Origin of the sequence: Acidaminococcus sp. AM05-11 (assembly GCF_003472805.1) — a bacterium.
Classification (GTDB): Bacteria; Bacillota; Negativicutes; order Acidaminococcales; family Acidaminococcaceae; genus Acidaminococcus; species Acidaminococcus hominis.
Window position 1 is genome coordinate 1 of sequence record NZ_QRMX01000002.1, and the last position, 57,671, is coordinate 57,671.

At 51.9% G+C, this 57,671-nt stretch carries 52 protein-coding genes, 1 other RNA gene and 1 riboswitch (1 of these 54 running past the window's edge); of the genes, 7 read left to right on the plus strand and 46 right to left on the minus strand.

Features of this window, described 5'->3' with window-relative positions; genetic code table 11:
• Window positions 1–854: 854 nt before the first annotated feature.
• Window positions 855–1,292 carry a DUF559 domain-containing protein gene (locus tag DW089_RS01170; RefSeq protein ID WP_158572292.1) on the minus strand — a complete coding sequence of 146 codons (438 nt, stop codon included), beginning with the start codon at window positions 1,290–1,292 and terminating at the stop codon, window positions 855–857.
• Window positions 1,293–1,587: 295 nt separating this feature from the next.
• Between DW089_RS01170 and DW089_RS11300 the strand changes: the two genes are divergently transcribed.
• Window positions 1,588–1,764 (plus strand): hypothetical protein, encoded by a 177-nt coding sequence (locus DW089_RS11300; protein WP_158572294.1) that lies wholly within the window; start codon window positions 1,588–1,590, stop codon window positions 1,762–1,764.
• Window positions 1,765–1,840: 76 nt separating this feature from the next.
• Here the strand turns inward: DW089_RS11300 and DW089_RS01175 are convergent, their stop codons facing one another.
• The 15 genes from DW089_RS01175 to DW089_RS01245 form a co-directional block, all read right to left on the minus strand.
• On the minus strand, window positions 1,841–2,434 hold the full coding sequence (locus DW089_RS01175) for a plasmid pRiA4b ORF-3 family protein (RefSeq protein ID WP_105325522.1): 594 nt from the start codon (window positions 2,432–2,434) through the stop codon (window positions 1,841–1,843).
• An 83-nt stretch (window positions 2,435–2,517) separates the two neighbouring features.
• On the minus strand, window positions 2,518–3,213 hold the full coding sequence (locus tag DW089_RS01180; RefSeq protein WP_146109028.1) for a hypothetical protein: 696 nt from the start codon (window positions 3,211–3,213) through the stop codon (window positions 2,518–2,520).
• 215 nt (window positions 3,214–3,428) lie between these two features.
• Window positions 3,429–4,049, minus strand: a complete 621-nt coding sequence (locus DW089_RS01185; protein ID WP_158572295.1) for a plasmid pRiA4b ORF-3 family protein — start codon at window positions 4,047–4,049, stop codon at window positions 3,429–3,431.
• 200 nt (window positions 4,050–4,249) lie between these two features.
• Window positions 4,250–4,438 carry a hypothetical protein gene (locus DW089_RS01190; protein WP_118286657.1) on the minus strand — a complete coding sequence of 63 codons (189 nt, stop codon included), beginning with the start codon at window positions 4,436–4,438 and terminating at the stop codon, window positions 4,250–4,252.
• 2,024 nt (window positions 4,439–6,462) lie between these two features.
• Window positions 6,463–11,079 (minus strand): hypothetical protein, encoded by a 4,617-nt coding sequence (locus DW089_RS01195; protein ID WP_199614425.1) that lies wholly within the window; start codon window positions 11,077–11,079, stop codon window positions 6,463–6,465.
• A gap of 474 nt (window positions 11,080–11,553) precedes the next feature.
• The gene (locus DW089_RS01200; RefSeq protein ID WP_105325546.1) at window positions 11,554–12,657 is read right to left on the minus strand and encodes a tetratricopeptide repeat protein; all 1,104 of its coding nucleotides are present in this window, start codon (window positions 12,655–12,657) and stop codon (window positions 11,554–11,556) included.
• Between the two features lie 105 nt (window positions 12,658–12,762).
• Window positions 12,763–13,173 (minus strand): hypothetical protein, encoded by a 411-nt coding sequence (locus DW089_RS01205; protein WP_105325547.1) that lies wholly within the window; start codon window positions 13,171–13,173, stop codon window positions 12,763–12,765.
• A 160-nt stretch (window positions 13,174–13,333) separates the two neighbouring features.
• Complete coding sequence (locus DW089_RS01210) at window positions 13,334–16,939, minus strand: hypothetical protein (RefSeq protein ID WP_118286659.1); 3,606 nt, start codon at window positions 16,937–16,939, stop codon at window positions 13,334–13,336.
• Window positions 16,940–17,005: 66 nt separating this feature from the next.
• Complete coding sequence (locus DW089_RS01215; protein ID WP_118286660.1) at window positions 17,006–17,659, minus strand: hypothetical protein; 654 nt, start codon at window positions 17,657–17,659, stop codon at window positions 17,006–17,008.
• A 278-nt stretch (window positions 17,660–17,937) separates the two neighbouring features.
• Entirely contained in the window at window positions 17,938–18,384 is a 447-nt protein-coding gene (locus DW089_RS01220; protein ID WP_105325550.1) for a flavodoxin, read from the minus strand.
• A 97-nt stretch (window positions 18,385–18,481) separates the two neighbouring features.
• On the minus strand, window positions 18,482–19,024 hold the full coding sequence (locus DW089_RS01225) for a flavin reductase family protein (protein ID WP_105325551.1): 543 nt from the start codon (window positions 19,022–19,024) through the stop codon (window positions 18,482–18,484).
• Between the two features lie 13 nt (window positions 19,025–19,037).
• Window positions 19,038–19,661, minus strand: a complete 624-nt coding sequence (locus DW089_RS01230) for a TetR family transcriptional regulator (protein ID WP_105325552.1) — start codon at window positions 19,659–19,661, stop codon at window positions 19,038–19,040.
• Between the two features lie 648 nt (window positions 19,662–20,309).
• Complete coding sequence (gene dpaL, locus DW089_RS01235; protein WP_105325553.1) at window positions 20,310–21,512, minus strand: diaminopropionate ammonia-lyase; 1,203 nt, start codon at window positions 21,510–21,512, stop codon at window positions 20,310–20,312.
• Window positions 21,513–21,524: 12 nt separating this feature from the next.
• Complete coding sequence (locus DW089_RS01240) at window positions 21,525–22,688, minus strand: amidohydrolase (RefSeq protein ID WP_118286707.1); 1,164 nt, start codon at window positions 22,686–22,688, stop codon at window positions 21,525–21,527.
• Window positions 22,689–22,830: 142 nt separating this feature from the next.
• On the minus strand, window positions 22,831–24,237 hold the full coding sequence (locus tag DW089_RS01245; protein WP_105325554.1) for a sodium:alanine symporter family protein: 1,407 nt from the start codon (window positions 24,235–24,237) through the stop codon (window positions 22,831–22,833).
• Window positions 24,238–24,499: 262 nt separating this feature from the next.
• Between DW089_RS01245 and DW089_RS01250 the strand changes: the two genes are divergently transcribed.
• Window positions 24,500–25,465: an AraC family transcriptional regulator gene (locus tag DW089_RS01250; protein ID WP_118286661.1), complete on the plus strand. Its 966-nt coding sequence runs from the start codon at window positions 24,500–24,502 to the stop codon at window positions 25,463–25,465.
• 80 nt (window positions 25,466–25,545) lie between these two features.
• On the opposite strand, the gene DW089_RS01255 is transcribed toward DW089_RS01250, so the two are convergent.
• The 4 genes from DW089_RS01255 to DW089_RS01270 form a co-directional block, all read right to left on the minus strand.
• Window positions 25,546–25,833, minus strand: coding sequence for a thioredoxin family protein (locus DW089_RS01255; RefSeq protein WP_105325556.1), 288 nt, complete (start codon window positions 25,831–25,833; stop codon window positions 25,546–25,548).
• A 26-nt stretch (window positions 25,834–25,859) separates the two neighbouring features.
• Window positions 25,860–26,858 carry a permease gene (locus tag DW089_RS01260; RefSeq protein WP_105325557.1) on the minus strand — a complete coding sequence of 333 codons (999 nt, stop codon included), beginning with the start codon at window positions 26,856–26,858 and terminating at the stop codon, window positions 25,860–25,862.
• A gap of 3 nt (window positions 26,859–26,861) precedes the next feature.
• Complete coding sequence (locus DW089_RS01265; protein ID WP_105325558.1) at window positions 26,862–27,161, minus strand: helix-turn-helix transcriptional regulator; 300 nt, start codon at window positions 27,159–27,161, stop codon at window positions 26,862–26,864.
• Window positions 27,162–28,000: 839 nt separating this feature from the next.
• Window positions 28,001–29,218, minus strand: a complete 1,218-nt coding sequence (locus tag DW089_RS01270) for a Zn-dependent hydrolase (RefSeq protein WP_105325560.1) — start codon at window positions 29,216–29,218, stop codon at window positions 28,001–28,003.
• Between the two features lie 237 nt (window positions 29,219–29,455).
• Between DW089_RS01270 and DW089_RS01275 the strand changes: the two genes are divergently transcribed.
• The 3 genes from DW089_RS01275 to DW089_RS01285 all read left to right on the plus strand — a co-directional run bounded on the left by DW089_RS01275 (window position 29,456) and on the right by DW089_RS01285 (window position 32,359).
• Window positions 29,456–30,454 (plus strand): AraC family transcriptional regulator, encoded by a 999-nt coding sequence (locus tag DW089_RS01275; protein WP_105325561.1) that lies wholly within the window; start codon window positions 29,456–29,458, stop codon window positions 30,452–30,454.
• A complete protein-coding gene (locus tag DW089_RS01280) occupies window positions 30,451–31,377 on the plus strand; it encodes a DUF1848 domain-containing protein (protein WP_105325562.1) in 927 nt (308 codons plus the stop codon). The genes DW089_RS01275 and DW089_RS01280 overlap by 4 nt, the downstream gene beginning before the upstream one ends.
• Before the next feature lie 238 nt (window positions 31,378–31,615).
• Window positions 31,616–32,359 carry a DUF554 domain-containing protein gene (locus DW089_RS01285; protein ID WP_105325563.1) on the plus strand — a complete coding sequence of 248 codons (744 nt, stop codon included), beginning with the start codon at window positions 31,616–31,618 and terminating at the stop codon, window positions 32,357–32,359.
• Between the two features lie 864 nt (window positions 32,360–33,223).
• Here DW089_RS01285 and DW089_RS01290 read toward each other — a convergent pair.
• On the minus strand, window positions 33,224–34,078 hold the full coding sequence (locus tag DW089_RS01290) for an aldo/keto reductase (RefSeq protein WP_105325564.1): 855 nt from the start codon (window positions 34,076–34,078) through the stop codon (window positions 33,224–33,226).
• Window positions 34,079–34,146: 68 nt separating this feature from the next.
• Window positions 34,147–34,704: an HD domain-containing protein gene (locus DW089_RS01295; protein WP_105325565.1), complete on the minus strand. Its 558-nt coding sequence runs from the start codon at window positions 34,702–34,704 to the stop codon at window positions 34,147–34,149.
• Window positions 34,705–35,102: 398 nt separating this feature from the next.
• On the opposite strand from DW089_RS01295, the gene DW089_RS01300 reads away from it, so the two are divergent.
• Complete coding sequence (locus DW089_RS01300; protein WP_105325566.1) at window positions 35,103–35,573, plus strand: Rrf2 family transcriptional regulator; 471 nt, start codon at window positions 35,103–35,105, stop codon at window positions 35,571–35,573.
• A gap of 63 nt (window positions 35,574–35,636) precedes the next feature.
• On the opposite strand, the gene DW089_RS01305 is transcribed toward DW089_RS01300, so the two are convergent.
• Window positions 35,637–36,470, minus strand: coding sequence for an NAD-dependent protein deacetylase, SIR2 family (locus tag DW089_RS01305; RefSeq protein ID WP_118286662.1), 834 nt, complete (start codon window positions 36,468–36,470; stop codon window positions 35,637–35,639).
• 126 nt (window positions 36,471–36,596) lie between these two features.
• On the opposite strand from DW089_RS01305, the gene DW089_RS01310 reads away from it, so the two are divergent.
• Entirely contained in the window at window positions 36,597–36,905 is a 309-nt protein-coding gene (locus DW089_RS01310; protein WP_105325568.1) for an MGMT family protein, read from the plus strand.
• Between the two features lie 950 nt (window positions 36,906–37,855).
• Here the strand turns inward: DW089_RS01310 and tyrS are convergent.
• The 23 genes from tyrS to pfkB all read right to left on the minus strand — a co-directional run.
• Window positions 37,856–39,085, minus strand: a complete 1,230-nt coding sequence (tyrS, locus tag DW089_RS01315; RefSeq protein WP_155000171.1) for a tyrosine--tRNA ligase — start codon at window positions 39,083–39,085, stop codon at window positions 37,856–37,858.
• 39 nt (window positions 39,086–39,124) lie between these two features.
• Complete coding sequence (mscL, locus tag DW089_RS01320; protein WP_105325570.1) at window positions 39,125–39,571, minus strand: large-conductance mechanosensitive channel protein MscL; 447 nt, start codon at window positions 39,569–39,571, stop codon at window positions 39,125–39,127.
• Between the two features lie 209 nt (window positions 39,572–39,780).
• Window positions 39,781–40,146 (minus strand): VOC family protein, encoded by a 366-nt coding sequence (locus DW089_RS01325; protein ID WP_105325571.1) that lies wholly within the window; start codon window positions 40,144–40,146, stop codon window positions 39,781–39,783.
• A gap of 1 nt (window position 40,147) precedes the next feature.
• Window positions 40,148–41,116 carry a DMT family transporter gene (locus DW089_RS01330; RefSeq protein WP_105325572.1) on the minus strand — a complete coding sequence of 323 codons (969 nt, stop codon included), beginning with the start codon at window positions 41,114–41,116 and terminating at the stop codon, window positions 40,148–40,150.
• A gap of 34 nt (window positions 41,117–41,150) precedes the next feature.
• Window positions 41,151–42,068 (minus strand): UDP-N-acetylmuramate dehydrogenase, encoded by a 918-nt coding sequence (murB, locus tag DW089_RS01335; protein ID WP_199614427.1) that lies wholly within the window; start codon window positions 42,066–42,068, stop codon window positions 41,151–41,153.
• A complete protein-coding gene (locus DW089_RS01340; protein WP_105325574.1) occupies window positions 42,068–42,403 on the minus strand; it encodes a YlbF family regulator in 336 nt (111 codons plus the stop codon). Before DW089_RS01340 ends, murB begins: the two co-directional genes overlap by 1 nt.
• A gap of 91 nt (window positions 42,404–42,494) precedes the next feature.
• Window positions 42,495–43,535 carry a M15 family metallopeptidase gene (locus tag DW089_RS01345; RefSeq protein WP_158572297.1) on the minus strand — a complete coding sequence of 347 codons (1,041 nt, stop codon included), beginning with the start codon at window positions 43,533–43,535 and terminating at the stop codon, window positions 42,495–42,497.
• Window positions 43,536–43,548: 13 nt separating this feature from the next.
• Complete coding sequence (locus DW089_RS01350; RefSeq protein ID WP_233547524.1) at window positions 43,549–45,141, minus strand: ATP-binding protein; 1,593 nt, start codon at window positions 45,139–45,141, stop codon at window positions 43,549–43,551.
• Between the two features lie 23 nt (window positions 45,142–45,164).
• Complete coding sequence (locus tag DW089_RS01355) at window positions 45,165–45,863, minus strand: response regulator transcription factor (RefSeq protein ID WP_118286666.1); 699 nt, start codon at window positions 45,861–45,863, stop codon at window positions 45,165–45,167.
• A 153-nt stretch (window positions 45,864–46,016) separates the two neighbouring features.
• Window positions 46,017–46,433 (minus strand): GNAT family N-acetyltransferase, encoded by a 417-nt coding sequence (locus DW089_RS01360; RefSeq protein ID WP_105325578.1) that lies wholly within the window; start codon window positions 46,431–46,433, stop codon window positions 46,017–46,019.
• A gap of 472 nt (window positions 46,434–46,905) precedes the next feature.
• The gene (locus DW089_RS01365) at window positions 46,906–47,283 is read right to left on the minus strand and encodes a metal-dependent transcriptional regulator (RefSeq protein ID WP_105325579.1); all 378 of its coding nucleotides are present in this window, start codon (window positions 47,281–47,283) and stop codon (window positions 46,906–46,908) included.
• Window positions 47,284–47,477: 194 nt separating this feature from the next.
• Window positions 47,478–48,146 (minus strand): C40 family peptidase, encoded by a 669-nt coding sequence (locus tag DW089_RS11760; protein WP_304485928.1) that lies wholly within the window; start codon window positions 48,144–48,146, stop codon window positions 47,478–47,480.
• 52 nt (window positions 48,147–48,198) lie between these two features.
• Window positions 48,199–48,320, minus strand: a riboswitch (cyclic di-AMP (ydaO/yuaA leader).
• A 48-nt stretch (window positions 48,321–48,368) separates the two neighbouring features.
• Window positions 48,369–49,310: a glycosyltransferase family 2 protein gene (locus tag DW089_RS01375; RefSeq protein ID WP_105325581.1), complete on the minus strand. Its 942-nt coding sequence runs from the start codon at window positions 49,308–49,310 to the stop codon at window positions 48,369–48,371.
• Window positions 49,311–49,371: 61 nt separating this feature from the next.
• Window positions 49,372–49,689 carry a thioredoxin gene (gene trxA / locus DW089_RS01380; protein ID WP_118286667.1) on the minus strand — a complete coding sequence of 106 codons (318 nt, stop codon included), beginning with the start codon at window positions 49,687–49,689 and terminating at the stop codon, window positions 49,372–49,374.
• 22 nt (window positions 49,690–49,711) lie between these two features.
• Window positions 49,712–50,050, minus strand: an RNA gene (gene rnpB, locus DW089_RS01385) — RNase P RNA component class A.
• Between the two features lie 34 nt (window positions 50,051–50,084).
• Window positions 50,085–51,008 (minus strand): 3'-5' exoribonuclease YhaM family protein, encoded by a 924-nt coding sequence (locus DW089_RS01390; RefSeq protein WP_118286668.1) that lies wholly within the window; start codon window positions 51,006–51,008, stop codon window positions 50,085–50,087.
• 11 nt (window positions 51,009–51,019) lie between these two features.
• Window positions 51,020–51,814: a Nif3-like dinuclear metal center hexameric protein gene (locus DW089_RS01395; protein ID WP_105325584.1), complete on the minus strand. Its 795-nt coding sequence runs from the start codon at window positions 51,812–51,814 to the stop codon at window positions 51,020–51,022.
• On the minus strand, window positions 51,795–52,499 hold the full coding sequence (locus DW089_RS01400) for a class I SAM-dependent methyltransferase (RefSeq protein WP_105325585.1): 705 nt from the start codon (window positions 52,497–52,499) through the stop codon (window positions 51,795–51,797). The genes DW089_RS01395 and DW089_RS01400 overlap by 20 nt, the downstream gene beginning before the upstream one ends.
• A gap of 19 nt (window positions 52,500–52,518) precedes the next feature.
• Window positions 52,519–53,247 (minus strand): hypothetical protein, encoded by a 729-nt coding sequence (locus tag DW089_RS01405; RefSeq protein WP_199614431.1) that lies wholly within the window; start codon window positions 53,245–53,247, stop codon window positions 52,519–52,521.
• Between the two features lie 11 nt (window positions 53,248–53,258).
• On the minus strand, window positions 53,259–54,842 hold the full coding sequence (gene ptsP / locus DW089_RS01410; RefSeq protein WP_118286669.1) for a phosphoenolpyruvate--protein phosphotransferase: 1,584 nt from the start codon (window positions 54,840–54,842) through the stop codon (window positions 53,259–53,261).
• Window positions 54,843–54,855: 13 nt separating this feature from the next.
• A complete protein-coding gene (locus DW089_RS01415; protein WP_105325587.1) occupies window positions 54,856–55,113 on the minus strand; it encodes an HPr family phosphocarrier protein in 258 nt (85 codons plus the stop codon).
• 78 nt (window positions 55,114–55,191) lie between these two features.
• Entirely contained in the window at window positions 55,192–57,123 is a 1,932-nt protein-coding gene (locus DW089_RS01420) for a PTS fructose transporter subunit IIABC (protein ID WP_118286670.1), read from the minus strand.
• Window positions 57,124–57,138: 15 nt separating this feature from the next.
• Window positions 57,139–57,671: the 3' portion of a 1-phosphofructokinase gene (gene pfkB / locus DW089_RS01425; RefSeq protein WP_105325589.1), read on the minus strand. 373 nt of this gene lie beyond the right edge of the window; 533 of the gene's 906 nt are visible here — the last part of the coding sequence; the start codon falls outside the window, past its right edge; it ends in the stop codon at window positions 57,139–57,141.

A 57,671-nucleotide genomic window follows, 5' to 3' on the forward strand; every position in this document is an offset into this window, starting at 1 on the left:
GGTGACTTGACCCGCACATCTGTCAATCAATATTCAGTTTTCAAAGTTCGTCGGCTGCCTCAATGACAGCTCATTTATAATAACAAACTTTAGGAGAGTTGTCAATACTTTTTTTATTTTGGAAAGTTGAGGACTTACTACAGTTTTCTGCGAAAACTGTAGAGGTGTTTTTTAGAATATATTAAAACCGAGGTTCGCTTGGTGCAGCATTGCTGCTGTTCGCGGAAGGTTGGTTTCAATATCATTCTTTGGCCTTGCTAAAAAGCTAAGCCAGACACCTGTCATTTGCTTCCCTAAATTGCATTGGGTGAAGGCTAATTCAATAGCTCATCCAAGGCGATTGAAGTACTTGACTTTCTGCCTGCTGTTAGCTGCTCGTTTGTTTCCGTACGAGACAGCTTGTATATAATAGCACAGGAAGTTATGGTCGTCAACACATTTATCGAAAAAAGTTTTGAAAAGGCAAATGCTCACATCTAGGTGGCTGCAGCAGCTAGGCTGCTGGCCGTTTTAGAGGTTAAGCAAATATGCTTATATCAGTATTGATTATGTAAAATAGCTGGCTTAAATGATTCGGGCACACTTAGGCCTTGTTTACAGTACTGGCAAGCAAGATAATGGAGCAGGACATCAGGTACGGCGTATTCAATTATCCAAACGCAGTTTTTACCACTTCACCGATAAGCTGCGAGCGTTTTGAAAACGCCCAAATTAATTTTCGGGGACGAGAAATTCCCAGTGGAATCACAGGTCCCAGTTCTATTGTACCTAATGTCCTGCTCCTAAAAGCAAACAATGGTTCAGACTTTTGTACATCGAGAAATGTTGGATACTATTTTTGCCTAGTTTTAAATTCAGGGCCACGGAATCGTGGAATAGATACAATAATCTGCGTGGTATTGGGACCTTCTGGCAGGATTTTCCTGGATCCGGCTTTGTACCTTATTGTCGATTTCATAGCAGATGGTATCAAAGTACTGAAGAACATCTTTCTCGGAAAAACGCACTTCTTCCAGGCCCCATTGTTTGAGGAATTCGGTCCGTGCCTGGATATAAGCCAAGGTTTCTTCATCCGCTTCCTGCCCGTCAATCACATTGATGACCAATTGGGCTTTGACGCAGTAAAAGGTGACGATATAATCGTCAAAGACCTTGAATCTGCGCCACTTGACGGAATGGTGACGAAGGAAGGCGAACCAGAGTCGTTTTTCCGCTCTGGACATGTTCTTGCGAAGTTCTTTTGCCTTTTGCTGTAATTTTTGGTGTTTTACGTAGGGATTGGATTCGTTCATCATGATCTTTCCTTTGCTGCAGATAGTTGGTGGAATAAAGTCATTGTAAGTGGATAGCGAAAACTAGGCCCTGAAAATATGTAATTGTATCCGTGGTATTTCTCGTTAGAAAAAGTATATCATGCGAACATGTGTTTCTCAATATGCAAATTTAATAAAATATAGTTCTTGTTAAATGGATTCAGTGAAATTATGTTTGATGCAGGAAATGGGCATCCGTATTTCTTTTCCTGCACCTTCAGCTTAGTTCCAATCCTACCCGGAGCTTTTCCTGTCCCACAGTGGTGGGACCAGTATGGCCAGGATACAGCACGGTTTCTTCCGGGAGGCGGAAAAGCTGATACAAAATGCTGTGAAGCAGGGCGCGGGCATTTCCGCCATAGTACTCCGTGTTGCCAAAACTGCCGTCAAAGATGGTGTCACCCACAAAAGCGGCGTGAGCAGCAGCGCTGTAGTAGGCAACTACAAATAGGCGTCATGATGACAAACCCTCAGCCAAGTGATCTCACAGATCACCCGACTGAGGGTTTCTTGTCGCTTACTGTAGTTTACCAGCGGCTGTCTTTAGTGTGCTCGTAGGCAGCCTTTACCCATCGTACATCCCAGGTCAGTCCATAATTTATATGCTCCAAATCAAAATTTTTATAGGACCGTTGGTATTCCTGGCCGAGTGCGTTTACTAAAGTTTCCGGTTTCCACGTTTGATCTTCCTTTTGGATGTATTCCAGGTATTCCTGCGGGAACATATTTTCCTTAATGCCAATCCCTGCACCAGCTGTCACATTGGGATAATGGTTTCCTTTGCCTTTTTCCATGGGCCGCGAACCCTGGAAGGTAATCCTGAATTCCCATTCAGAACCATAATCATAGATCATGGTCAGCTCGTCCCCTGGTTCAAGCTTCATTTTTTCCAGGTGTACCCGATTGGGTCGGATTGACTTGGGTGCATCCGGATCAAAGCGAAGCTCATACCTTTTTCCCTTATAGTACAAGCAGAATAGATGATTATACTCTGTGTTGAAGACTACCAGGATTGCGTACGACAGTTGGGCCAGTGTGGACTTAGAAGAAATATCGATATCCCGCCAAATCTTATTCTCCATTTCTTTCACGGCAACGTGAAAAGTATAGACTTCTGCCATTTCAAATACACCTCCAGATATACAAAGACTTTACCACGCAAAAGCAGCGTCTGTAACCCCCGCCGAATTGTTGCTTAAAAAGCTTAATTGGGCCAAATGGCATAAAACAGCTTTTCATCCATGGACCCAGGCAAAATGGGAATCACCTCATTAGGGAAAGCTTCTGTATCGATATATTCATGGCCTGCAGAGCCTCGAAGGGTATACGATTTCCAAATCGTCAGCGTTTTTTCATTTCTTCTGATGATGCGGTATTGTATGGAATAATGGCCGTTGGGGTCATTCTCTTTCGTCCATACCCGGGCCGTCTGAGCATCTTTCCTAACGCTCAAGTTATCTACAAAGAAAGTGGCTCCGTCCGACCACTTTCCCAAATAATACCAACGATTGGCCGTGCCTGCAGCCGCAGGCCAAAGCCAGTTATAAATTTCTTCCATAAAGGATTCCGGAACAATGGCCTCGTACTTCCACTCCGACCGGGGTTTATTAGAATACGTCTTCTTGTAGTCCCCATATTTGTCAAGCAAATACGAGGCTGCCACCGCTACGGTCCGGTCATAGCGGTTAAAGGCCAATTTCTTCAGGTAGCTGTCTCCCTTTGGTCCTGTGTTTTTCCACCAAACAATAGCCTGGTAATCATTTTTCTCCAAGGAAGCAGTATCTACAAATCTGGAGTTATAAGAATCTGACCCCAACCAATACCACTCCGCCGCATACGCTGGAGCCACTGCAAGGCAGGCCAAAAGGGCCAAGCTTACTATTTTCTTTTTGATGCGCAAAACTTTCATCCCCTAATCACCAAATTAAGCTTCCTTAAATGCCGGTTTCCAGTTGTTCTAGGCTTCCCCCAGAGTGTCAAGCATTCCTTTCAGCAGGCCATCATTTCCAAGATAAATTCCCGCCAGGCCCTTCAATTATCGAATAGGGAACAAAGAAAGCTTACTCCAGCCGCTTTTCCCTCTGGTCCTGAGGTTTGACACTATCCTCTTTCTGCCTATTCCGAGAAATCCGGTTCAAAATCATCCTCAAAAGGAATTTCGTACAACGCCCTGAGATACCGGGCTTTTTCTTTGAGCACTAGATTCTCCGAAGCCAAATCGAACCGGGTATAATCCCAATACATCGGTATGCCCTGAAATTCACTAATGATATAGTCCTCGCCTTTTTCGTCCTTGTTCTGGACAATTTCTTCAAGACCATCTCTGCCGATATCTTCTATGATACCTTGTCCGGCACCGTCCGTTATCAGGGGATAACGGGGCCAGGTATTGCGCTCCATAGGCGCCTTTCCCTGATATTCCAGTTGGAAGGTCCATTCGTCACCGTAGTCATAAACCACCGTCAGTGTATCCCCAGGAGCCAGTTTCAACTGCCGCAGTTTCACCGCAGAAGGGTCTACGGAAGGCGGTAGTTCATCATCAAAATCATCAATAGGAAATTCGTAATGGACTCCTTTACAGTCTACGCAAAATAAGTGTTCTCCCTGGGCTTGATAGGATCCCAACACTGTATAGGCCAAAAAGGCCACAGTAGCATTAGAAGAAATTTGAAAATCCCGCCAAAATTTGCTTTCAAATTCCTGCAGAGCTACGTGGAAAGAGTATACATCCGTCATAGAATTCTCCTTAGTAAAATTGTTAATCACCTTGGTATTGGCAGCACAGACCCCGCCGGGCTTAGGCTGTTCCGTACACCTTTCCTTGAACAATAGCAAGTGGGATTTCATCAGTGGATTGATTCACGTTTGAGGGTTTTAGCATTCCAAGTGAATACGCCTAGGTTTTCTGCTCCCATAGCATACACTTATTATAATAATTATAGCAACCTCAAACTCGGAAAGCTATAAGACAAGCCCAAGAACAAGCAGAAAAAAGCACATAGCTGCCGCTTGCCGCAAATATTGCTGCAAACAAAAAAATCCCCAGCATAGAAGGAATCTTCCATGGTGAGGTTTTTTACATTAACCGGGGCTTCAGCATTAACCGGGGCTTCAGCATTAGCCAAGGACACACTCCTACAGCAAAACTTCTTGGCAGAAAAAACGTCCGATATCCGAAACCCCATCAGGCCTTTTTACCAAGTTCCAGTGCCAGCTTCACTTACAGCAAAGAGTTTAATAAGGCTGAGCCAATGCCGGTATGGCGCTCGTTTTTTTACCGCAAATCCGCAATTTTTGGCAGGGCTGAAGAGGAATGTACTTGTTTTGCATTGCAGTTAGTCCTTATGGTGCGGACATTTTAAGACTTGTGGATATTTTGCAACAGTTCGCAGTTATCCACAGGATGCGGCGTAACCCCCTAGTAAGTTACTTTGGCAATAGTAAATTTTTAGTACTAAGAAGAACTATCGCTATGGGAACTATAGGGTACTACTTCGATCCATGGCTAACTGGGGTTTTTGTTCGATCAGGGGCTAATACTGTGATCACAAACCATACCGGTTTTTTGGATTTTTCTGGTTTGGTCTAGCCTATACTTACCTACCCTATTCTGCCCTTACCTTCGCATACAGACCGGCAAAAGGGCGCACTTATACAAGGACCTGTAAAACCCTGAAAAATTTGAGGTCTGGCAGCTCCCGGAAAGCTGACCAAGGCCTGTTTCGTCCGCGGTACAGGTACTATTATACAGAAAAAACAGAGAATGTAAAGTGTCACTTGTGACCACTTTATTCGTGCGGTCTGCGGAGTGTGGTGCAGGCATCCTACTTTTGAACTCCATCCCGGCTGCGTTTTACTCTTGGGCGCAATACGTTAATAAACTTCCTCAGTCAGTCCTGCGGACTGACGGCCCCTTCACGCTTTGCGCTCATATCCAATTCTCAAGGCTATATGCCGCAGAGAGTTGGTTAATATGAGCCATGTGATAGCGGGATTGGTCTGGCCCCTTCAAACGTGAAGGGGCTGTCAGCTCTATGAGCTGACTGGGGAAGTTCCAAGGTGAAACTGCGCAGCGAGCCGCGAACCACTCTGGCTAGCAGCGAACCAATGTAGGAAGTGGCGCCGCAGGCGTCGATAGAAGTTTGGTTCTTGCATATGCGGTGCTAGCGCCGCAGAAAACAATATTTTTTTCGAATGTAATATAACAATTTCGCTATTTAATCATTAATCAAACTCTCTTCGTCGCCTACCGGCGCCACTTCCCTCATTCTTGATGAAAGTCAACAGTTATGCACCACCACGTTTCTAAAATTACTTATTTTTGGAAACAATGTGGGGGTAGCTAAGCAGGATAAAGTACATTATTATTGCGAATTTTCTCTAGAAGCTGACCTCGCGCGCACGCGGGCGCAGGTGTCGCCGTCCCTTCCCGTCGCACGTTGTGTGACACCCTCCCCGTGAACGTTGAGGGTTATAAGACGGAGAGTGCTCCTACTGCGGCCAAGGGCCGCGAATAATTGATTAAAAGACGATACCTGGATTAAACTTCTATCGTAGCCAGATTCCTGGAAAAACTTCTTCCGTCAGCCTATCGGCTGCCACCCCCTTCACGCTTGAAGGGGGCTTTAAAGGAAAATGCGACACTTCCTGAGCGGTTCGCCGTATTCCAAGCAGCTGCGTCCTGACGGACTTGCTCCTTGGACGGCTATCGCATGGGCCTTATTAACCAAACATCCTCTGGGATATTTTTGGGGATGTTTGGATGCGGCCGCAACGCTTGCAGGAAGCATTCTATAACCACTACTGGTCAATTGTTAATCGTTAATATAGCATTACCACTACATTCACTATCAAAAATACCTACAGAACCGGCCAGCACGTCCTCTGCCCTCCCCGCCTTTAGGAAGGGGAGGGACGGGCCACACCAAGAATCCAAGGGCCCTGGGTGGGGAAAGCTCCTTCTGCGGTGCTGGTGCCGCCATATATTCTGAAAAACACCTCTACAGTTTCGTAGAAACTGTAGCACGTCGTCAGCTTTCTTCAGCACTACCTGTTAGTCCCCTACCCATTCCCCCGATTTCACACAAAAAAGCATTCCTACAGAAAATCTGTGCTTCCGTAGGAATGCTTTTTTTACCTTAGTTCACATTTACATACGTCTTGTTATCGTTACACCATATGTGAAGCCCTGCTTCACGCCGTGCCAGCCGGTGATTCTTACGTCGGCGCCCCAAGGGTTCTCTTTGGTTACTTTGCTCTGCCAGCCCAGTTCCAAAAATTCGCTGGAGCCTTTCATGCTGGCGTCAGGGGTTGTATAGTCTCTATAGCGTGCAGTGGCTTTACCGTCAAATTCGTAATCCCAGCCCAGGCCGGCGTAGAAACTGGTGGTGTCTTCATCCAAGTGTTTGGTCCACCGGAAGCCCAGACGGGTCCAGTAGGAATTTACGCTGCTCAAGCTGTAGTCAGCGCTGCCCAAACTGCTGCGTAAGGTAACGCTGTCGCCGCCCAGGTGGGAATAGAAGAACTTCCCATAGAGATTATAATCGTTGCTGTCCTGACGGAAAATCTTACCCAAGCCAGCATGGGCGGCAAAGTAGTTGGCACTGGAGTTATAGGTAGTGCGATAGCCACCGATGCTGCCGGCGTAGTCGCCCATAAGGCGGCCAACCCGGACCAAGCCTTCGTAATGAAGGCCGTTATCGTGATCTCTGCGAAGGAGAATGCCTGCGCCTACGTAGCGCTGGCTGCCGTCACCTCTGCTGCCGTTCTTATAGCTGGTATAGCTGCCAGTGCCGTATTCGATGAAGGGCATGATGGTGTCAGCATAGTCTTTCTTAAAAACCCGCTTTACAAAGCCCAGTTCGCCGTTAAAGCCATTGGTATCTACGGTGGAACTGCTGTTGTACCGGAGGTTGTGCCCACCCAGCATGACATAAGGGGTAAACTTGGCTTCCACTTCCCGTTCTTCCCGGGCTGCCAGGTCTTCTTCCTGGCTCAGGGTAACGTTGGCGTTCTTGGCGTCTGCTGCATCAAGGGGCGAAGAAGCCGCCATAACAGGGCCCTGTCTCAGGCTCATGCCTGCGGGGCTGGAAATGTAGGGACTGCCGACCATACTCAGAGCCCCATGGGCATCTTCCCGCAGCGGAGCAGCTTCGTGGCTTTCAGCCCAGGCGGTCAGGGCTGCCTGGAGGCCATCGGTAACAGCTGCATCGGAGCCGTTGGACACTACAGCGGCAGCATTGGTCTGGCCATCTGCAATGACTTCCGTACCCGGGTTCAAATCGGGTTTGCTCTCTCCCGGCAGGTACAATACGATGGTATTGGGATCCTGCTTTTTAATCAGGACAGTCCGCTGTACAAAGCCAGCATCGGTAACCTTGTCCAAACCGTCCATGACGCTATAGGTGGTAGCAGCGTTGGTAGTAACGCCTTTGGGGGCATAAATCAGGTTGATGACCTGCCCCGCGGAGAGCTTGGTGGTATCCTGTACCCCGGCGTTGATGGCTGCGCCGCTGACGTCGGCCTGATCCGTTACGGTCAGCATGGTCTCGCCGGCCCCGGTACCTTCAGGGACGTAGAAATTCAAAGTCTGGAAGTAGCCCAGGTTCTTAACGGTATTGTCTTTGGCATAAAGGTTCAGGGTATTGCCCGTGCTTTCGGTGGTACTGCGGCCGCCGTACAGGCTCATCATGGAGCCCAGGTGCCCTGCGTACACGTTGACGGTGTTATCATTGGCCGCACCGTTATCCGTATAGCCGCCAGCAATCAGGTTGCTGTCTGCGGCACTATTTGCGGTGGTGCCAAGGGTTCCGCCGTTAATGTCCAGGGTGTTGCCGGAAGCGCTTCCTGCAGCTGCTTTACCAGCTGCCACAGAGGTGGTAATGGTGCCGGCGTTAATGATAAGAATGTTATTATCCGCAGCTCCTGCTGTGCTGTTGCCGCCGATCAAGGTACCCACTTGGCCCTGGTTCATTTCTACAACATTGCTGGAAGCACTGGTGCTGCCGCTGCCGGCAACAGCCGCAGCAACGGTACCGCCAGAAATGGTCAGCTGGTTGCCATCTGCTGCGCCGGCAGGTGCATAGCCAGCGTACAGGGTGTTTGCCGAGCCGCTGGTAACTTCCACCAGGTTGGTATTGGCCGCGCCAGCTTCTGCATAACCGGCATAGCCGGTTCCGGTCAGCGTCCCGCCGCTTACGTACAGTTTGTTGCCCGAAGCCCCAGCCTCAGTGGACTGCCCAGCCATAGCCGTTTGCACGGTGCCCTGGGTCAGGGTAATGGTATTTTCGTTGGCAGCGCCATTGGCTGCCCCAGCAATCAGGGTTCCCACTGCGGCGGCTGCGCTATTCACGGTAATCTTGTTTCCCGCTGCGGTTCCGTCCGCCGTTTTTCCAGCGTACAGGATATTCTCCTGGGAAGCTTCCGTCCCCCCGTTCAGGGTAATGGTATTCTCATTGGCATTGCCGCTTTCCGTATACCCGGCAATCACTGTTGCTCCCAGAGTACCTTCCGTTACGGTAACCCCGTTGCCGGAAGCTTCACCCTTCTTAGTGTAGCCCGCATAGCCTTGGATGCCGGTACCTTTTGTAATAATCAGCTGGTTGCTGTTAGCCGTGCCAGTTTCAGAATACCCTGCATACAAAAGTTCCCGGGTATCCGCATTATTCTGCACGGTAATGGTGTTTTCATTGGCATTGCCCGTAGCGGTATAGCCGCCGTACACCGAAGCAAAAGTAGCCTTATCTTTACCGTCCAGGATAACCTGGTTATTTATTGCATCGCCGCTATTGGTGTAACCGCCTGTGACCTTACTGTAGCTGCTATTCCCGGCCAACGTTACAACATTGCCTAGGAAACCCCAGGTATTGGTCAAAGCCCTGGCATTGCCCTGATAAGTATAACCGCCAACAATTACAAGACCGCTCTGCCCTGCCATACTATCCACTGTCACCGTGTTACCGTCTACATTGCCCAGATTTGTATAGCCCCCTACAATATTTCCCAGAGATGCCTTGTTGGTATTTTCCACCTTGGCTTCCCCCGTTACGGTTACTTTGTTGCCAGAAGCCATTTCTCTAGTAACGTCCGATTCTCTATTCTTTGCGAGACCGCCGTAAACAGTCTGTTTTACATCTGTACTACCATCCAGGATAATCTTATTCCCGCTGGTTGAACCATCATTTAGTGTATATCCGCCGTAAACACTATACTTTATATCAGCATCCGTAATATGGATGCTGTTCCCACTAGCACTACCAGAATTCATCTGGGTATAGCCGCCATATACTGAGCCATTTACCGCAGTGCGGGTTGTGCCGTCCCACTTGCTGCTAGTAGCTTCGCCACTAAGAAGTGCGCTACCGCTTTCATCCTTGGCAACACCCGAAGCAATGATAAGGGTGTTATACGAGGCACTGCCCTGGTAGTTCATGCTGCCGTAAATGCTCTTAGCTGAGCTGCCTTTTTCCAGAATTACTGTATTATATTCCGCATTGGGACTGCGGTTATAGCTGCCGTAAATTTCACTGCCTGTAACTTGGGAATTACTCAGTGTCACCAGATTGTGGTTGGTAGTTACGCCGGCTCCCGACAGAGCGCCGTACAAATTAGCAGAAGAAGTAGAATCCACCATGGTTATCGTATTATAGTTGGCATTGGCACTACGGTTCGAAACCCAGCCATTCGCATAACCGCCATACACATTTTCACCGATAGAGGAACCATTGAGAATCTTTACCGTATTATGATCGGCCCCGCCATTTTCTCCATAACCGCCATACACGAAGGAGCGGAACGGTTCTCCACTGTAGTAATGTTTCAGCGTACTGGCATCAAAAGTAATGGTATTGTAGCTCGCATTACCCTTAGTGGCGTAACCCCCATAGACCTTGCCGTCTGTAACACTACCAGATTTCAAGTTGACTACATTGTAAGTGGCGTCACCCTTGGCGTTATAGCCCCCATAGGTATTACCTGCTTTATAGGACGAACTTCCCTCTTTGTTAACGTAATTGTATTGGGTAACGCTACTGGCATTTTGCATTGTCACTGTATTCGTTGTTACCGTGCCCCCCGCTGCATAGCCACCATAGTAGCTTCCGCCCTTACTGGTCGTACCATCTACAATAATACTGTTACCGCTGACCGTGCCAGTTGTACCGGCAGAATAACCACCATACACATCACTGCGGCTTTCATAAGTACCGTTCACAATGGCACTGTTTGTTAAATTCACTGTGTTGTTAGTGGCATCCCCAGAACCGGTATAGCCGCTGTAAATGGCAGAATTTATGGTAGTTCCTGTTACTGTTACCTGGTTATTGCTTGCCACTCCGCTACCCGTATAGCCGCCGTATACGCTAACCGCATCTGATTTAGCTCCCGGTCCGAAGGTCAGACCACTGTCAACTACTTTAGTGCCTTCTGTACCAATCATCACCGTATTTTTAGAAACATTACCAGATGTTGTATAGCCGCCATAACCGTAAATGGTGCTGCCGCCGGTAATGGACAGGGTATTGTTTTGGGCGTTGCCGCCCTTCACCGCATAGCCGCCATAGGCATGTTCCAAGGCTGCTGTGCCCGAAATCTGCAAAATTCCGCCTTCTGCAGCAGTTCCATCTGTAGTCTGTACCGCATAGGCATCACCAGTGCCTTCCGTGATGCTCTTTGCCTGGACAGGTGCTGCGTACAGTCCCATGCCCAAGATGCTGCTAAGCACCAATACCGTTAAAAGCTGTTTCTGTTGTCCGTTTTTGTTCTGCATCGTATGATTGCGTTTCCCCATAATTTGCGCCAGTGCCCCCTAGGCACCGGCATTCCCCCTTTCGTAAGGCGGCAGATAGATTCCCCCTGGAATCTTAGCAATGGGATCAATAGAAGTTAGGTTCTTGTAACTGTAATAATTACTTTTTACAATTTTCATTATAATATTGTTATTAAAAAAAGTCTAAGTGTTATTGAGTTCTTTACCTAACGTAAAATTGTTTATGCAGAATACTGTTAAAAACAATACGAAATATATTTCGCTATCGTTTTTTTAATTTTGTAAATCTAAATTTCTTTCGCTTGGACAGATGTACATTTCCATTGTATAAACGCATTGTACAATGAACAAGCATGAATGCCCCGCTGCTGGAGACCTGGCGTTGGGCAGACCAAAAGGCCGGCGGCAATCTCTGTGAGATTACCACCAGCCTTTTTGCTCTTTCTTCAATTTTTCCCTAAGTGAAAAGTGGTTTTAGGCTTTGCCGCCTTTTTGATACCACTTTTCGGCTTCTTCCAGTTGGCCCATTTTCCAATACCAATTGCCGATGAGTTCGGCAGCCTGGGCTTGGGTTTCACCCCCTTGGGCGTAAATTTCCTGGCATATGGCTAGGGCTTTTTTTGGGTCTTTCGTGATGCCGCAGCCTTCTTGGAGGTTTCTCGCCAGGGCCAGGGCTGCCCAGGGGCTTCCGGCCTCCTGGCCTTTTTGGAACCACCCATTGGCCTGGGACAGGCGGTCTTCCTGGGCATAGCAGAGACCCAGAAAATATGCGGCATCGGCAGCTGCTTCGCCGCCTTGGTTGTAAAGGTCTTTATAAATCCGGCAGGCTTCCTGAGGATTGGCCTTACAGCCTTTGCCGTCCTGAAGGTTGACGGCCAGGTTGAACCAGCCCCAGTCGTACCCGGCTTTGCCGGAGCGTTTCAGCCAAAGGTTGGCCATTTTATATTCTTCCTGGAGGTTATAGATAAGGCCAAGCTGATTGGCAGAGGGGCCTGCGGCCTCTCCGTTCAAGTTATAGGCTTTGACGAAATACGTCAAGGCGTTGTTCAGATTGGGGACCGTGTGTTCTTCCAGCCAATAGGTTTGGCCCAGGTTGTGCCAACCCCAGTCAAAGCCAGCTTCTCCGGACTTTTGGTACCAGCTGCGGGCTTCTTTTACAGCTCCCTGCCGGGCATACAGGAGCCCCAATTGGTTGGCAGCTTCTCCTGCTGCATAATCCTGGAGGGCAAAGGCTTTCAGGTAGCATTTCTTGGCCTTCTTCAGGTCCACGGGAACGCCTTCTCCCAGGCGATAGGCATCGCCCAGATTGTGCCAGCCCCAATCACAGCCGGCTTCGCCGGCCAGACGGCTCCATTTGACGGCCTCCTGGTAATTGCCGCGTTTGGCCTGAATCCGGCCGATGGCATTGGCAGACCCACCGGCGGCGGGACCGGCCAGGGCGTAGGATTTGGTGTAGCACTCCAGGGCTTTGTCAATATCCACCGGGGTTCCCCGTCCGTTTTCCAGGTCATCTCCCAGGTTGTCCCAGCCCCAATCACAGCCGGCTTCGCCGGCCTTTTGGTACCAGCGATTGGCCAAGGGATACCTTTTCTCCCGGTAATAAAGATTTCCCTGGGCATTCAGGGCCTGGGCAAAGTCCGGGGTCAGGGCTTTGCTGAGCCAGTATTCCGCTGCCTGGTGGTCCTAGTTTTCTTCCCAGTTGTACAGAAAGAGGCAGCCCAGTTCGTAGGCAGCAAAAATATCTCCCTTTTGGGCCAATTTAGCCATGCCTGGAAACAGACTCCGCAGCTTTTTTTGCAGGGTCTTGGGCGGCAGGTCCTGGATTTGGACCAGATTAAATTGGCAAAGCAGGTCGCCGGCTTGGGCACCTTTTTCGTACCAAGCGGCACCTTTTGTTTTGTCGGGCCACTGGGGCTTGGTCCCCTGGGAATAGATTTCTCCCAGAAAGTACATAGCCCGGGGGTTGACAGCAGCAGCGGAAAGGAACAGAGGTTCGGCTTTGGCATATTGGCAGTGTTTGAAATAGGTCACCGCTTCAGAAAAAACGGCAGTCTGGGTGTCTGCGGCTTTAGGAGTAGGTTTTGCTTTGGGCATCTGTATCGTTCCTCCACATAGGGAATTGTTGCGTGTGCAGCTAGGTTATAGTATAGCATTCAACTGGAAAAACTAAAACCACACACAAAACAGCCCTCCAGAGGTTCCAGGCTCCTGGAGGACTGCTTTTGCTGTATTTGCTGTATTTGCTGTATTTTCTTTACAGTCTTCTGGTAACAGTAGCGTTAAATACCACGCCTCTCTGCTTGCCGGCCCAACCGGTGAGCCGCAGGTCTGCGCCCCAGGGATTATCCTTAGTGGAGTCGCTCTTCCAGCCCAGTTCCAGCAGGGCACTGGAGCCTTTGCTCTCAGGCGACGGGGTGCTGAAGGTCAGGTAGGTGGCCCTGGCGGTGCTGTCGAACTCGTAATCCCAGCCCAGGCCTGCGTAGTAGGACTGGTTCTCCTGGTAATTATGGGTCCAGCGGGCACCCAATCTGGTGCGGTAGGAATCGGCGGCGTCCAGATTAAAGACGGCATCGCCGATGGTGTTGTGCAGGGTAACGGTATCGCTGGCTAAATGGGTATAGTTGAAGCGGCCGTACACGTCCAGGCTGTCTTTATCGGTTTGCTGGTAGATCCGGCCCAGCCACAGGCTGGCCCCGGCGTACCGGGCGTTGGTATCGTAGGTAGAGCGATAGCCTTCCAATACACCCCGGAAGTCTCCGTCCAGGACACCCACTCTGGCGCTGGCCTGGTAGTACACGCCGTTGTTCAGGTCTCTGCGCAGCAGCAGGCCCACGCCGCCATAGTGCTGGGTGCCGTCGCCTCTGGCGCCGTTCTCCAGATGGCTGGTGTAGTTGCCTTTGCCATATTCTGCAAAGGGAATGATGGTGTCAATGGAATTGGCGTTGGGGATTCTCCGTACTAAGCCCAGGTTCCCTGCCCAGCCATTGCTGTCTACGTAGGAACCTGTGTCAAAGCGCAAATTCTGCCCGCCAACGGTCACGTAGGGAGTAAAGCTCTTTTTGCTTTCGCTGTCTGCAGCAGCCTGGGTGGCAGCCCTAAAGCCGGCGTCCAGGGTGGTGTCGGCCCCTGCGGCAATAAAGTTCAGGGCTGCAGCACGGGCTTCGGGAATGAGTTTGGTATCCTGGGAAATGGTACCGATTTTGGCGTCCACAGGGGTCACCACCAAAGAAGTGGTGCCTTGCTGCTTCACTTCCGCTGGCCGGGTAACCAAGCCAGCATCAATGGTCTGGGCAGTGTCAGCCGCCATACCATAGGTGGTGCCACTCAGCTGAAGGCCGTTGGGATTGGTAACCAGGGTGATGAATTCTCCTGGATTCAAAGGGGTACGGGCCAGGAGTTTGGCGGTGACGGGAACGTTGGTCAGGTTGGCCGTGCCGGTGACCGTCAGCAGAGTATCCCCTTTCACGCTGCCCTCTGGCACGTTGTAGTTCATGACCTGGAAGTAGTCCAGATTTCCTACGCGGTTGTCCAGGCTGGAAACGTTCAGGGTATTTCCGGTGCTGGTCTGCCCCAGACCGCCGAACAGGCTGTAGGTAGTTTGCAGGGGGCTGCCTTCCAGGTTCACCGTATTATTGGAAGCCTCGCCCGTTACCGCAGAACCGCCGGCAAGGTAATTGGACAGGGTGGTTAAATCCGTGGCCGTACCTTGGCTCAGGGCACTTGCTGCAGTAGAGGCCGCGCCAAATTTGCCGCCGGAAAGAATCAAGGTGTTGCCGTTGGCATTGCCGGCCGCAGAATACCCGCTGGCTACATAGGCGGTAGTGCCGCTGACGGCGGCGATTTCACCCCCGGAGATGGTCAGGGTATTCTCATTGGCATCGCCGCCCTTGGCGGTATAGCCGCCAGCCACGTAGGTCGTGCCGCCGGTTAGGCTGCCCAGGCTGCCGCCGGAAATGGCGGCGCGGTTGCCTGAGGCATTGCCGCTTTCCGTATGTCCGCCAGTTATATAGGCAATGCCGCTGGGCTCTTCTTCATCTTCTTCATCACCGGGAGCTGTGGCAATACTGCCTCCGGCAAGATTCAACGTATTGCCAGTGGCATCGCCTTTTTTGGTATAGCCGCCGGCCACATAGGGCTGGCTGTCAGCAACCATGCCGACAGTGCCGCTGAGGAAATTCAGCGTGTTGCCGCTGGCAGTTCCGCTCTTATCTGCCCAGCCGCCCGCTATGTAAGCTTTGGCGCCGCTGGCTCCAGCCATAGTGTTGGCGGAGAACGTTAACGTATTGTCCGTAACATTACCCTGACTGGCGAATCCGCCGGCCACATAGGCCTTGTTACCGGTGCCAAATTTCGTACCGGAGAGTGTCAGGGTATTGCCCTCAGCATTGCCTTTTTTATCCGAGTACCCGCCGGCTACGTAGACTTTGGCGCCCTCATCCGTGCCAAGGGTGGCCCCGGTAATGGTGGCGGTATTTTGCGATGCATTGCCTGTTACAGCATAACCACCAGCAACGTAAGTTTTGCTGCCGCCTAAGGTGCCAATGGTGACAGCTGAAATGGTCAGGGTATTGGAATCGGCATTGCCTTTTTCTATAGACATGCCGCCAGCTACGTAGGATTTGTTGCCCTCGATGGTACCGCCGGTTATGGTCAGGGTATTGGACTCCGCATCGCCGTCCACGGTAACCATACCGCCGGCGACATAGTTATTGTCAGCTGTGTTGGTGCCAATGGTGTTATTGGTAAGGGTGGCTGTATTGCCGGTAGCTTTGACGGGGACGAGGGTCTTATCATTGTCATCAGCCTGACCTACAGCAATGCCACCGGCGATGTAGTTTTTGGAGCCTGTTTCATCGTCTGCATCTGCCACTGTGCCCACTGTATTTCCAGTCATCGTCAAGGTGTTGCTGTCTGCGTTTTTCGTCCCATACCAGGCCTTACCGTATGACGCATTGATGCCGCCTGCCAGGATGATTTGCCCGCCATAGTTCGTCACAATCTTGTTATTCTGCAGATTCGCCGTATTACCAGAGACAATTCCTGAAAGTGATTCATCTACGTAATCATATAGGGCATTGGCCCCAGCCATCGCAATGGTAGAGACGGACCCGTCTGTTGGGATTTCGCTATTCGATACGGTTAAGGTATTATTTTGCAGGGCATAATAATCGGAACGGCCCCCTAGCAGTACCACATAATCCACGATGGAACTGCCTAATGTACTATCGTCAATCGTAACGGTATTATTTTTTACGGTAACGTTGTTGCCTTCTCCCCCGTTCGCATAGCCACCATAGACATGGACCGCATCAGCATAGGTGCTTCCACTCAAGGTACCCTTCGTCAGGGTAACGCTGTTGTTGGCTACAGTGCCTGTGCCGGTGTACGTACCTGATGAGACACTCAAGTACGCGCCATATACAGAATCCCCTATAGTCCCACCATCTACGGTGACGCTGTTATTTTCCAGGTCCGCGACAGTGGTGCCGTTTATGGCATAGTACCCGCCGGCGACAACCTCACCATAGCCGCCATCTAAAATATCCACATGGTTATAGGTTACCGAACCCATTTGGAGCGCATCACCGTTTTCGCTGCTGGACGTTATAAACGCGCCGCCATAGACCTTGTTAGCCATGCCTGTGCCGGAGATGGTTACGGTGTTATCATACACGTTGCCAAACTTTGTAGTATTTCCAGCAGTGGGGAGATTTGCCTCAATGAGGCCGCCATAAACCGTGCCGTTGTTGCCAAATTGTGACTGATTGCCGCCAGCCGTGATAAAGACTTTATTATTCTTTACATCGCCGGTGGATGTAAACGAAAGGCCTTCTGCATACTGTGAGAAATAATCGTTCATAGATTGCGGTAAGTTATATTGATTATTCAACACCCCTTGGGCTCCGCCATAAATGGTACCGCCAAACTATCCTCCATTTATATTTACCGTATTGTCAGAGACAGTACCCGTATAGGAATAACCGCCGTAAAAATTTTGTGCGACATGGTCATCATTGTCTCCCCCAAGGCTCGAAACTCCCGTAAGGGTAGCAATATTGTTCGTGGCATCCCCTGTAACGGTAAAGCCGCCAAAAACATCGTTTGTAATTCCTACCGGATAGGAAACCCTCTGAGCATTGGGCAGGTTAACAGTCACCTGGTTTTGGCTCACTGTTTTGGTCATGGCTAACCCGCCTGCAAGCCAATTTGAAACAAGCGGACTGCTTCCTTCCTTTGTATTATTCAAGGTCAGAGTATTGCCTGTCACGGTTCCTGTCGTACCCGTTTCGATGGTTTCAGCATCTGAACTGGTAATGGCTGTACCCGCACTGAGCATTTCCTCAGGAATGGTAGAGCCTGCTACGGCGCCGCCTGCGACACTGTTATTGATAGTCAGGGTATTGCCGCTGGCAGTTTTCGTTTCATTCCCTACATAGATAGCGGTGGTATTCGTCTTATCGCTTACCACTTCTTCTGCCCTGGCCGGCTGGGCCGGCAGACACAGAGCCAGCAGGGCGGACAGGCCCCACAGGGTGACGCAGCCATAGCGCAGTTTTTTGCCGACGTTTCTCCTTTTCATTATTGCAGCCTCCTCTGTATGATCCCACTTCCGCTGCCCCTTGCAGTAAGTGAACTCCCCGTTGAAGCCCGGTGAAAAGGGCAGAAAACAACATATATATTGTATTATATCATGTTAAAATTGTTTAATTAGAACAGTTTATATACACTATTTAATGATACAGTTAAATGGTGCAGTGCCTGTTTTGCCGCCGCTTCCCTGGCAAGGCCTTTCCTCCATACAAAAAGACCCTGGACCGAGGTTTTTCCTTGGTTCAGGGTGTTTCGTTTCTATTTGCCTTAGGCCAGGTCGGTAACTTTGCCGTTGAGCATTTTGCCGCCCACAATGTTTAGGTTTTTGTACTGGGCCTTCAAATCTTTAATGGATTTGTCGATGCCGCTGCCGCCGGAGGTGGCAAACAGGTAGATTTTCTTGCCGGTCAGGTTGGCTGCCTCGATAAAGGTGTTGATGATTTTCGGGGCGGTGTACCACCAGATGGGGAAGCCGATATAGACAGTATCGTATTTGTCCAGGTTGGGTTTCTTGTCGGCCAGTGCAGGACGGGAGCTGGGGTCCTGGGATTCCAGGGTGCTTCTGCTCTTTTTGTCCATCCAGTTCAGGTCGGCACTGGTGTAGGCCACGGCGGGCTTGATTTCATACAGGTCGGCTTTGGCCACTTTGGCCAGTTGCTGAGCCTTATTGCGGGTAACACCGCTGGCAGAAAAATAGGTTACTACAGTACTCATGCTAAAATCTCCTTCCAATGACTAAGAATGTAGGACACAAATTGAGAAATAGATTCAAGGGAAGCCGGCGCTGGCTGGCTCCCCCGCTCCAGGCGGTCTACTGATTCATTTTGCGGCAGTGGCCCACCACTTTGCCGGTGGACAAGTACTGGTAGTTGGGGAACTCAAAGAGTACGGGGCTGATTTTGGCGTAATCAGGCTTGCCGTTTTCGTTCAGCATATCTTCTTCCACGTAGGTGTGGAGGATTTTCAGGATAAAGGTTTCAAAATTGGGGGTGTTGTACACGTCGTCCACCTGACATTCCAGCACCAGGGGGGAAGCGTCAATGACGGGGGCACCGGCCTGGCCCTTGCTCCAGGCAAAGACCTGGGATTTATCCGTATCTTTGCCGCTGACGGTGCCTACGTAGTCAGCTTTTTGCAGCAGGTCCTGGTTTACCAGGTTCAGGGTGCAAAGGCCAGCTGCATGGATACCCTTGTTGGTATAGTGGCTGGTGACGCAGGAAATGGTTACCCGGTCGTGGCCGATGATGCCCACGTGGGCCACTTCCATCCAGTTGGGTTTGCCGTCCACCAGGGCGCCGACAATGGTCACGGGAGTGGGATACAGGGCCAAGAGATTGCCTAAATCTTTTTTCATGGAAAGTTCCTCCTTAATTGGGAAGCAGTTTCAGCAGGCACAGCGCAGCCAAATCCGATACTTTCTGGGGAGAGAGCTGGATGTGGGCGCGTTCCATGGCTTCTTGCTGCTGGGTTGTAGGATACACATAGGGATACAGGCCGTATAAGAACGGAAAGAACAGATACAGGAAGTTCTCCCGGTCCTGAGGAGTCATGGCAGGAAAGAATTTTTCCAGGCTCTTCTCTACCGTGCTCAGGGTATGCTGATAGGATTTTTTGAATTCCACCAGGCATTCCAACCGGCTGTGCTCCTCGATTTCGTACAGATTCATGCACTGGATTTTAAGCAGGGTAATGCGCTTTTCCAGGGATTGGCCTACCAGTGCGGCGTATTCCTGGGCTGTCAAAGCAGGGTGCTTGGCAAAGCTTTGGGTAAGATCTGCGGTCCACAATTCATATTCTTCCTGGAGCAGGGCCAGGAAAATTTCTTCTTTGGAATGGAAATAGTTGTAGATAGAAGGCCGGGAGATGCTGGTCTCCTTGCTGATTTCTCCCAGGGTGATTTCTTGGAAGCTCAGCCGCTGGTATAGTTTCCGGCAGGCTGCTACGATTTCCTGGGGCCGCTGTTCACAGATGCTGCGGGGCATCCTGGCCATGGTACTCGCCTCCTTGAAGTTTATTTGACGTTTTGTCAGTATGAGTATAATACCATATTGACATCTTGTCAATATAAGAATAAGTGAAAACTTTAAACTAGATCAGGTAATGAAGGCTTGCTAAAAAAGTAAGGGAGAAGTTGCTGAATAAGGAAGAATTACCACACTTTTCGTTGAAAAGTGTGGAGGTGTTTTTGGTAATATATGCCCCTGCGGGGAAACCGGTGAAGTGCTTTTGGGAATATCCAGGCTCCCTTCGAATAAATTGTAGTGGTGTTTTGGGGAATATATGCCCCTTCGGGGGAAACCATGGAGATGCTTTTGGAATATCCGGGCCCTCTTCGAATAAATTGTAGTGGTGTCTTGGGGAGGAATATCTGAGCCCTTCGGGGAAACTTGGGAAGGCCTGCTGCCAGGCTTTTCGACAGCGTTCAGCAGGGCCTGGGGGCCAGAGAATTCTTTTCTCCCAACAAAAAACGGCTTGTTCAGCCTGGCTGGGTGAACAAGTCGTTTTTTGGACTTTATAGCCTTTTGTATGAGGGTGTATTTGGGGGAAAGTCACGAGAAGCTGCTGCGGGCAGGGTTCCGGCTGGCTTTCCCCCGGTTTGGCTAATAAAATTTGCGTCTGGGGCAACACAAGAATTGCTTTTAGAAGCTGGGGTGTGTGCCGTCCCAGACAATGCGGCGATAGTTTTCTTTGTCGGTATCCCCTTCTGTGGAGAAGCACAGGATGCGGGAGTCTTTGGTGATGCCCAATTTGTCCCGAAGTTCATTAAGAGACGCGTTATCCAAAAGTTCAAAAACGAAGCCGCTGGTGGCAGCGCCGCTTTCGCCGGAGATGACTTTTTCGTCCCCGGGCAGAGGATTCCCCAGGATACGCATGCCTTTGGCAGCCACGTAGTCGGGCATGGAGATAAAGTGTTCGGCGTGGGCTTCCAGTTCGGCCCAGCCAATGCCGCAGGGTTCTCCGCAGGCCAGGCCAGCCATAATGGTGCTGAGACTGCCGGTCACGTTATGGAGCTTGCCGTCGTGGGCCAAAGCGGTGCGATAGATGCAGTCGGCTTTATTGGGCTCCACGATGGTGATGATGGGTTTCTGGCCCTTGTAGTAGTCGGCAAAGAAGCCGGTCAGGGCGCCGGACATGGCCCCTACCCCTGCTTGCAGGAAGATATGGGTAGGTGCCTGGGGCAGGGCTTCGGCAGCTTCCAAAGCCATGGTCAGGTATCCCTGCATGATCCAGGTGGGAATGGTTTCGTAGCCGGGCCAGGAGGTGTCCTGGACCAGGGGCCAGCCATGTTCTTCCGCCACTTTGGAAGCGTGGCGCACTGTATCGTCGTAATTCATATCGGTAATGGAAGCATCGCTGCCCAAGGCCTGGATATTATGGAGGCGTTCGGGAGCGCTGCCCTTGGGCATAAAGACTAGGCTTTTGACGCCCAGGGCGTGGGCGGTCCAAGCGATACCCCGGCCGTGGTTGCCGTCGGTAGCGGTCACAAAGGTTAAGTCCTTGATTTTGTCATGAATAGCAGGCTGCTGCAGGGTCTCGAAGGTAAGTTCTTCAATATTCAGGCCCAGTTTGTCCGCCAGGTAGCTGGCAATGCAGAAGCTGCCGCCCAGGCCCTTAAAGGCGTTGAGGCCAAAGCGTTTGCTTTCGTCCTTGACATAAAGGGCGGCGATGCCAAAATGCTGGGCTGCGGCCTTGAGCTCCACCAGGGGCGTGGGGGCGTAGCCGGGAATGCTTTGGTGAAAGTGCCGGGAGATTCTGGCCTTGTCAGCTGCGAAGGCGGCGTCATAGGCACCGGTTTCCTTGCCAGTATGGAGCAGGGTTGTTTCTTTGATGGTTTCTTGCATGGGTGGTCCTCCTTATTTAGCCAGGCGTTCCTTGACCAGTTCAGCCCAAAATTCGGCGCCGGTGGTCAGGATATCGTCGTTATAATCGAAGATGTTTTGGTGCAGGGATACATTGCCCGCGGCATTTTTACCGCTGCCCAGAAGCAGGAAGCAGCCGGGAACCTTCTTCAAAAAAGCGGCAAAGTCTTCACTGGCCATCCAGGGGTCGCAATTGCCGTTGACCTTGTCCTCCCCTACAGCAGCTTGAGCAGCCTTTACGGCGGCAGCTACGCAGGCCGGGTCATTGACCACAGGGTAGAATTCGTGGGTATAGAGAAATTCGCAGCCGGCGTGGTTCATGGCGCAGACGCCTTCCACGATTTCCCGCATCCGGCGTTCCACCAGGGCCTGGTCCTCGGGCGTGGTGGTCCGGGCATCACCGCGGACTTCAACGTGGGTGGGAATGGCGTTGTGGGCACCGTCGGTTTCGATTTCCGTGCAGGAAACCACCACGGGCCGCACAGGTGTGGCATTCCGGGACACGATGGTCTGAAGCGCCAGGTAAATTTCTGCAAAGGAGGCCAGGGGGTCATTGCCCTCGTGGGGGCTGGAAGCGTGTCCGCCCTTGCCGGTAATCTTGAAGGTGAAATCATCTTCGCTGGCGGCCATACCCCCTACCCGGGTATGCAGGGTACCGGCAGGCAGGAACGGAGCGTTGTGGAGACCGTAGATTTCTTGGATGGGAAAACGCTCGAACAGCCCGTCGTCAAGCATGGCCTGGGCGCCGTGCCCCGGTTCTTCAGCAGGCTGGAAAATGAAACGGACGGTGCCGTTGAAATTTTTCCGTTCACTGAGGAGCTTGGCGGCTCCCAGGAGAGTGACGGTGTGGCCATCGTGGCCGCAGCCGTGCATTTTGCCAGGATTCTGGGACACGTGGTCGTGCTGGCTGCACTCCTGGATGTTCAGGGCGTCCATATCGGCCCGGATGCCGATGCAGCCGGTGCCGTCCCCTACTTTCAGGGTACCTACCACGCCGGTGCCGCCAATGCCCTCTGCTACGTCAATGCCCATTCCCCGCATTTCCTCGGCCACCAGTTTGGAGGCGGTCTTTTCCTCAAAGGCGGTTTCCGGATGCTGATGGAGGTAATGCCGCCAGGCAATCAGTTGATCACGAAAAGGAAGCTTGTTGTTTGGCATAGAATCAAGTCCTTTCATTCACGTTATAAGACACAATTTTCCTCATTTTTTCTGCGAGGCTCAGCGGTGTTTAGCTAGTTGATCCACTGGGATAACCAGTGTATTCTCCTCCACTCTTCGGCTAAAATGCTTTTTATTCCTGCTATTGCTCGTCAGAACTTCTGGTCAGGTCCATTTGGGAGATGTCCCGGTCTGGCTGCCAGTAGGGTTTCTTGCCCTTGGCCCACTGGGCAGCGTAGTCCTTCAGGATATAAACCACGTACTTGGACAAGCCAATCAGAGCGATGACGTTAAAGAAAACCAGGAAGGCGCTGACAAAGTCCACCAGTTCCCAAACTACAGGCACGGGAGCTACGGCGCCTACGATAATCAGAACGCAGCACAGGAGGCGGTAGGCTTGGATGGCTTTGGGAGATTTGATCAGGTGCATCAGGTTCACTTCACCGTAGTAGATGTCGGCCAAAAGGGTGGTAAAGCCAAACAGGAACATGGCCAAAAACACAATCCAGCGGCCCACGGTGCCCAGATTGCTTTCAAAGGCTACCTGGGTCAGGGCGATACCGGTTTCGCCGGTGCCCAATTGCCCGGACAGGAGAATGCAGAAAGCAGTGCAGCTGCAAATGATGATGGTGGTGATAAAGGTGCCCAGCATGGCGGCAAAGCCCTGGTTCACAGGATGGGGCACCACGGCGGTGGCGTGCATACTGGGAGCGGTGCCGTTGCCGGCGTCATTGGAGAACAGTCCCCGGGCTACGCCATAGCGGAAGGCTTCTTTCATGGTATAGCCGGCCACGCCGCCTGCTGCAGAGTGCAGGCTGAAGGCGGATTTAAATATAGTTTCAAGCATGCCGGGCAGCATGGAAAAGTGGGTCAATACTACGTACAGGGCCATAGCCAAATAGCCCAGGGCCATAAAAGGTACAATCAGGGAAGCCACTTCGGCCAGGCGTTTGATGCCGCCAAAGATAACCAAGGCTACCAGAATCAGGAGGCAGACGCCGGCAAAAAACGGGGATACGTCCACCACGCCGGTAAGGGCTGCGGAGATGGAGTTGCTCTGGATCATGCAGTAGAAAATGCCGATGCCTATCAGGATGCTGATGGAAAACAGCACGGACAGCAGGTGATTGTGCAAACCCTTTTCCATATAATAGGCGGGACCGCCCCGGTAGGTGCCGTCGGGATTCTTTTCCCGGAACAGCTGAGCCAGTACCGCTTCGGTAAAGCTGATGGGCATACCCAGGACGGCGGTCATCCACATCCAGAAAATGGCGCCGGGACCGCCGGAAGCCAGGGCTGTGGCTACGCCTACCAGGGAACCGGTGCCCACCTGGCCGCCTACCGCTGCGCACAGGGCGCTGAAGCCGGTGACGCTGCCAGGTTCTTTGGACCCACTGGTCATGCTTTCCTTCAGATTTCCGAACAATCTAGTAAAATAACGAACTTGTGGAAAGTGAAGCTTCAAGGTGAAAAATACTCCGGTGCAAAGCAGGATGCCGGCCACCAGCCAGCCCCAGAAAATGCTGTTCAAGAAACGAATAAATTCCACAATGCTCTCTCCCCTTGCTTTTAAATAGGTTTAGCTTGGTACAAAGCGATTCTTGACTAATGCCGTATTTCACAAAACTCTTCCGGAAGTTTTCTTACAGCTTGATTATAGCCAATTATCAGAAAAAGATATACCAATCCATTGTGGCAAAATATCATTGTATTGTGCTCAAGCAGATATTATTTCCGCTATTCAATTTTAGAACATTATGTAGTATAATCATTTAAACGTTCGTTAATATAACTTGCAGGAGGTCATCTCTATGGAAGAAGATTGGTTGGTTCAGCAGCAGATTGTGGATGTGGCAGTGGATCACTCCCAACGGGAGCTGACGTCCCACGGCAGTTTTTCGTTTCCTTTTGCAGCCTACTATGACATCCTGCACAAAAAGACCCTGGGCTTTGTGAACTGGCATTGGCACAACGAATTGCATTACTGCCTGGTGGTGGAGGGGCCAGTGACCTTTTCAGTGGATCACAGTGAGTACACTCTGGCAGCGGGCAGCGGCATTCTTATCAACGCCCGTCGTCTGCATATGGCAAGATCCCGCCGCCCGGGAAAAGGGGTTTATCTTTGTTTTGACTTCTCTCCCCGGCTGTTGAGCCTATTTAGGGGTTCGCAGCTGGAGAAAAAATACGTAAAGCCGCTGCTAGAGAATCCGGATTTTACAGCTCTGCCCCTGGAGCCAGAAATACCCTGGCAGAAGGCTATCTTGGACAAACTGCGGGTGCTGTATGCTGCCTACCGGGACCAACGCTCGGGCTATGAGCTGTCAGTGGTAAGCCTGCTGCTCCAGTGCTGGTCGCAGCTGGTAGAAAATACCCAAACTCCGGCAGTGCAAAAAACGTCCGTGCAGCGGCACCAGCTGGTAGTACGGGAAATCCTGGATTATATTGCGAAGCATTATAGCGAAAACTTCACCATGGACGATATTGGGGCAGCAGTAAACTACAGCGGGGCGGAATGCTGCCGGATGTTTAAAAGTGCCCTGAACGAAACCATTTACCAGTATTTGAATGTGTACCGGCTGGAACGAGCAGCAGAACTGCTGCGCCAAGGGAACCACAGCATCAGCCAGGTGGCCTATGAAACCGGGTTCTGCTCGGCCAGCTATTTTATCAAGTGCTTCAAAAGTCTGCTGGGGCAGACGCCTTTGCAGTACCGAAAAAACTGGGAACTGGGCGCCAGCAAGGACGGCTGCCCTCAAGAATTGGAAAAAGCGGTATAGGAAGAACAAAAAGAAGACTTACGGGCTCCTAAAGGGGAGTTCGCAAGTCTTCTTTATTTTATGACCTATTTTCCTGAATTTTATTTTTGCAGAAGTTTCTTCACTTCATCAGTGGTAAGAACCCGGCCGCTGCTGACGACTTTTTCATCCACCACCAGGGCGGGGGTGCTCATTACCCCGTAGCTGGCAATCTTGGCAAAATCGGTCACGTGCTCTACCCCATCTTGGATATGCAGGGCGTTCAGGGCTTCTTGGGTATGGTCTGCCAGTTCATGGCATTTGGCGCAGCCGCTGCCCAGAACCTTGATGCGCCCTGATGCGGGGCTAGCTGCCTTAGTTTCAGTCTTTTTTCTGGAAAATAATCCCATGGTATTGCCTCCTCCAATTTCTTTATTTATAAAATCCAGCCGTGCAGGAAGTTGAAGATGTACCCTACGGCGATGATGCCAGTGGTGCAGATGGCGGTAAAGACGCCCAGGAGCTTGGGCTTTACGGCTTTGCGCAAGAGAATCAGGGACGGCACGGACAAGGTGGTAACGCCCATCATGAAACTCAGGACGGCCCCCAGTCTGGCGCCTTTGGACAGCAGGGCTTCAGCGATGGGTATGGTGCCAAAGATGTCCGCATACATGGGGACGCCCACCAGGGTGGACAGGACCACGCCAAAGGGGTTGTCGCTGCCCAGGACGCCGGCCACCAGGTGGGCAGGAATCCAGTTGTGGATCACTGCACCGATGCCCACGCCCACTAGAATATAGGGAAAGACTTTGCGAAAGGTGCCGCTGACCTGTTCCTGTGCGTACTGGAGACGGTCCCGGGTGGTCAAGGCGGGTGCGTCTGCACCGACGCCCAGTTGGGCCTGACGGATAAAGTCTTCCACCTGGTCCTCCAGGTGCAGCCGTTCTATCAGGCTGCCGCCCAGTACGGCCACCACCAATCCCAGACCCACGTAGATTACGGCTACTTTAGGACCAAAGATGCTCATCAGAAGCACCAGACTGCCCAGATCCACCATGGGAGAGGAAATCAGGAAGGAAAAGGTCACGCCCAGAGGCAAGCCTGCGCTGGTAAAGCCCATGAACAATGGAATGGACGAGCAGGAACAAAAGGGTGTGACGGTACCCAAAAGAGCGGCGGCGCAGTTGGCCCAGACACCGTGGAACCGGGTCATGATGTTCCGGCTGCGTTCAGGGGGAAAGAAGCTCTGAATGTAGGAAATACTGAAAATCAGTACGCACAGCAGAAGGGTGATTTTGGTTACATCAAACAGAAAAAACAATAGGCTGCCGCCCAGTCGACTGTCCACCGGAACGCCGGCCTGCACCAAAAGGAGTTTGTACAGCTCCTGGAGCCAAGCCATGCCCAGGACTTGATTTTGCAGAAAAGCCCACATGGTCTACCCCTCCGTGGGTTCAGTGCCGCAAGTACAGCAGGATAACTGGGCAATGAAGGCCTGGAAATTGCGCAGGGTGGCGCAGTTCAGGGAATAGTGCTGCCACTTCCCTTCTTTCCTGGCCTGGACCAAGCCGCATTCGCACAAGATGCGCATATGGTGGGACAGGGTGGGCTGGGTAATGGAAAAGGCTTCCAGCAGCTTGCAGCCGCATTTTTCGCCGTCGGCCAGCATTTGGACAATTTGGAGCCGGTTGCTGTCGGACAGGGCTTTGCAGATTAGTGCTACGTCTATGGAATTCATAATAGTCTCCTTATACAGATTGATGATTATCTATGTGTAGGATACAGCATAGATTGATGAATGTCAATGTGTAATTAGGGCAGCGTAAGGAGCATATACGGACCCGCGTTGGAATTCGTGACCAATTTTAGGCGGAGTTTTTCGGAAGACTTGGTGCATATAAAAAACGAGGTTGTGAAAAAATAAAACTTCTATCGTCGCCTTTGGCGACACTTCCTGAGCGGTTCGCTGTTAGCCAGTCATTTTCGCCTTGCAGGCTCAATTCCTGGGCAGCTATCGCATGGGCCTTATTGACCAAACAGCCACTTGCAGAATTTGTCGGGCTGTTTGGATGCGGCCGCAAAGCGTTGAAGGAGCTGTCAGTCCGCAGGCCTGACTGAGGAAGTTTGTTAAAATGTAGCCGTAAATGTGGGGTTTAAACCTCATCCGTCGCCTTCCGGCGACACCTTCTCCACGCTTGCAGAAGGCTTTCGAACCGCTACTGGTCAGCTACTAACTAATCTATAGCATTAGTATTGGGGAGAAGTGAAACCGCTTGGACATGACCGACCCCTTCAAAGCGTTGCGCTCACATCCAAGAGCATGTCCGTGGTTCAAAATGCTCTTGGTTCATGTGAGCCATGTGATAGCATTCCAAGAAGCGAGCTCAAGGAGCGAAGCTGATTGGCACAATGCGAACCACTAAGGGGCTGTCAGCACGTAGGGCTGACTGAGGAAGTTTTGAGACATAGATACAGCTATACCGAACAATAAAAATGGCTTACGAACTAGTTTGAATTCGCAAGCCATTTTTTCACAGCCGTTTTTGCTGCTGGTTTTCCAGCGTTTGGGAGGACAGGTTATTTGGTATACTGTTCGATGACGTCCAGGAAGACGTTGGCACCGTTTTCCACGTCCTGGTCCGGCGTATATTCTTTGGGGTTATGACTAATACCATTGATGCTGGGGACGAAAATCATGGCGGTAGGACAGATTCTGGCCATCATTTGGGCGTCTTGGCCAGCGCCGGAGGTCATGCGTTTAACGGTAAGGCCGCGTTTTTTGGCTGCGGCTTCGATGGTATTGCAGATTTCTTTATCGAAGGGCACCGGGTCAAAGCAGGTCATGCGGCGGGTGGTAATTTTCACGCCGTCAGTTTGTTCCAGTTCTTTCAGATAGTTAGCCAGGGTGATTTCATCCTGATCCAGTTTGGCTTTATCGGGGTTGCGCAGGTCAACGGTGAAAACAGCCTTGGAGGGAATGACGTTTACGGCGTTGGGGCTGAAGGCAATGGTGCCTACAGTGCACACACCACCGGATTTCTCTACCAGCTGCCGGGCAAAGACGTTGACTTTGGCGGCTGCCAGGCCTGCATCCTTCCGCAGTTTGGTAGGTGTAGTACCGGCATGGTTGGCAGCACCTTCAATGGTGACCTGCTGCCAATGGATACCCTGAAGGTTTTCTACGGCGCCAATGTTGATGCCTTCTACGTCCAGAATGGGTCCTTGTTCAATGTGGAGTTCCACAAAAGCACAGGGGGTAACGAAACCGGGTTCAACGGTGCCGGCATAGCCAATGCGTTTCAGTTCGTCCCCCAGGATGGTGCCGTCAGTGCCTACGGCAGCCAGGGCTTCTTTGGCGCTCATGCCACCGGCGTACACCAAAGATCCCATCATATCCGGGGTATAGCGGACACCTTCTTCGTTGGTGAAGACGCCTACAATCAGGGGGCGTTTGGTCTTTACATTATTTTCTTTCAGGGTACGGATGGCTTCCAGGCCGGAGAGTACGCCCAGGCAGCCGTCATATTGGCCGGCGTTGATGACGGTATCAATATGGGAGCCTACCATAAAGGGCTGCTCTGTTTTGTTTTCGGGGGTTTCCCAAATGCCAAAGATGTTCCCGATGTGGTCCACCACTACTTTCAGGTCCAGTTCCTTCATCAGGGAAACCACATAGTCCCTGCCTGCTTTGTTGGTATCCGAGGCTGCCAGGCGGGTACGCTTGCCTTCCGCATCGATGCCGATCTTGCCCAGGGTGAAAATTGTGTCTAAAAGCCGTTTGCCATTGATATTCATAGTATTTTCCTCCTTGTACTGCAAGCTTGTTTGTTGCCTTTATTATAGGTTTTCGGCGGGGTTAGAGATACCCGGATTTCAGCGAAAAATATCGCTATTTTGCGTTATGCCCTGTACAGGCAGGCGATGGTTTGTTATACTGAAAGCAAGCAGACAGCGAATTAATGCTGTAAAGTACTGCGCAATGGTTCATAAATTATCAAAATATACAGTCTGCAATGCCTTGGAGGTGATCCCATGCAGATTTATGATATCCCTTTGGATGCCGGGCAGCGGGAGATAACGCGGCCGGGTACTCCGGATTTTCCCCTGGCCATCTACTATTCGGTGCTGAGCCAGAATGTGCTTGGCTACACGCCTCTCCACTGGAACGAGGAACTTCAGTTCTGTCTGGTGGTACGGGGTCAGGTATTGTTTTTTGTCAATGAAGAACGGTTTGTACTGAGCAAGGGGGAAGGCCTTTTCATCAACTCGGGCTATCTGCACATGGCCCGGCCGGTGAAGGACCCGGACAGTTCCTACATTTGCCTGGATATTGCGCCCCAGCTGCTCAGCGGTTTTGCCGGCTCGGTGATGGAGCAGAAATACCTGCTGCCTGCGCTGGCCGACCCCACACTGGTTTACCAGGTGCTGCAGCGGCAGGTGCCCTGGGAACGGGAACTGCTGGACCAGATTGAGCAGGTGTATCAGCTCAGCGAGGAAAAGCCCGAAGCCTATGAGCTGCTGATTTTGTCCCGGCTGTACGTTCTGGTGGCGGGGATTTTGGCACACCGGACGGCACGACAGAATGGGCTGCGCCGCACCCACGCCAATGGGGCCATCCAGAAGATGCTCAGCTACATGGCAGCCCACTACGGGGAAAAGGTGACACTGGCGGAGCTGTCGGATTATGCATCCTATACGGAAAGTGAGTGCTGCCGGATTTTCAAGCGCTTCACCGGAGAATCGATTTTCTCCTACCTGCGCAATTTCCGGCTGGAACAAAGCATTCCCCGACTGCTGAATACGGATGAACCCATCAGCGATATTGCCTATGGCTGCGGTTTCAGTTCCACCAGCTACTATATTGATATATTCAAGAAGCAGTTTGGCATCACGCCCCTGCAATACCGGAAAAATCCTCCGGAGGCGCAGCTGGTAACAGTGTCCGGTCACAAGGAAAATCCGGGCAAAGGACCTGGAACCGGCGAGAAAGCCCCCTCCCCTGCCGCAGCTGCCCCTAAGGAGGAGGTATGATTCTCAATACGGGCAGCCGGACTGATATTCCAGCATTCTACAGCAATTGGTTCTACAACCGGCTGGAAGCAGGCTATGTGCTGGCCCGAAATCCCTACAATCCCAGCCAGATTACCCGGTACGAACTGCGGCCGGAGCTGATTGACTGTATTGTGTTCTGCACCAAGAATCCTCGGCCCATGTTTGAGCGCTGGAAGGAGCTAGAAGCGTACAAGACCTTTTGGCACGTGACGCTGACTCCCTATGGCCGGGAAATAGAGCCTCGGCTGCCGGACAAGAAGCAGATTATGCTGAGCTTCCGGGAATTGTCCAAGCGGGTAGGACCGGACTGCATTGGCTGGCGGTATGATCCGATTTTCCTTTTGGGGCGTTACACCCCAGAGTTCCATCTGAAGGCGTTCAAGTTTATGGCAGAGCGTTTCAAGGGGTATACCCACCAGGTGGTAATCAGTTTTATCGACCTATATGAAAAGACCAAGCGGAACTTTCCCCAGGTCCAGGCAGTGCCTGCGGCCCAGCAGCAAGAGCTGACCCGGGCCCTGGCGGCCATTGCCAAGGATAATGGAATGAAGCTGTACCTGTGTCTGGAGTCCCCTGCCCTGGCTGGAGACAATGTGGACACCACTGGCTGTTTGTCCCAGGCAGTGCTGGAGCGAGCCCTGGGCTGCCGGTTAAATGTACCCAAGGGCAAGCCGGCCCGGGAAGGGTGCAATTGTCTTTTGGGTGCCGATATTGGGGCGTACAACACCTGCCCCCATTGCTGCATCTATTGTTATGCCAATTACGACCGGGAAGGCGTGCTGCGAAATTGGAAGCGGCACGACCCCTACTCTGCCCTGCTGATTGGTCACAAGGAGGAAGGGGACCGGGTGCACCAGGCGGAACAGAAAAGCTGGCTGGATACAGAAATCAGTTTGTTTTAAGCAAAGAAATTGGAAAAGGCAGTCCCCCAGTGGAGAATTTGCACTGGGGGGCTGCCTTTTTGCCAGAAAGCTTTCTGAAAATATCTAAACTGCTGTATTTGTATGCTAATTTGTATTCATAAATAAACTTAAATATGGTAAAATTAAGTATTGTCTGTTTTCAAGTCGGTATCCGTAAAAAAGCGGCAGGAACAGGCATTGATTTATCTATATTTTACGGTAGAGGGGAAATGTTGTTATGCCAATTGGAGTTATTATCAATGCGCTGGCGGTGGTCATCGGGGGCCTTTTGGGCAATGTGGCGGGCCAGCGGCTCAGCGACACGTTCAAGGAAAAGCTGACCACGATTTTTGGTGCCTGTGCCATGACCATGGGCATCGGTTCCATGATGAAGATGCAGAATATGCCGGTGGTAATCCTGGCAGTAATTGCCGGAACCATTATTGGCCTGAATATCCGGCTGGACGGAAAAATTACGGCAGGAGCCCGGCAGCTGGAGAAGATGATTACGAAAATTACGGGACCTCGGACCCAGGACAGCGACAGTGACCTGAGCCGCAGCGATTATGAAAGTATGCTGATTACCATGATTGTACTGTTTTGTGCCAGCGGAACGGGCATCTACGGCAGCATGGTATCCGGGATGACCGGGGACCACAGCATTCTCATTGCCAAATCCATTATGGACCTGCCCACGTCCATGCTGTTTGCCTGTGAACTGGGAATTATCGTCAGCTTTATCGCCATTCCCCAGTGCTTGATTTTTCTTTGCCTGTTCTTTATGGCCAACGCCATTTTCCCCTACTGTACACCTACCATGATTGGGGATTTTACCGCCTGCGGCGGAGTGCTGCTACTGGCAACAGGCTTTAGAATGATCAACGTAAAACAGTTCCCCATTGCGGATATGATTCCGGCAATGGTAGTGGTAATGCCCATTTCGGCCTTTTGGACCAGTGTGGTGCTGCAATACGTGAAATAAAAACGAATTAAAAAACGGAACTGTAAAAAAACGGCTTGCGAGCTCAAAAGAGTTCGCAAGCCGTTTTTGATTGTTATGGCCGTATCCAAGGCTCAAAACTTCCTCAGTCAGTCCTGCGGACTGACAGCCCCTCCACGCTTGGATGGGCCGGTCTTAGGCCTATACTGGTCATGTGCAAAACGGGTTTTGAGATGAAATCACGGTATGTAAAGACTAGCATTACCCTTCTCTGTCACTTTGACCAGTAGAGGCATAGAATGCTTCCTGAGTGGTTCGCCGTACCCCGTTCCCCTTCACCCTGCGGGTTCGGCTCACGGACGGCTATCACATAGGTCGCATAATACCAAATGTCCTCGGGGAACTGCATTGACATTTGGATGCGACCGTAAAGCGTGTAGGAAGTGTCGCCGCAGGCGACGATAGAAGTTTCATTTTTTTCATACCCCCGCAAACAAACTTTCCCAGCACAATCGCCAAGTCACGCTGCACCTGCCAAGTCGCCCAAAGGGTTCGTATATTCTAAAAAAGCACCGCACATTTTCGCAGAAAGTGTAGGACGTCCTCAAATTTCATTAGCACCTACAGTTTCTGCCCCGCCTACAGCAGCTTTTCATTTCTAGAGAAATTCTCCCAGCCCAATTATTCGCTGTCTTTCGCAGAAAGTGTAGGATGCACTTGTGCCTTTCGCAGTACTAACTCCAGTTTGCAGAGTGACTCTTTTGGCGGCTTGGCCGCCCATATATTCTTAAAAACACCTCTACACTTTCGTAGAAAGTGTAGGAAGTCATCAATTCCCATTAACAACTACAGTTTCTGCCTTGCCTACAGCAGCTTTTCATTTCTATGGAAAAGTCTACTCTACAGTTATTCACTGAAGTGTGCTACCCAGGTCTTACAGGAATGCAGGACTTTATTGGGGTCATCGGGGGTGCCGATCATGGGATGGTTTTTGTCCAGAGCTCTCAGGCTTTCCATTTCTTCCGGGGTAAGGGCAAAGTCAAAGAGGGCAAAGTTCTCCCGGATGCGCTCTGCGTGGGTGGATTTGGGGATAACAATGACGTCATTTTGGATCAGGTACCGGAGGGCAATCTGGGCGGGGCTTTTATGGTATTTGGCGGCCAGGGCTGCAACAGCAGGCTCGGTGAACATTTCCTTGGCCCGCTGCTGGCCCAGGGGTGCGTAGGCCATATGGGCTACACCGTACTGGTCTTCCCATTTATGGTGCTCCTGGCGCTGGCAGTACAGGTGGGTTTCAATCTGGTTCACGGCGGGGACTACCTTGTTGTAGGAAATCAGGTCCACCAGTCGGTCAGGGTTAAAATTGGAAACGCCAATGGCCCGGATTACGCCAACCTGATACAGTTTTTCCAGATCCTGCCAGGCTTTGTAGTAGTTGGCAAAGGGCCAGTGCAGCAGCACCAGGTCCAGGTAATCGGTGCCCAATTTCTTCAGGGAAGCAGCTACGGAGTCCACGGTGTGTTCGTAGTCTTTGAAACTGATTTTGGTCACCAGGAAAATCTCCTGCCGATTCACCCCGCTTTTGCGGATGGCCTCTCCCACCTGGTCTTCATTTTCGTAAAGGGTAGCGGTATCGATGAGCCGATAGCCGCACTGGAGAGCAGTTTCTACGGAACGGGCACATTCGTCCCCAGCGGTTTGATAAGTGCCAAAGCCCAACAGAGGCATTTCAACGCCATTATTTAATGTACATGTTTTCATTATAATCACCTGTCTTGACATAACACTGAAACTTTTGTAATATAATTTAATCTATATATACTTTATTTTCATACCCGCCCATTCATGCGCTTGGCCAAGGGGACCAAGCTGGGAGATACGGTGGTCCGGAGGTACTTGACATCTAAGCCGTGGGGAGCCAGCCGGTACCGATCCAAGCCATCGGCATCTTTGAAAATTTGGTACAGCAGCACGGCATTTTTCAGGCCGCTTTTTTTCGCCTGGGCAATGCCTTCTGCATCGGGATGGTCATGATAGGCCATTACGAGAGCTGTCCTAGGGTCGTAGTCCAGGTGATGTTCCTGGCAGAATTCTTTATAATGAACTGCTGCCCGTCCACCGTGGCCTACGTCGTAGGAATCATCGTGACGCCGGGTATCATGAAAAATAGCAGCATGGCACAGGGCTTCCCGGTCCTTTTTATCCAGGCCCAGTTTGTGGGCCATAAGCAGGGCAAAGAGAAGCACCCTTTCGGCATGCTCTTTGGTATGTATAACGCTGGTGGTCAGGGCAAAGTCTACATGATCCCACATATATTTTTCCCAAACCGTAAATTCTGGCTCAATGGCGGGCCAGTCTTTCAGATTTCTTACCCATTTTCTATCCATGCAAAATCCACCTTCATTCAAATTCTATTGAATCAACGGTCTTTCCGGTAAAATTTTACCATAGCCGCTGCGTGCTATGCACTTTTTTATTGTACCGCAGGGAATATTCTAGTGCAAGCTTAGGGGGCAGTACCACTAGATATTCTGTATTTCACCATTTTATGTTAACTTAGCACTAACATTTAGGTGTGTCTAATCTTTTAGCACCTTTCAAGTTTTGCATACAAATTAATATATGTTTAATGACTGAATCCCCTTCTCCGGGCTTGTATCAGCGATTTTACTATGCCAAACTTGTTATTATCTCAGATAAAATTTACACAAAAGGTTAAATTGGTGCTAAGATACACATAAGGAATTGGAATCAATACAAGTTCTAAGAAAGAAGGGTTCTTACCATGAAATACTCTACTCGTCTAAGTGATGCAATCCACATTTTAGCCTTTATCGTAATCCACAGAGAACAATTACCTGGCAACATGGGTATGCGCCTTGCCAGCAGCGACATTGCGGCAAGCATTCACACTAACCCATCCTTCGTACGGCAATTGATGATGAAATTGAAACACGGCGGCCTGCTGCTGGGTGAACAAGGGGTTGCCAACCCCAGATTGACCCGTGCTCCCCAAGACATTACCCTGCATGACATTTACAAAGCAGTGGAAGGCGAAAAGCCCCTGCTCCACCTGAACAAGGACATCAATGCAGAATGCCAAGTGGGTACCAAGATTCAGATGGCTCTCCAAGATGCTTACGATGAAGTGCAAAACGCAGCTGAAGCCAAGATGAAAAACATTTCCTTGCAGGATATTTTGGACAGCTACAGTATGTATGCTACCAATTCTGAATCCAAGGAAATGATTTCCTGAGACTGACCCCACCGTAACCAAATAAACTGTACCAATCAGGGAGAAGTTCTTCCCCACCTGCAATTATAGGGCGAAACAGAGCTGGGACAAAATGTCACCCAGCGCGCCATCCAGACCGATAGACTTATCGGCCAAGGCAGGGGGCAGGAAGATTTCTCCCTGATTTATTGCTATGTAAACGGCTTTGTCCTCGTTTTGGGCCAGCTGCATCAGGGGACCTTTCAGCAGCTGATCCTGCCAGCCGATACCCAGCTCTAAGATGACCAGCCGGGTGCCGCTGAAATTGTGGATAAAGCGGCTGAGGCCCAGGGACCCGCTGGTGTTGGGAATAAAGTATTCGTCCCTATTCATATGTACCTGCATAGGAGCGCCGCACCGGGGACACCGAGGCAGCAGTTCCTGGGGCAGGGTACCATCCGGAGAACTGGCGGCCAGCAGCTTGTCCACCAGGGGCGGCGTGGGGTATAATTCCTCATGACAGGCCCGGGAGCACTGCATGGTCAGCCAGTTCCCTTCTATTTCGTCAAGATTCTTGGGGAAAAAGCCGGCTTTTTCCATGTGTCCGTCCCCATTGGTGGTCATAATAAAGTGGTCTTGGTAGCCCACCAGGTCTTTCAGATCCTTCATCAGGGTACTGGGGCTGTACTGGTTGTAGTACAGGTCAATCAAACGGCACCAGAACTGCCACTTGGCCTGCTCATTGGGCCAGGGATAGTTCATACCCTGGGAAAGGTTCCCAATGCCATACTTCTTCTGGAAATCGCCAAAATGGTGCTGAAATTCTTTGTCCGCAGCGTACAGGTGCAGACCTTCTGCTTCGGCAAAGCCGCTGGAGATGCCCACCAATACGCCGTCGGCGTTTTTGATGGCCTGGGCGGCCCTTTGCAGTTTATCCATAGGTTCACCCTCTTTCCAAATTGGGAAAAACATAAAAAAATTTTAACCTGTTACTTCTATTTGGACCTTTCAAAGGTTCGTAATCTGTATGGTCTATTTTATCATCTAAAGAGAGGGAAGGATACCATGTCCCGGGTTTTGGACGAAGCTTTGATCTATGAAATCCTGTCGGTGGTGTCAGAAATTCCGGAGGGACGGGTGGCTACCTATGGACAGATAGCGGCCCTGATTGGCCGGGAGAAAAATGCCCGGCTGGTAGGCAAAGTGCTATCCCGGGCAGAGTACTACGGCCATTATCCCTGCCACCGGGTGGTCAATGCAGCAGGACGCACGGCTCCCCATTTTACCGAGCAGCGCTCGCGGCTGGAAGCAGAAGGCGTGGAGTTCAAAAGCAACGGCTGCGTGGATATGAAGCGTTTTCGTTGGGACGAATAGGAATTTACATAACTCTGTGAAACAACGCTCTAAACGCAAATTTGGGGCTGTGGAAAGGTGTTTTTGTGTACCGCTCAGAGTTCCATGGGTTTTTATGTTTGTTATGCGCTGAATGGATAGCAAAATTGGCAGCTGAGAAATGTACTCTCCCCTGCTCTATCTGGAAGTACACAGGAAGAAAGTGAAATAAGGAGCTGTCAGCCTATAGTGCTGACTGAGGAAGTTCCGAGGTTCGAATATTACTACACAAACAACGTTAAGAACGGCTTGCGAACTCAAACAAGTTCGCAAGTCGTTTTTCACACTCCCTTGTTTTATTATCGTCAGCTTGAGAGTCTTGACTGTGGTGCCAAAAGCTTCTCAGAAGGCGTAAGGGGAACAGAAGAATGCAAAATTTGTTGTAAAGTTATGTATACATTTTTCGTATACGGATTAACAAATGGTGTGTTTTTAGGGCTCTCGAAGTGAAAAAGCAAAGGATTTAATATGTGTCAAATATGTGAATTAACTGGTTTTGAGAAAAACTTAGGCAGGTCATTGCAAATCGATATGTAGATGAAAATGGACAAATTGGGGAACAAACCAGCAATTTAAGTTATCGAATTTTTGTAATTACAAGATTATTTACTGGAAATTTTGTAAATTAATATAAAACTTCTATAGAATGGATATTTTATACGTTGTATATGGCTGAAGGTTAATTTTTGCTTTTTGTCGTGAATTTAACAAGCATTTGTTAAATTCACATTTAGGTATAGTACGTGAATGGAAGCGGTCAAAATAGTTTACCGTATAATGCCGGACCAAGCTGCAAACGCTGGCCGGGTGCCAGGCTTCGCCCCTGCTGCGTTCTTTGGCCCCACAGGCAGAGATGCAGCAGCCGCTTTTTTGCATAAATTTAACGGGAAGTGCACCAGGCACTTCCCGTTTCGCTTTTTATATACTGGCTCCTACTCTCTTTGGAGTCTGTAGTATTTTTTCTTGCCTTTGCGCAGGAGGACGCTGTCTTTGCCGGCAAAGAGCTCAGGGGTAACCTGGGTTTCTACGTCGGTAATTTTCACGTCGTCAATGCTCAGACCGTTTTGCTGCATCAGCCGGCGGCCTTCACTCTTGGTGGCGATGACTTTGCGTTCTGCCAAAAGGTCCAGGAGTTTGGTGCCCAGGAGGTCATCGGTAACGGTGATGGTGGGTACGTTGTCCATATTGCCGCCGTTGCTGAACAGGGCTTCTGCAGCACTCTTGGCTTTCTTGGCTTCTTCTTCACCGTGGACCAGTTTGGTCACTTCGTAGGCCAGGACCACTTTGGCTTCGTTAATGGCGGAGCCTTCCAGGTGGCTCAGGCGGCGTACTTCGTCCATGGGCAGGAAGGTAAGCAGGCTCAGGCACTTCTCTACATCGGCGTCGTCGATGTTTCTCCAGTATTGGTAGAAATCGTAGGGGGAGAATTTCTCCGGATCCAACCATACGGCGCCGCCTACGGTCTTACCCATTTTCTGGCCCTGGCTGTTGGTCAGCAGGGTGTTGGTCATGCAGTAGGCCGGCTGACGGTCCTTCCGGCGGATCAGTTCCACGCCGGCAATCATGTTGGACCATTGGTCGTCGCCGCCCAGTTCCATGACACAGTTATATTTCTTGTGCAGGGTATAGAAGTCATAGGCCTGCATAATCATGTAGTTCATTTCAAAGAAGGACAGTCCGGTGTCGCTGGCCAGTCTGTTCTTGTAGCAGTCAGCTGCCAGCATACGGTTTACGGAGAAATGGACGCCCACGGAACGCAGCATATCCACGTAGTTTAACTTCAGCAGCCAGTCGGCATTATTGGCCACAATGGCTTTACCGTCGGACAGGTCAATAAACCGGACAATTTGCTTTTTGAAACATTCAATGTTGTGCTGAATGAATTCGGGGGTCAGCATCTTACGCATTTCGTTCTTGCCGCTGGGGTCCCCTACCATTCCGGTACCGCCGCCCAACAGGACGATGGGACGATGGCCAGCCCGCTGCATATGTGCCATTACCATCAAGGCAATAAAATGACCTACGTGCAGGCTATCTGCGGTGGGGTCAAGACCAATATAGAATGTGATTTTTTCCTTTTCCAGCAGTTCCCGGATTTCATCTTCATGGGACATCTGTTTCAGATATCCCCGTTCCTTCAATACGTCTAAAACGCTCACCAAACTTCCTCCTTATTGTTTCGCGCCAATTGCGCTTGGTAATTATTTTCCCTGAGGAGGGATTTCAGAGGTGCAGTGCGGGCAGCGGGTTGCTGCGGGATCCACTGGCATCTTGCAGAAAGGACACAGGGTTTCGGGTGCCTTGGGTGTTTCTTTCTTGAATTTGTTCAGTACAGAGATCAGGCAGAAAATAACGAAAGCCATAATGACAAAGTCGATGACGTTGGTCAGGAATTTGCCATAGGCGATAACCGGCAGTTTGGCTGCAGTTGCTTCGGCCAAGGTGTCCACTTTCTTGCTGGACAGATTAATAAAAAGATTGCTGAAATCCACCCCGCCAATCAACATACCCAAAGGAGGCATAATGATATCAGAAACGGCAGAAGCCACAATCTTACCGAAAGCGCCGCCGATGATAACGCCGACTGCCATGTCAACTACGTTGCCTCTTAATGCAAATGCTTTAAACTCTTTTAAAAATTCTCCCATTGTATCCCTTCTTTCTCAATTTTCCATGGCAATTCACGGAGTTATAACAAATTAATATCTGTTATTTACCTGTTATTATACTATACATTTTTTCCGTTCTCAAGCCTGGAAAACCAAAAAGTGTAAAAGGGCTATGTATAAATTCCTCAGGTTAGTAAAAGGCCTCCCCGCCGGACAAATCCGGCTGGGGAGGTCAGGTTTGCCTATGGTTATTTCTTAGGCGGCAGGATTTCCAGCCAGTAATTGTCCGGGTCCGTAATAAAATAAATTCCCATAGCCGGGTTTTCGAAGCAGATGCACCCCATTTTCTCATGCTTGGCATGGGCAGCGGCAAAATCATCGGTTTCAAAAGCCAGGTGGAATTCGTTATCTCCCAGATTATAGGGCTCTTTCCGGTCTTTGAGCCAGGTGAGTTCCAGCAGGTGGCTGGTAGTATGGTCACCCAGATAAACGATGGTGAAATCCGGGGCTTCAATCCGCCGGGCTTCTTCCAGGCCCAGGGCTTCCTTATAGAAGGCCAGGCTCTTTTGCAAATCCAGCACATTCAGATTGTTATGCACAAATTTAAAGTTCATGTTACACCTCATTTTCCGTATTCATCGCTGCCTTTTTAGCGGCCAGGCTTTGTTTCCGCTTGGAAGCCAGGGAGAAGCAGGAGCCCAACAGAATCAGACCGATGCCCACCTGCATATTCAGGGTGATGGGTTCACCGATGAACAGCCAGGCCATAAAAGAGGTCAGAATGGGTTTAATGTAGAAGGCCAGGGAGGCCGTAGCCGGGTTGGTATATTCCATGGCCAGGAAATAGCTGGCGTAGCCTACACCGGTTACCATCACGGCAATATAGGCCAGGGGCGGAATATGGGCCCAGGTCAGGCCTGCAATAATGGGAATGTGGGTAAAGACCTTCAGGCCGGTATCCAGCAGCAAATCCCGCACTGCGGGCAATTCCGTCAGGTAAATCAGCACAAACATTTCCAGGCTGCCGCACAGGAAACTGAAGCTGGTCATGGCAATGCCGCCAAACCGCTGGCTCTTTTTCCGGCCGGCAATACCATACAAAGCAAAAAATACGGCAGAAAGCAGAATCAGGATAATGCTCAGTTCGTTGCCTGCCAGGTTGGTAGGATCAGCAATGCAGACAATCCCGGCAAAACTGGCAATCAGGGACAACACGGTAAGCTTGTCAATGGGCTCTCCCAGCAGAAAGTAGGCAAACAGCACCACAAATACCGGGTTGCAGCTGAAAATAACGCCGGCAACGGAAGCTTTGCCATAGACCACGGCCAATTGGTAGAGGATCATGCTGACCACAACACCCAAGAAGCCGGTAAAGCAGAAAAAGCCCATATCCTGCTTATTCAGGGTCACATTGCGTTTTTTCAGGGCCTTCAGGGCCATGGGCAAAAGCACCAAGCCGCCAATCAGGAAGCGTAAGAAGGTGATCTGCACAGGATGGAATACTCCGGCATAGAATTTCAGAACCGTTTCCATGGTTCCAAACAATACGGCCGTTACCAATACGAAAAAATATCCCTTATTCACTTGTTAGATTCCCCTCTATTTGTATTGGCTGGGATTATTCTTCTCCAAGAATGCGGACTTCGGGCTCCAGCCATACGCCGCTGACCGCAAACACTTTCTCCCGGATCTGGGCCATCAGCTCCAAAATTTCGGAAGCGGTAGCGTGACCACAGTTGATCACAAATCCAGTATGTTTTTCAGACACTTGTGCGTCCCCTACCCGGTAGCCCCGGAGACCGGCCTGATCAATCAGGGCGGCGGCAAAGTGGCCCGGAGGACGCTTGAAGGTGCTTCCCGCACTGGGGAAGTTCAGAGGCTGCTTGGTCAGGCGCTTCTGGGTAAAAGTATCCATGGCGGCGCAGATTTCCGGGGTATTGCCCGGCTTCAGCGCCAATTCGGCTTCCAACAGCATATCGCCGCTGTCCTGGAGGGCCGTATGACGATAGCTGAAGGCCAATTCTTCGTGGGACAGGGTCTTCAGATTACCAGCCGCATCAATAACGGTGGCAGAAGTCACCAGCTCCCCGATTTCTCCGCCGTAGGCACCTGCGTTCATCACCACAGCACCGCCCAGAGAGCCGGGAATGCCAATGGCAAATTCCAAACCGCTGAGACCATATTCTGCAGCTCGGGCAGCCAGGGTGCTTAAAGAAACCCCTGCCTGGCAGCGGATGGTGTTGGAAGAATCCACCCGGGACAGTTCCCGAAGGCTATTGCCCAATTTAATGACCACGCCGCGAATGCCTTTATCCCGCACCAGCAGGTTGGACCCGTTGCCCATCACTACCAGGGGCAGGGCTTCGGCCTGGATGGCCTTCAGCAGCTCCGGCAGGCCATCAATGGTATCGGGGGTAATGAGTACGTCCGCCGGTCCGCCCACCCGAAAGGAGGTGTGCCGGGCCATAGGAGCATTCAATTGATACTTCCCCGGAAAATTTCTTTCCAAGTAGGAAAGGAAAGGCTGCATTCCCATTATTCAACAGCTTCCTTAATGGTGTCGCCCAGAGTTTTGGACAAATCGCCAATCATCATTTGAAAACGGATGTAGTTTTGGATGTATTCGCTGGCTACAGGATTGAGCTGCAACACGCCGTACAGCTTCTGCATCTTTTCGATTTGTTCTTTTGGGGGTTCTTTGCCTTGGTATTGGAGCAGTTCAATTTCAGATTTTTGTTTCAGAAAGTCTTTTACCAAGGGTTCGGCACTGCTGTCACCCTTCAGTTTGGCTTTCACGTCCTGCATCATTTTGTACTCGTGGGATTCTTTGATGGCTTTGCAAAGGTTATTCATTTCATCATATACGTTCATAGGGTCTTCCTCCTAATATATAGTAGATATTCTGTTTGTATTGTACCATACACCGCACAAACAGCCAAATTATTATAGCACGTCTGTATTTTTATTGCACCTGTACATTGAGAATTTGATAGCGGCTGCCGGCATCGTAGTCAAAATGCCACCATTCCATATCGCTGCCGGTAAAGCCGGCCAGGGTCATCTGCTGCCGCAAAAGATCCCGGAGCCAGCGCTGCTTTTGGGTGCCGCCGGGGAACTGGGCGTATTGGGCCGGGGAGAGCTCGTCAAAGTCGGAAATCATCGGTACTTCCGCGCCAGAGCTCAGGTCGTACAGGCTCACGTCCACCGAACGGCCGGAATTGTGGGAATAGCCTTCTTCGGCCTTGGGCAGCATGGCGGCATTTTTGGTGCCAAGAGCAAGGGTGGCGGTCTTAAAGTCGCTCCAGGAGCGGTAGGCTTCCCAGATAACCAAGCCATAGCCGTAGGGTTTCAGGGCCGTCTGCACCCGTCCCAGGGCCTGGGCTGCATTCCGGTCCAAATAGGCATGGGTGCTGGTGACCAGCGGCGTACCAAACAGGTTGTTGTCCGTGGTATAGCGCAGGTCGTACTGCAGACCGGGAACTACGGAGCTCAGCTCCACCAGGTCAGCGGTCTTGTCGTAGGGCAGGTTGGGCGGCGCAGCCTTTTGGGCTTCCTGCCGCAGCTGGTCCATAGGGGCCGCTGGGGTAATCCGGATGGGCTTGCCGTTTTCACCGCCGGCAAAGTACCGGGTGTAGCTTCTTTGGCCAATGACCAGGCTGATGCCCTGCCCCCGGGAGTCCCGGTCAAAGCGTATGTCGTTTTCCGCATCGGTATTGGGCCCCACTTCCCGCAGGGCATAGGAATCGTAATGGTTCTTGGTCAGGGCAAATTCGTTGCTTTGGGTGAAGTCCTTATCTCCCTGCTGGAACCGATACAGGATTTCCAGGTGGCCGTCCCGCTCCCGTACCGCCAGAGATTCCCCGCCTGAACGGTAGAAGCCAATCAGGGCGGCTTCATCCTGGGGCAGTTCTTCCGGCTGCCAGACGGCAGCCAGGGCGGTGCAGGAAAGGCTCAGGCTAAGGCACAGGGCCCCAGCCAGGGCAGTGAGTTTCGTATGCTTCATGGAGATTCCTCCTTTACTTCTCGATGGTATCGTCGTCCGGCAGAGGGTGAACATTTTCCACCACTTCTGCCTCCCGGGTGGTGCCGGGCTGGGGCGCATGCTGGTCACAGGGCGGGAAAGTAATGACAAAGCTGGTTCCCTTCCCCACCTGGCTTTGGACTTGGACCTTGGCCTTGTGGATCCGGATGATTTCCCGGCCGATGGCAAGGCCCAGGCCGGTACCCGAAATATGCCGGGAATGGGATTTGTCCGCCTTGTAGAACCGTTCCCAAATGTAGGGAATGTCCTCCTCGGGGATGCCATAGCCCTGATCGCTGACAGTGAGCTCGGTGCTTTGGTCCGGATTTTGGGTGACCTTGAAGGTAATCACCGAGCTGTCCGGAGAGTACTTCATGGCGTTGTCCCCCAGGATCATCACCAGCTGGTACAGCCGGTCTCCGTTGCCATAGACGTACAGGCTGTCGTCCAGGTACCGGTCCAGGCGGATGTCCCGCTGATGGGCTCGGCCTTCCAGCATATTTACCACGGCTTCCACTACCTGGGCCAAGGGAATGGGTTCCATTTCTTCCCCTTCTCCCTTCTGCAGCCGGCTGATATCCAGCAGTTCGTTAATCAGCCGCTCCAGGCGCAGGGTTTCATCGTTGATCAGCTTGCGGTATTTTTTGATGTCTTCGGGATCCGTAATGGTTCCGTCAGAAATGGCTTCATTATAGCCTTGGATAATGGTAATGGGAGTCCGAAGCTCGTGGGATACGTTAGCCACAAAGTCCCGGCGCATCTTTTCCATTTTTTTCGTTTTCAGTACGAACTGTTCCAGGTCCCGGCTCAGAGAGTTCAGGGAGCGGCCCAGGTCAGCAATTTCGTCGTCCCCGTCTACAATGACCTTCAGGGAATAATCCCCAGAAGCTATGGCCTTGGCGCTGTTTTTCATGGAAATCAGGGGCTGGACCATGCGTTTGGTCAGGCTGCGGACGATAACCATGCTGATAATCAGGGCGATAATCCCCACGCCAATGGTGTACAGGTAAATATCCTTTAGAACCTTATTCAGGCCCCCAATGGGAGAGGCCAAGAGAATGGCGCCGGTCTGAAGGCCGTGGGAATCGGTAAGGGGCAAACCCACCATCAGCACCTGTTCCTTATAATAGGGGTGGAAAATCCGGGCGTTCACCCGGTCACCATGGTATACCTGGGTGATGATGTCCTTCACCTGGTCGCTTAGGGGCCCGCCGTCCCGGAGCTGCTGGTCGATGGCGGTAATGGACTTCTGCCATTTTTCCCGGCGCTTGGCTTCCCGCTCCAGGTTGGAGGGAGAGGCTGCTTCGCCATCTTCGGACGAAGATTCGGAGGCACCAATGAGCTCGTACTGGGTATTGAACAACCAGATCCGGGCACCAATCAGCTGGTCCATAGAGGTCAGGTACTGGCGCAGGTTGGTCTTGTCCATGTCCATGGCATTGAAATACCGGACCATCATGGCCACCTGGCTGCCCTTGTCGTTCAGTTCGGCTTCCTTGGCCCTGAAGAAATAGTCGGTAATCAGATAAGACAGGCCAATGGAAATGCCCACGATAATAACCACAATAAGGCCCATGTAACTGTACATGAGCCTGGTTGATAATGACTTTTTCACTTTTTGACCTCGAACTTGTAGCCAACGCCCCAAACGGTCATGATATCCCAGCTAGAATCCGAAGGAATATCCAGTTTGTGACGCACCCGTTTGATATGGGTGTCTACGGTACGGGTATCGCCATAGTAGGTGTAGCCCCAAATCTTTTCCAGGAGCTGGTTCCGGGAGAACACGATGCCGGGGTTGGAGGCCAGGCACCACAGCAGTTCCATTTCCTTGGCGGTGAAGGTAATTTCCCGACCGAAAGCAACGACTCTGTATTCACTCAAGTTGATCATCAGGTTGGGATACTCCAGGACCTGCTTGTTGGAGCTGGAGATGGACTGGCTGGTACGCCGCAGCACAGCCTTGACCCGAGCCACCACCTCACGGGTATTGAAGGGTTTGGAGATGTAATCGTCCGCACCAATTTCCAGACCCAGGATGCGGTCATCGTCGGAATCTTTGGCGGTGAGCATGATAATAGGCACATCAGAAATCTTCCGGACCTGTTTGCATACTTCCAGGCCGTCCAGCACGGGCATCATAATATCCAGCAGGATAATGTCGGGTTTACCGGCCTGTATTTGCACCAGAGCTTCTGCTCCATCTGCTGCTTCAATGACTTTAAAGCCTTCTTTTTTGAAATACAGGCTCAAAATCTCACGAATCTGAGCCTCATCATCGGCAATCAATACGGTTTGTTGTCTTTCCATAGTTAATACCCCTCTGTTCTGGCAGAAAACTGCCGGATTGATGGGCCGCCTTTTACGGCTGTCCAAGGGCCCTAAAGGAAAACCTCAGGGCGGAACATTCCCCTTATTATACCTGTTTTTAGCAAAAAGGGACGTGTTTTTTAGAAAAATACTTTAGATTTTTTTGCGCATCCACTGATGAGGTACGCCTTCCTCGTCTTCAACGGGCCCGTACTCCTGGTAACCCAGGGTATGGTAAAAATGCTGGGCCCGGCATTGGGCGTGGAGAATCACGGACTGACCGCCCAGGGCAGCAACGGCCTTTTCGCTTTCTTCCACTACGACAGAGCCTAATCCGGTTCCCCGGCGGCTTTTGTCCACACAGATGCGGCCCAGAATATACTTCTGAGGTGCGTCTCCAGGAAAGAAGCGGCTGCAGGCCACAGGCTGGTCTCCGTCAAAAAGCACTCCATGGGTGCAGGTCTTGTCTACATCATCGAATTCCACCTGAAAGCCCTGTTCTTTGACGAAAACGGCTTCCCGCAGGGCCTTGGCCTCTGGAGGAAGGAAAGCATAGGTTTTAAATTCCATATGGGTAAGTCTCTCCTTTGCGAATGGGCAGCGTGCTAAACAGCACTCCCGTAGTAATTATTCGAGCTAATAGATGGGATTCCTTTTCCTGCTGGAGCAAAATTTTTTATACAAAATACATTTTGCATAGGATACTGCAAAAAGATGAAAATTGTGTGAAGATATGGGAAAAAGTTTTCAGCTTTGGAAACTGCTTGTGAAACTCCGTCAGTCAACAGCTGGAAAAAAGTTGGTTGAACCTCCTCAGTCAGCCCCGCAACGCTTTGCGGTCGCATCCAAATATCCTTACAAGTTGACCAGGGATATTTGGAACATGCGACCCATGTGATAGCAGCCCAAGAAGCAAGCCCGTAGGGCGCAGCTGATTGGAGAGCGGCGAACCACTAAGGAGACCAATAAGCAAAAAGTAAAAAGGCATCAGATCAGCAGAGCTGCTTTACCTCTGCCAATCTGATGCCCGCATTCCTTGTGCCTATTTTTTCTGCCTCAGCCGTAAATATTCCTTCTTCAGGGCTGCAAAGGTTTCATCGCTGATATCATGTTCGATTTTACAGGCATCTTCTTCTGCGTGGTCCTGGGATACCCCCAGGGACACCAGAATGTGGGTCAGGACCTGATGCCTTTCGTAAATTCTCTCGGCAATATCACGTCCAGCTTCCGTCAAATTGATAAAGCCGGATTCATCCACCGTAACCAGACCTTCTTGACGAAATTTTTTCATAGCAATGCTGATGGTAGGTTTGGAATAGCCCATTTCGTTGGCCACGTCAATGGAGCGCACCAATCCCAGGCGATTCTTCAGTACAAGGATGGTTTCCAGATACATTTCTGCTGCTTCATGTACTTCCATGGTTTCACCTAATTTCTTGTCAAGAATTGCACATAGATAATCTTCTATGCATTACCAATATTATAGCCTATTTATCCACGGGACGCAAACCTGCGTTCATAAACATTCTATAAACAATGGAAAATAAAGGAAAAAGCAGTGTTTGTTCAGGGATTTATGATCAATCTCATGAATAAACACTGCTTTGTGTTCTTTTAGAGGACTCGGCAGGCTCCGATATAGCGGGCACCGAAATACCCGGAAAATACATTGGACACTGTCACGCCCGTACTGCTTCCGGCTTGGAGCATTTGTCCGTTGCCAATATAAATGCCGCAGTGGGAAGGCCCCGGTTCGTAGGTCTCAAAGAAGACCAGGTCGCCCGGCTGCAGGTTGCTGGCAGAAACTTTCGGATAGCTGTAGTACTGTGCATCAGCCGTTCTGGGGATATCCACCCCGATTTGGCGGAACACGTACTGGGTGTACCCGGAGCAGTCAAACCCCCAAGGGGTCGTACCACCGAATACATAGGGTACGCCAACGTAATCATAGGCGGTGGAAATCAAAGACCGCACCATGCCCGTATTGGCACCATACCCATAACCATAGCCCCGGCTGACACCGTAGTCAGACCGTCTGGAGGGCATCCGTTTTCCCATCAGCTTGGAGTAGGTGTAATCGCCTACCACCCCGTCAGCTTCCAAACCCATGCTGGCCTGGTATTTTTTAACGGCGGCTGCCGTATCGGCCCCATACACCCCGTCGGGAATACCATTATAATAGCCCAGGTCGGAAAGCTCGTTCTGAATCTCGGCTACATCAGGTCCTGATGTACCCACATTGTAACTGGCAAAAACGCTTTGCGCCGGTAATGCCACGGCCATTGTTGTGGCTGCGAGCATCACTCCCAGCATCATCCTCCTAAAAATGATAAACACATCCTCTCGATTCGCCTACGAGGTTAGCTGCCGGGTGCGGGTCGAGATACCCTATTCCGAAGAAATTAACCCCACTTTGGTTCCCCCGCTCGTATCACTACGATTCGGCGTTTTGTATATTCTGTTGTTTTCACCGAACTCCATTATAGCAATTCTGCCGTGGACTGTCTATTCTTTGTCCTTATTTTTCACTAGATGTTCACGAACTATATATAGAGGTCTTTGTTTAACTTCATCAAAAATGCGTCCCACGTATTCCCCTACAATGCCGATGCCCAGGAGCTCTGTACCACCTAAAAAGAACTCTGCAGCGGCCAGTGTGGTCCATCCAGGGACAGCGTCTTGAATAATGTATTTTACGTACAATACGTGTAACAAAAGTAACAGCGAACCCAGGCCAAAAATCAATCCCGCATATAGTGCCCACCGTAGAGGGACACGGGAGAAACCAGTGATACCATCTAGGGCAAAGCGGAGCATTTTTCGCAGATTAAATTTGGAATGTCCTGCAAACCGGGGCGGTGCCACAAAATCAATGGTGGTGACCTTAAAGCCCAGGTTATTGACCATGCCCCGAATAAAACGGGCCCTCTCCCGGTAGAGCCGGAAGGCCTGTACGGCCTTTTTGTCCATCAGGCGGAAGTCGGAGCCGCCGGGGGTAATACGGACTTCGGACATGGTATTGATGAGTTTGTAGTACATCTTAGAGGTAAACCGCTTAAAAAAGCTGGCGTCTTCGGTGGTGAGGCGTACGGTCTGGACAATTTCCCAGCCTTCTTCCCATAGCTTCAGAAGCTGGGGAATCATTTCCGGCGGGTGCTGCAGATCTCCGTCCATAGAAATCACCGCATCTCCGGAGGCATGGTCCAGGCCGCAGGTAAGAGCCAGCTGGTGGCCAAAGTTCCGGGCAAACAGGTAGGCTTGGACATGGGAGTCCTTGTCCACCAGTTCCTGGAGCAAAATGGGGCTCCGGTCTGAGGAACCATCGTCAATGAACAAAAGCTCGTAGTCATAAGGAAAAGGCGCCATTACTTTCGTAATGCGCCTGTAGAATTCCCCGATATTCTCTTGTTCGTTAAAGACCGGAACTACAAAGGAAACCTTCTTCATTCTTGTCTTTCTCCTTTAGAATACCTTGTGCAGCTGCCGTTGGCAGCCGCGTTATTGCAAATTATAAAGTTCTCAGGGTCTGTTCAAAGACTTCCTTGGGCTGTACGCCAACAAAGCGCTGCACCGTTTGGCCGCCTTTAAAGACGATGACGGTAGGAATGGCGGAAACGCCAAATTCCTGGGCCACTTCCGGCACCTGATCCACGTCCAGTTTGGCAACCTGGACCTCAGGATAGTCGTTGGCCAATTCTTCGATTACAGGAGCCAGCATCCGGCAAGGACCGCACCAGGTAGCCCAAAAGTCCACCATCACGGGTTTCTCGCTTTTTTGGATCAGCACATCAAAACCAGCTTTATCACCAATATGCAGTAATTCCATGGTTATAACCTCCTTAAAATAGGATGTGAGTGCTCACTAAGCCGAGTTCTGTATGTGATAATCATTTATCTAGTCCTGCAGTTGCCTGCAGGCTCAAGCGACACACCCGGAAGGATCAGCGGGCCGCTTCATCCCTTCCCTATTTGGTCTTGCTCCGAATGGGGTTTACCAAGCCAGCCAATCACTTGACTGCTGGTGCGCTCTTACCGCACCGTTTCATCCTTACCGGCAAGCCGGCGGTTTGTTTTCTGTGGCACTTTCCTTAGGGTCGCCCCCACTGGACGTTATCCAGCATTCTGCCCTGCGGAGCTCGGACTTTCCTCATCAGCTGTTACGCTGCCGCGATTATCTTTCACACTCACATTAGAACACTGTACCATAGGTACCGATTTCCGTCAAGCTTTGTACAGATACCGCTGTAACATTTTGTCGAACTCCCAGCTGTCCGGGCGTTCTTTTTGGTGAAATTGATTCATTACAGAATCCACTTCGTCTGCGTAGTGAACAATGAAGGCTTCCTTGGTGGCGCAGGGCACCGGGGAACCTTTTTCCTGATCTCCATGGTGGGAAAGCAGAATGTGGAGCAGCTTCTGGCGCAGCTCCGGGCTGATTTCCGGAATCTTCCGGGCGGCCCGGTCCACGGCCATGGCGCCAATGGAGATGTGCCCCATCAGGCGGCCTTCGGTGGTGTACGGGAAGCCAATTTCCCCAGAGATTTCCCGGATTTTGCCCACGTCGTGGAGCAGGGCTCCGGCAATAATCAGGTCCATATCCACGTCCCCAATGGTGCTGCCCATGGCGGCAGCCAGTTTGGTCATGGAAACCGTGTGGTGCAGCAGACCGCCCACATAGGCGTGGTGCAGCCGGGTACCGGCTGGGTTGCGCAGGAAACGGGTCAGGGTATCCCCGGAAAGAATGGTGTGCACCAGTTTTTCCAGGCCCGGGTGCTGAATCCGTCGCATCCAGGTCTTTAGCTCCAGGGTGAGCTGGTCCAGGTCGATATTCCCGCTGGGCAGCAGCACGGACAGGTCCATATCGGGGCTCACGGAGGCTACCTCGTGGACGATGACCTGAAGACCCATCTGGTTGGAATATTTGTTGATATCCACCTTCCCTGAGATTTGGCAGGGGGACGGAGCGGTCAGACTCCGCAGCCGGCTGATGGGACCGGCTTCAAAACAGATAAAGGGAACAGAGCCGCTGTTGTCTTCCAGCACGCCCTTGGCATAGGCCTTGCCATTGGAGGAAGTGCCAATCTTTTGCAGGCGGACCAGACAAGGCTGTTCCATGGCATTTCCCAATTGCAGATCCTTAATCATGGGCGCACCCCTTACACGTTCTGAAGCAGCCGGTCTTCGTGAGCCCGGATGACTTCAAAATGGCGGTCGTTTTCAGCGCCCCAGGCTTTCAGCCGTTCTTCCAGGGCATCGATTACGGGCATTTCCGTCAGCTGGTGGGTGCCGTCGACAATGTTCAGGCCCAGGTTTACAGCCTTTTGGGCCACGTGGTACTTCACATCGCCGGTAACCAGGGTATCAGCGCCGGCTGCCAGGGCATCTTCCATGAAGTCACTGCCGCTGCCGCCTACTACGGCTACCTTGAAGACGGGTTCGTCCCCACCGGCAAAGGTCAGGTGCTCGGCACCCAGGTTGTCCCGCACCAGGGCGACAAAGTCAGCCAGTTCCATAGGCTGGGGCAGCACGCCGATCCGGGCCAGGCCCTGTTCGGGGCAGTCCTTGCGGGGAATTTCCTGGACATCTTCCAGGCCCAGCTTGGCAGCCAGCACGTCGTTAACCCCGCCTTTGGCTGCATCCAGGTTGGTATGGGCAGCGTATACAGCGATATCGTGTTTAATCAGTTCGTACAGTACTTCCATTTTGGTGTCCGTAACCGCCAAGGTTTTGGGCAGATGGAAGTAGAAGGGATGGTGGGTGATAATCAGGTCCACTTCTTCTTCAATGGCTTGTTCGGCCACTTCGGGCATCAGGTCCAGGGCAACCAGAATCTTGTGCACAGGGGCAGGCAGGTGACCCAAGAGCAGGCCAGGGTTATCCCAGCTTTCGGCATAATGGACCGGTGCCAATTCGTTCATGAGAATACAAATGTCAGTTACCGTTGTTTCCACGTAAAATCTCCTCCAATTGTTTTGCTGTTTCTTGATATTCCCGGTATTGGGGCGTATGGATGGCCCGAGGGCTTTTTTCCATGCTGGCAAGCAGCTTGAGATACTTGTCCTGCAGCTGGGTCACAAAGGGCTCCAGCAGGGGATGGTGCTGGTCAACCAGGTCCTGACCCACCAGATAGCAGGTGCCGGGATACTTCCAGCCGGGCTGGGGTTTCAGTACCAGAATCTCGTACAGACGCTCCCCTTCCTGGGCCAGGTCTTCGTGCGCTATGGCCCAGCCATGCTGCTCGCACCAGTGCCGCAAAAGGGCGCTGTCGCTCATGGGCTGGAGTACCAGAGCCTGGCAGCTGGGATGCTGCCACACCTGGGGGGACTCGTCCAAAATCTGGACCATGGTCCCCGCCCCCATGCCGCAGATGGCAAACACCTGGCACTCCCCAGGCTGCACCACAGTGAGGCCGGAGCCCAGGCGAACGTCAAGCTTGCCAGTGAAGCCAAAGCTATGGACGGTTTTCCGGGCAGCCTCGCAGGGCCCGGGCACCACGTCCCCGGCCACGGCTTTTTCAATTTTGCACTGCTGGAGCAGAAGCACCGGCAGGTAGGCATGATCCGTACCAATGTCGGCAAAGCTGCTGCAGGGCGGGATATTGCGGGCGACTGTTTCCAGCCGTGCACCAAAATGCATAGGGTTCTCCTTTTCCTGGCTAGGCCAGGGGTATCTCTTCCAGGTATTTCCGGGTATCGTCCAGGCTGGTTACGTCCCGCCAGCCAAAGACCCGGAGTTTCTTGCACAGGGAAAAAGCTTTGGGGTGGCTTTTAATCAGGGCTTTGGCACCCCGCACCATTTCCCGGCCGGTAAAACTGACCGTATAGCCCTTGAGGGCTTCATCTAGCAAATGGTTGTCCGGCCAATGTTCTCTCAGGCAGCTGTGGACGAACAGAATCAGGTCCAGCACCCGGGGGTCTGCTTCGATGAAGCGCTTTTCATTTTCCCAATCCAGAAAGGTAATGGTATCCGTTTCTTTATTGTAGGCAATGTCCCGGAGTGCCGGCCGGCCGTGGTGCAGCCCCACTTCGTGGAGTTTTGCCAGGGAAATGCCGGCCAGTTTGTAGGCCCGGTCCCGGCAGTCCTGCCAGGGGGCTTCCTTGGCCACGCCCTGCATGGTCTTGCCCACTGCCTTCATGACGAAATAGTCGTCCTGCAGCAGGGCAATTTCCGGTGCCAGGGGAAAATACTGGTTCACCGTCATAATTTTATAAACCTCGCACCAGAAGGCGCCTTCCACACTTTGTTTGGCAAAGGCATTCCGGTGGTTGGAAATTTTTCGTTTGATAAAGTAGTCCTGTCCTTCATAAGAAAAGGACAGCACCCGTTTATCCTTGTGGGCGGCAATGGCCTGGTCCACGGCTTTCTTGAAATCCAGATTGATCATGCCGCGCCTCACTACTCAACGGTCAGGGAGCAGATCAGTTTCCGGGCAGGAAGAATCCGGCCAGGAGCCATGCTCAGCTCGTCCACACCCATGGTGATAAACAGCGGAATCAGGTCGGGGTTGGCTGCGGCTTCCCCGCAGATGCCCACCCAGATGCCGGCTTTGTGACCGTTGTAGATGGTGGCCTGGATCAGCTTTAAAACGGCTTTATGGGCCGGATTGGCCAAGTCTTCCAGGGCCGCGTTCTGCCGGTCCACCGCCAGGGTGTACTGCACCAGGTCGTTGGTGCCAATGCTGAAGAAATCCACCAGGGGCGCCAGGTCTTCACTGATCAGGGCTGCAGCAGGGGTCTCAATCATGACGCCCACTTCCAGGTCAGGGTTAAAAGGAATCCCTTCCTGGGCCAGTTTGATTTTCGTTGCTTCCAGCAGTTCCTTAGAGGCCTGGACTTCGTCCACGGAGGTAATCATGGGGAACATGACAGCTACCTGGCCGTAGGCAGACGCCCGGAGAATGGCCCGCAGCTGGGTGTAGAAAATATCCGGCCGTTTCAGGCAAATCCGGATGGCCCGGAAGCCCAGGGCAGGGTTGGCTTCTTCCGGCAGGTCAAAATAGCCCGCCTTCTTGTCAGCGCCGATATCCAGGGTACGGATAATCAGCCGGCGGCCTTCCATGGCCACCGCCGCATCCCGGTAGGCAGTGAACAGTTCTTCCTCCGTGGGGAAGGTATCCCGGCCCAGGTACAGGAATTCGCTGCGGAACAGGCCAACGCCTTCGGCATCGTTTTCCCGGACCAGGGGCATATCTTCCGGTCCCCCTACGTTGGCGTACAGGGCGATGCCCTTGCCGCTGGCGGTCATGGTGGGCCGGCCCCGGAACTGATCCAGCTCGTGGGCCTTGCCGGAAAGGATTTCCGCCTTTTCCTTAAAGGTTTTCAGAATGCCTTCGTCAGGCTCCAGGAACAGGGCGCCACTGCCCCCGTCCATGGCGGCCAAAATTCCATTCTGCTCCTCCGTCAGGTTCTGCCCGGTGTGGGCAATGGCCGGAATCTTCATAGTCCGAGCCAAAATGGAGGTATGGGAATTGCTGCTGCCTTCGCTGGGGGTCAGGTCATCGGCGTAGATGATGGACGGCCGGGTCAGCAGGCTGGTCCAATCCTTGCCACTGGTCAGCAGTTCGTCCAGTTGGCCGCCGATATCCCGCACGTCCGCAGCCCGTCCCTGCATATATTCGTCGTCCATGGATTCCAGCATGGCCGCAAATTGGGCCGTGGCTTCCCGGGCGGCTGCTTCGGCAGTCAGATGGTCCTGGACCATCAGGGCTTCGCAGGCATCGTTCAGGTCCGGATCCTGGAGCATCAGTTGGTGCACTTCAAAAATGGCGGCTTCTTCTTCCCCGGCTTCCGCCTGGGCTTTCACCCGCAGCTTTTCCAGATTGGTCAGAACCTGCTGCCGGGCGGCCTGAAACCGGGCCACTTCCTGCTCCGGCGCCAGGGTGCTGATAGGAGAAGCGGAGCTTTGGGCCTTGGCGGGTTTTACCAGCAGAGGACCTACGGCAATACCTTCCGAAGCGCCTTTTCCCTCGATTAAGAACATGGGCTGCACCCCCTTAGAGATTGGCACGAATGCAGGTTTCCAGTGCGTGGGCGGCTTCCTTTTCGTCCGGACCTTCCACAGCGATGGTCACTTCCATGCCGGCTTTGATGCCAAGGCCCATAACGGCGAAAATCCGTTTCAGGTCACCGGTTTTGCCGTTGCCGGTCATGGTGCTCTTAGACTGGAATTTAGCAGCTTCCTTCACAAGAAGACCTGCCGGTCTTGCATGAATCCCCTGAGGATCTTGAATCGTATACGTAAATTGAACCATAATCTCCACTCCTTGCTCCGGCTGGGCCGGAAATAATTATTAGCTTTTGCGTTCTCTGTTATTGCTATTATACCATTACTAGACGTTTTTCTTCAGGAAACCTAACAGAACGGCGCCCGCTGCCGTACCAGCAGCCAGGGAAACCAGGTACATGGGCCAGTTCTGTACAACCCCCAGAACGAAAATGCCGCCGTGGGGTGCAGGCAGGGTGCAGCCAAAGAACATGGACAGGGCACCTGCCAGGGCTGCTCCGATGGCGCAGGCAGGAATTACCCGCACCGGGTCTTCGGCAGCAAAGGGAATGGCCCCTTCGGTAATGAAGGAAAGTCCCATGATAAAGTTCGACACAGCACCGCTCCGTTCCTTCTCTGTAAATTTCTTAGGGAACAGCAGGCAGGCCACGGCAATGGCCAAAGGAGGCACCATGCCCCCTACCATGACGGAAGCCATAAAGGGAGAAGACACAGCCGCGCCGTTGGCACCCGCCAGGGAAGCCGTACCAAAAACGTAGGCCGCCTTGTTCAGGGGACCGCCAAAGTCGATGGACATCATGCCGCCCAGAATCAGCCCCATAAGAATCTTGCTGGAGCCGCTCATGGCGCTTAGGGTACCGTTGACCCAGGTGTTTACCAGACCCATGACAGGATTGATGGCCAGCACCATAAGACCGCCCATGATAATCAGGCCCAGCACCGGGTACAGCAGAATGGGTTTGATATTTTCCAGGGATTCCGGCAGGAAACCCAGGCATTTTTTCAGGGCCAGAATCAGATAGCCGGCCACGAAACCGCCAGCCAGGGCGCCAAAGAAGCCGCTGCCCCCGGTAGAAGCCATGGCGCCAGCCACAAAGCCTACCAAAAGGCCGGGACGGTCAGCAATACTGGCGGCAATGAAACCGGCCAGCATGGGCATCATAAAGCTGAAGGCCAGGCCGCCCACTTGCTTGAAGAAGGCTGCCAGGGGCGTGCTGCTGCCGAATTGGGCCGTACCTGCGGCGCCCATATCAAACAAGAAAGCCAGGGCAATCAAGATGCCGCCGCCAATGACGAAGGGCAGCATATGGGAAACACCGTTCATCAGGTGCTTGTACACCCGTCTGGCGCCGCTTTCTTCCTGGGTGCCTTCGGCCTCGGGACCGCCGGTCTCCCCTTCAAAAACAGGGGCAGTGCCGGACAGGGCCCGGTCCAACAGCTCGTCAGCCTTGTTGATGCCGTCGGCTACTTTCACGATGACCACCCGTTTGCCCTTGAAGCGGTTCATGGGCACGTATTTGTCCGCTGCTACGATGATGCCCTGGGCAGCGGCAATTTCCTCGGCGGTCAGGGCGTGCTTGACGCCGCTTTGGCCGTTGGTTTCTACTTTAATGGAAATGCCCCGTTTTTTGGCGTGCTGTTCCAGGCTTTCGGCAGCCATGTAGGTATGGGCAATGCCGGTGGGACAGGCAGTCACTGCCAGAATCTGGAGTGCCGGGGTTTCTGGGGCTGGGCTTTCGTCTGGAGCAGCTTCAGGACTGGCAGCAGGGGCTTCCGGCTCTGCCTTTTCTTCCGGGAATTTCTCAGCTTCTGCCTTGGCAATCAGGGCGTAGAGCGCGTCCACATCCTGCACTGCCAGCAGGGCGTCAATAAAATCCGGGTCCATTAAAAGGGTGGACAGCCGGCTCAGCACTTCCAGATGCACATTGTCTTCGGTATCCGGAGCAGCAATCAGGAAAAACAGTTTGGCCGGCTGGCCGTCCAGAGAGTCAAATTCCACTCCGTCCAGACAGCGCAGGAAGGCCAGGCCGGGCCGGGTCACTGCCGGGGTCTTGGCATGGGGAATGGCTACCCCTTCCCCTACGCCGGTGCTTCCTTCTTCTTCCCGGGCGAACACCTTGCGGGTGTATTCGGCAGGGTCGGCAATATTTCCCTGTTTCACCATCAGGGCGATCACTTGTTCCAATACGTCTTTTTTGGAAGCGGCGCTTCCGTTTAATTCTACACTTTCCCGTTTCAGTAAATCAGTAATTTGCATGCTGGTTTCCTTTCGTTACTGCAATTCCTGCATCAGTTGTTCAATGGCGTCGCCTGTGGCAAGGCCCATGGCAAAAGCCGTAGCCGAGCCTGCACAAATCCCCAGGCGCAGGGCATATGTGTAATCTTGGGTCTTCTGGTAGCCAGCCAAAAAACCAGCTACCATGCTGTCCCCGGCCCCCACGGTGTTTACGGGAGTGCCGGCGGGAGCGGCGCTGGTATGCACCACGCCCTGTGCATCCACCAGGAGGGCACCGCCAGCTCCCAGGGAAATCAAAACGTTTCTGGCTCCCAGCCGCTGGAGTTCCAGGGCCGCGTCAACCAAGTCCTGCCGGGTTGGCAGGGGCCGCTGGAGCAGTTCTTCCAGTTCTTCCCGGTTGGGCTTAATCAGGAAGGGACCGGCGGGCAGGGCTGCTTTCAGCAGCTCACCTGTGGCGTCCACTACGCAGGGGACCTGCTTTGCCGCCATTTTGGCAGTCAGGTCCCAGTACAGGGTATCGGCCCCGCCGCTGGGCTTGGCCCCGGAAAGCACCAGCATATCCTCTGGGG

What these genes read in the sequence shown, in the direction of transcription:
- DW089_RS01170 (WP_158572292.1), bottom strand. Translation starts at nt 1,292, where the DNA reads ATGAACGAATCCAATCCCTACGTAAAACACCAAAAATTACAGCAAAAG.
- DW089_RS11300 (WP_158572294.1), top strand. Translation starts at nt 1,588, where the DNA reads ATGGCCAGGATACAGCACGGTTTCTTCCGGGAGGCGGAAAAGCTGATA.
- DW089_RS01175 (WP_105325522.1), bottom strand. Translation starts at nt 2,434, where the DNA reads ATGGCAGAAGTCTATACTTTTCACGTTGCCGTGAAAGAAATGGAGAAT.
- DW089_RS01185 (WP_158572295.1), bottom strand. Translation starts at nt 4,049, where the DNA reads ATGACGGATGTATACTCTTTCCACGTAGCTCTGCAGGAATTTGAAAGC.
- DW089_RS01195 (WP_199614425.1), bottom strand. Translation starts at nt 11,079, where the DNA reads ATGCAGAACAAAAACGGACAACAGAAACAGCTTTTAACGGTATTGGTG.
- DW089_RS01205 (WP_105325547.1), bottom strand. Translation starts at nt 13,173, where the DNA reads ATGCCCAAAGCAAAACCTACTCCTAAAGCCGCAGACACCCAGACTGCC.
- DW089_RS01210 (WP_118286659.1), bottom strand. Translation starts at nt 16,939, where the DNA reads ATGAACGATTATTTCTCACAGTATGCAGAAGGCCTTTCGTTTACATCC.
- DW089_RS01215 (WP_118286660.1), bottom strand. Translation starts at nt 17,659, where the DNA reads ATGAAAAGGAGAAACGTCGGCAAAAAACTGCGCTATGGCTGCGTCACC.
- DW089_RS01220 (WP_105325550.1), bottom strand. Translation starts at nt 18,384, where the DNA reads ATGAGTACTGTAGTAACCTATTTTTCTGCCAGCGGTGTTACCCGCAAT.
- DW089_RS01225 (WP_105325551.1), bottom strand. Translation starts at nt 19,024, where the DNA reads ATGAAAAAAGATTTAGGCAATCTCTTGGCCCTGTATCCCACTCCCGTG.
- DW089_RS01230 (WP_105325552.1), bottom strand. Translation starts at nt 19,661, where the DNA reads ATGGCCAGGATGCCCCGCAGCATCTGTGAACAGCGGCCCCAGGAAATC.
- dpaL (WP_105325553.1), bottom strand. Translation starts at nt 21,512, where the DNA reads ATGCAAGAAACCATCAAAGAAACAACCCTGCTCCATACTGGCAAGGAA.
- DW089_RS01240 (WP_118286707.1), bottom strand. Translation starts at nt 22,688, where the DNA reads ATGCCAAACAACAAGCTTCCTTTTCGTGATCAACTGATTGCCTGGCGG.
- DW089_RS01250 (WP_118286661.1), top strand. Translation starts at nt 24,500, where the DNA reads ATGGAAGAAGATTGGTTGGTTCAGCAGCAGATTGTGGATGTGGCAGTG.
- DW089_RS01255 (WP_105325556.1), bottom strand. Translation starts at nt 25,833, where the DNA reads ATGGGATTATTTTCCAGAAAAAAGACTGAAACTAAGGCAGCTAGCCCC.
- DW089_RS01260 (WP_105325557.1), bottom strand. Translation starts at nt 26,858, where the DNA reads ATGTGGGCTTTTCTGCAAAATCAAGTCCTGGGCATGGCTTGGCTCCAG.
- DW089_RS01265 (WP_105325558.1), bottom strand. Translation starts at nt 27,161, where the DNA reads ATGAATTCCATAGACGTAGCACTAATCTGCAAAGCCCTGTCCGACAGC.
- DW089_RS01270 (WP_105325560.1), bottom strand. Translation starts at nt 29,218, where the DNA reads ATGAATATCAATGGCAAACGGCTTTTAGACACAATTTTCACCCTGGGC.
- DW089_RS01275 (WP_105325561.1), top strand. Translation starts at nt 29,456, where the DNA reads ATGCAGATTTATGATATCCCTTTGGATGCCGGGCAGCGGGAGATAACG.
- DW089_RS01280 (WP_105325562.1), top strand. Translation starts at nt 30,451, where the DNA reads ATGATTCTCAATACGGGCAGCCGGACTGATATTCCAGCATTCTACAGC.
- DW089_RS01285 (WP_105325563.1), top strand. Translation starts at nt 31,616, where the DNA reads ATGCCAATTGGAGTTATTATCAATGCGCTGGCGGTGGTCATCGGGGGC.
- DW089_RS01290 (WP_105325564.1), bottom strand. Translation starts at nt 34,078, where the DNA reads ATGAAAACATGTACATTAAATAATGGCGTTGAAATGCCTCTGTTGGGC.
- DW089_RS01295 (WP_105325565.1), bottom strand. Translation starts at nt 34,704, where the DNA reads ATGGATAGAAAATGGGTAAGAAATCTGAAAGACTGGCCCGCCATTGAG.
- DW089_RS01300 (WP_105325566.1), top strand. Translation starts at nt 35,103, where the DNA reads ATGAAATACTCTACTCGTCTAAGTGATGCAATCCACATTTTAGCCTTT.
- DW089_RS01305 (WP_118286662.1), bottom strand. Translation starts at nt 36,470, where the DNA reads ATGGATAAACTGCAAAGGGCCGCCCAGGCCATCAAAAACGCCGACGGC.
- DW089_RS01310 (WP_105325568.1), top strand. Translation starts at nt 36,597, where the DNA reads ATGTCCCGGGTTTTGGACGAAGCTTTGATCTATGAAATCCTGTCGGTG.
- mscL (WP_105325570.1), bottom strand. Translation starts at nt 39,571, where the DNA reads ATGGGAGAATTTTTAAAAGAGTTTAAAGCATTTGCATTAAGAGGCAAC.
- DW089_RS01325 (WP_105325571.1), bottom strand. Translation starts at nt 40,146, where the DNA reads ATGAACTTTAAATTTGTGCATAACAATCTGAATGTGCTGGATTTGCAA.
- murB (WP_199614427.1), bottom strand. Translation starts at nt 42,068, where the DNA reads ATGGGAATGCAGCCTTTCCTTTCCTACTTGGAAAGAAATTTTCCGGGG.
- DW089_RS01340 (WP_105325574.1), bottom strand. Translation starts at nt 42,403, where the DNA reads ATGAACGTATATGATGAAATGAATAACCTTTGCAAAGCCATCAAAGAA.
- DW089_RS01345 (WP_158572297.1), bottom strand. Translation starts at nt 43,535, where the DNA reads ATGAAGCATACGAAACTCACTGCCCTGGCTGGGGCCCTGTGCCTTAGC.
- DW089_RS01350 (WP_233547524.1), bottom strand. Translation starts at nt 45,141, where the DNA reads ATGTACAGTTACATGGGCCTTATTGTGGTTATTATCGTGGGCATTTCC.
- DW089_RS01355 (WP_118286666.1), bottom strand. Translation starts at nt 45,863, where the DNA reads ATGGAAAGACAACAAACCGTATTGATTGCCGATGATGAGGCTCAGATT.
- DW089_RS01360 (WP_105325578.1), bottom strand. Translation starts at nt 46,433, where the DNA reads ATGGAATTTAAAACCTATGCTTTCCTTCCTCCAGAGGCCAAGGCCCTG.
- DW089_RS01365 (WP_105325579.1), bottom strand. Translation starts at nt 47,283, where the DNA reads ATGGAAGTACATGAAGCAGCAGAAATGTATCTGGAAACCATCCTTGTA.
- DW089_RS11760 (WP_304485928.1), bottom strand. Translation starts at nt 48,146, where the DNA reads ATGGCCGTGGCATTACCGGCGCAAAGCGTTTTTGCCAGTTACAATGTG.
- DW089_RS01375 (WP_105325581.1), bottom strand. Translation starts at nt 49,310, where the DNA reads ATGAAGAAGGTTTCCTTTGTAGTTCCGGTCTTTAACGAACAAGAGAAT.
- trxA (WP_118286667.1), bottom strand. Translation starts at nt 49,689, where the DNA reads ATGGAATTACTGCATATTGGTGATAAAGCTGGTTTTGATGTGCTGATC.
- DW089_RS01390 (WP_118286668.1), bottom strand. Translation starts at nt 51,008, where the DNA reads ATGATTAAGGATCTGCAATTGGGAAATGCCATGGAACAGCCTTGTCTG.
- DW089_RS01400 (WP_105325585.1), bottom strand. Translation starts at nt 52,499, where the DNA reads ATGCATTTTGGTGCACGGCTGGAAACAGTCGCCCGCAATATCCCGCCC.
- DW089_RS01405 (WP_199614431.1), bottom strand. Translation starts at nt 53,247, where the DNA reads ATGATCAATCTGGATTTCAAGAAAGCCGTGGACCAGGCCATTGCCGCC.
- ptsP (WP_118286669.1), bottom strand. Translation starts at nt 54,842, where the DNA reads ATGTTCTTAATCGAGGGAAAAGGCGCTTCGGAAGGTATTGCCGTAGGT.
- DW089_RS01415 (WP_105325587.1), bottom strand. Translation starts at nt 55,113, where the DNA reads ATGGTTCAATTTACGTATACGATTCAAGATCCTCAGGGGATTCATGCA.
- DW089_RS01420 (WP_118286670.1), bottom strand. Translation starts at nt 57,123, where the DNA reads ATGCAAATTACTGATTTACTGAAACGGGAAAGTGTAGAATTAAACGGA.